At 62.6% G+C, this 57,671-nt stretch carries 41 protein-coding genes and 1 pseudogene (1 of these 42 running past the window's edge); 14 read left to right on the plus strand and 28 right to left on the minus strand.

All coding sequences use genetic code 11. The features are described 5' to 3' along the window. Nucleotides 1-12: 12 nt before the first annotated feature. The 3 genes and pseudogenes from VGO04_RS30130 to VGO04_RS30140 form a co-directional block, all read right to left on the minus strand. A pseudogene (locus VGO04_RS30130) lies at nucleotides 13-150 on the minus strand (3-hydroxyisobutyrate dehydrogenase); the annotation flags it as partial. Nucleotide 151: 1 nt separating this feature from the next. Further along, entirely contained in the window at nucleotides 152-1,615 is a 1,464-nt protein-coding gene (locus tag VGO04_RS30135; protein ID WP_327499658.1) for a UdgX family uracil-DNA binding protein, read from the minus strand. Next, nucleotides 1,612-2,844 (minus strand): putative DNA modification/repair radical SAM protein, encoded by a 1,233-nt coding sequence (locus VGO04_RS30140; protein WP_327499659.1) that lies wholly within the window; start codon nucleotides 2,842-2,844, stop codon nucleotides 1,612-1,614. The genes VGO04_RS30135 and VGO04_RS30140 overlap by 4 nt, the downstream gene beginning before the upstream one ends. A 212-nt stretch (nucleotides 2,845-3,056) precedes the next feature. Between VGO04_RS30140 and VGO04_RS30145 the strand changes: the two genes are divergently transcribed. Together VGO04_RS30145 and VGO04_RS30150 are read left to right on the plus strand one after the other, a co-directional pair. Beyond that, on the plus strand, nucleotides 3,057-4,166 hold the full coding sequence (locus VGO04_RS30145) for an NAD(P)/FAD-dependent oxidoreductase (RefSeq protein WP_327499660.1): 1,110 nt from the start codon (nucleotides 3,057-3,059) through the stop codon (nucleotides 4,164-4,166). A 799-nt stretch (nucleotides 4,167-4,965) separates the two neighbouring features. Next, entirely contained in the window at nucleotides 4,966-5,637 is a 672-nt protein-coding gene (locus VGO04_RS30150) for a response regulator transcription factor (protein WP_327499661.1), read from the plus strand. Between the two features lie 135 nt (nucleotides 5,638-5,772). Here VGO04_RS30150 and VGO04_RS30155 read toward each other — a convergent pair whose 3' ends face one another. From VGO04_RS30155 to VGO04_RS30165, 3 genes are all read right to left on the minus strand, one after another. Continuing rightward, the gene (locus VGO04_RS30155) at nucleotides 5,773-7,158 is read right to left on the minus strand and encodes an ATP-binding protein (RefSeq protein WP_327499662.1); all 1,386 of its coding nucleotides are present in this window, start codon (nucleotides 7,156-7,158) and stop codon (nucleotides 5,773-5,775) included. Nucleotides 7,159-7,308: 150 nt separating this feature from the next. Next, the gene (locus tag VGO04_RS30160; protein WP_327499663.1) at nucleotides 7,309-7,974 is read right to left on the minus strand and encodes a response regulator transcription factor; all 666 of its coding nucleotides are present in this window, start codon (nucleotides 7,972-7,974) and stop codon (nucleotides 7,309-7,311) included. Beyond that, on the minus strand, nucleotides 7,967-9,436 hold the full coding sequence (locus VGO04_RS30165; RefSeq protein WP_327499664.1) for a sensor histidine kinase: 1,470 nt from the start codon (nucleotides 9,434-9,436) through the stop codon (nucleotides 7,967-7,969). Before VGO04_RS30165 ends, VGO04_RS30160 begins: the two co-directional genes overlap by 8 nt. A gap of 420 nt (nucleotides 9,437-9,856) precedes the next feature. Here VGO04_RS30165 and VGO04_RS30170 point away from each other — a divergent pair, with 420 nt between their 5' ends. From VGO04_RS30170 to VGO04_RS30185, 4 genes are all read left to right on the plus strand, one after another. Continuing rightward, on the plus strand, nucleotides 9,857-17,650 hold the full coding sequence (locus VGO04_RS30170; RefSeq protein WP_327499665.1) for a peroxidase family protein: 7,794 nt from the start codon (nucleotides 9,857-9,859) through the stop codon (nucleotides 17,648-17,650). A 72-nt stretch (nucleotides 17,651-17,722) separates the two neighbouring features. Further along, nucleotides 17,723-19,468 (plus strand): type I secretion system permease/ATPase, encoded by a 1,746-nt coding sequence (locus tag VGO04_RS30175; protein ID WP_327499666.1) that lies wholly within the window; start codon nucleotides 17,723-17,725, stop codon nucleotides 19,466-19,468. A 38-nt stretch (nucleotides 19,469-19,506) separates the two neighbouring features. Further along, a complete protein-coding gene (locus VGO04_RS30180; protein ID WP_327499667.1) occupies nucleotides 19,507-22,197 on the plus strand; it encodes a calcium-binding protein in 2,691 nt (896 codons plus the stop codon). A gap of 50 nt (nucleotides 22,198-22,247) precedes the next feature. After that, the gene (locus VGO04_RS30185; RefSeq protein ID WP_327499668.1) at nucleotides 22,248-23,546 is read left to right on the plus strand and encodes an HlyD family type I secretion periplasmic adaptor subunit; all 1,299 of its coding nucleotides are present in this window, start codon (nucleotides 22,248-22,250) and stop codon (nucleotides 23,544-23,546) included. 129 nt (nucleotides 23,547-23,675) lie between these two features. Here the strand turns inward: VGO04_RS30185 and dtd are convergent, their stop codons facing one another. From dtd to VGO04_RS30200, 3 genes are all read right to left on the minus strand, one after another. Further along, a complete protein-coding gene (gene dtd, locus VGO04_RS30190) occupies nucleotides 23,676-24,119 on the minus strand; it encodes a D-aminoacyl-tRNA deacylase (RefSeq protein ID WP_327499669.1) in 444 nt (147 codons plus the stop codon). 96 nt (nucleotides 24,120-24,215) lie between these two features. Beyond that, nucleotides 24,216-25,718: a pyridoxal phosphate-dependent decarboxylase family protein gene (locus VGO04_RS30195; protein WP_327499670.1), complete on the minus strand. Its 1,503-nt coding sequence runs from the start codon at nucleotides 25,716-25,718 to the stop codon at nucleotides 24,216-24,218. A 12-nt stretch (nucleotides 25,719-25,730) separates the two neighbouring features. Further along, on the minus strand, nucleotides 25,731-26,819 hold the full coding sequence (locus VGO04_RS30200; RefSeq protein ID WP_327499671.1) for a PLP-dependent cysteine synthase family protein: 1,089 nt from the start codon (nucleotides 26,817-26,819) through the stop codon (nucleotides 25,731-25,733). 79 nt (nucleotides 26,820-26,898) lie between these two features. Between VGO04_RS30200 and VGO04_RS30205 the strand changes: the two genes are divergently transcribed. Both VGO04_RS30205 and VGO04_RS30210 read left to right on the plus strand, forming a co-directional pair. Continuing rightward, complete coding sequence (locus VGO04_RS30205) at nucleotides 26,899-28,917, plus strand: transcriptional regulator (RefSeq protein WP_327499672.1); 2,019 nt, start codon at nucleotides 26,899-26,901, stop codon at nucleotides 28,915-28,917. 255 nt (nucleotides 28,918-29,172) lie between these two features. Beyond that, on the plus strand, nucleotides 29,173-30,213 hold the full coding sequence (locus VGO04_RS30210) for a fatty acid desaturase (protein ID WP_327499673.1): 1,041 nt from the start codon (nucleotides 29,173-29,175) through the stop codon (nucleotides 30,211-30,213). Between the two features lie 219 nt (nucleotides 30,214-30,432). Here VGO04_RS30210 and VGO04_RS30215 read toward each other — a convergent pair whose 3' ends face one another. From VGO04_RS30215 to VGO04_RS30225, 3 genes are read right to left on the minus strand one after another with little or no spacing between them, the layout of a single operon-like run. Then, the gene (locus VGO04_RS30215) at nucleotides 30,433-31,239 is read right to left on the minus strand and encodes an aspartate dehydrogenase (protein WP_327499674.1); all 807 of its coding nucleotides are present in this window, start codon (nucleotides 31,237-31,239) and stop codon (nucleotides 30,433-30,435) included. 26 nt (nucleotides 31,240-31,265) lie between these two features. After that, nucleotides 31,266-31,808, minus strand: coding sequence for a 3-hydroxyanthranilate 3,4-dioxygenase (locus VGO04_RS30220; RefSeq protein WP_060530138.1), 543 nt, complete (start codon nucleotides 31,806-31,808; stop codon nucleotides 31,266-31,268). 20 nt (nucleotides 31,809-31,828) lie between these two features. Further along, a complete protein-coding gene (locus VGO04_RS30225; protein ID WP_327499675.1) occupies nucleotides 31,829-32,785 on the minus strand; it encodes a dihydrodipicolinate synthase family protein in 957 nt (318 codons plus the stop codon). A gap of 143 nt (nucleotides 32,786-32,928) precedes the next feature. On the opposite strand from VGO04_RS30225, the gene VGO04_RS30230 reads away from it, so the two are divergent. Continuing rightward, nucleotides 32,929-33,834 carry a LysR family transcriptional regulator gene (locus VGO04_RS30230; protein WP_327499676.1) on the plus strand — a complete coding sequence of 302 codons (906 nt, stop codon included), beginning with the start codon at nucleotides 32,929-32,931 and terminating at the stop codon, nucleotides 33,832-33,834. 78 nt (nucleotides 33,835-33,912) lie between these two features. Here the strand turns inward: VGO04_RS30230 and VGO04_RS30235 are convergent, their stop codons facing one another. The 5 genes from VGO04_RS30235 to VGO04_RS30255 form a co-directional block, all read right to left on the minus strand. After that, the gene (locus VGO04_RS30235) at nucleotides 33,913-35,343 is read right to left on the minus strand and encodes an NAD-dependent succinate-semialdehyde dehydrogenase (protein WP_327499677.1); all 1,431 of its coding nucleotides are present in this window, start codon (nucleotides 35,341-35,343) and stop codon (nucleotides 33,913-33,915) included. 200 nt (nucleotides 35,344-35,543) lie between these two features. Next, entirely contained in the window at nucleotides 35,544-36,785 is a 1,242-nt protein-coding gene (gene kynU, locus VGO04_RS30240) for a kynureninase (protein ID WP_327499678.1), read from the minus strand. 12 nt (nucleotides 36,786-36,797) lie between these two features. Next, nucleotides 36,798-37,721: an ABC transporter permease gene (locus tag VGO04_RS30245; protein WP_327499679.1), complete on the minus strand. Its 924-nt coding sequence runs from the start codon at nucleotides 37,719-37,721 to the stop codon at nucleotides 36,798-36,800. Between the two features lie 7 nt (nucleotides 37,722-37,728). After that, nucleotides 37,729-38,508 (minus strand): ABC transporter ATP-binding protein, encoded by a 780-nt coding sequence (locus VGO04_RS30250; protein WP_327499680.1) that lies wholly within the window; start codon nucleotides 38,506-38,508, stop codon nucleotides 37,729-37,731. Nucleotides 38,509-38,646: 138 nt separating this feature from the next. Beyond that, entirely contained in the window at nucleotides 38,647-39,633 is a 987-nt protein-coding gene (locus VGO04_RS30255) for an ABC transporter substrate-binding protein (protein WP_327499681.1), read from the minus strand. A gap of 216 nt (nucleotides 39,634-39,849) precedes the next feature. Between VGO04_RS30255 and VGO04_RS30260 the strand changes: the two genes are divergently transcribed. From VGO04_RS30260 to VGO04_RS30275, 4 genes are all read left to right on the plus strand, one after another. Further along, a complete protein-coding gene (locus VGO04_RS30260; protein WP_414650634.1) occupies nucleotides 39,850-40,578 on the plus strand; it encodes a GntR family transcriptional regulator in 729 nt (242 codons plus the stop codon). A gap of 237 nt (nucleotides 40,579-40,815) precedes the next feature. Next, nucleotides 40,816-42,552, plus strand: a complete 1,737-nt coding sequence (locus VGO04_RS30265; RefSeq protein WP_327499683.1) for a hypothetical protein — start codon at nucleotides 40,816-40,818, stop codon at nucleotides 42,550-42,552. A gap of 150 nt (nucleotides 42,553-42,702) precedes the next feature. Then, the gene (locus VGO04_RS30270) at nucleotides 42,703-43,776 is read left to right on the plus strand and encodes a porin (protein WP_327499684.1); all 1,074 of its coding nucleotides are present in this window, start codon (nucleotides 42,703-42,705) and stop codon (nucleotides 43,774-43,776) included. 302 nt (nucleotides 43,777-44,078) lie between these two features. After that, nucleotides 44,079-44,264: a hypothetical protein gene (locus VGO04_RS30275; RefSeq protein ID WP_327499685.1), complete on the plus strand. Its 186-nt coding sequence runs from the start codon at nucleotides 44,079-44,081 to the stop codon at nucleotides 44,262-44,264. Between the two features lie 71 nt (nucleotides 44,265-44,335). Here VGO04_RS30275 and VGO04_RS30280 read toward each other — a convergent pair whose 3' ends face one another. The 7 genes from VGO04_RS30280 to VGO04_RS30310 all read right to left on the minus strand — a co-directional run bounded on the left by VGO04_RS30280 (nucleotide 44,336) and on the right by VGO04_RS30310 (nucleotide 51,172). Then, a complete protein-coding gene (locus VGO04_RS30280; RefSeq protein ID WP_327499686.1) occupies nucleotides 44,336-44,863 on the minus strand; it encodes a chromate transporter in 528 nt (175 codons plus the stop codon). Next, complete coding sequence (locus VGO04_RS30285; RefSeq protein WP_327499687.1) at nucleotides 44,856-45,437, minus strand: chromate transporter; 582 nt, start codon at nucleotides 45,435-45,437, stop codon at nucleotides 44,856-44,858. Before VGO04_RS30285 ends, VGO04_RS30280 begins: the two co-directional genes overlap by 8 nt. Continuing rightward, nucleotides 45,427-47,055 (minus strand): ABC transporter ATP-binding protein, encoded by a 1,629-nt coding sequence (locus VGO04_RS30290; protein WP_327499688.1) that lies wholly within the window; start codon nucleotides 47,053-47,055, stop codon nucleotides 45,427-45,429. The genes VGO04_RS30285 and VGO04_RS30290 overlap by 11 nt, the downstream gene beginning before the upstream one ends. Then, nucleotides 47,052-47,975 (minus strand): ABC transporter permease, encoded by a 924-nt coding sequence (locus tag VGO04_RS30295; RefSeq protein ID WP_327499689.1) that lies wholly within the window; start codon nucleotides 47,973-47,975, stop codon nucleotides 47,052-47,054. Before VGO04_RS30295 ends, VGO04_RS30290 begins: the two co-directional genes overlap by 4 nt. 1 nt (nucleotide 47,976) lies before the next feature. Further along, a complete protein-coding gene (locus VGO04_RS30300) occupies nucleotides 47,977-48,894 on the minus strand; it encodes an ABC transporter permease (RefSeq protein WP_327499690.1) in 918 nt (305 codons plus the stop codon). 94 nt (nucleotides 48,895-48,988) lie between these two features. Further along, a complete protein-coding gene (locus tag VGO04_RS30305; protein ID WP_327499691.1) occupies nucleotides 48,989-50,503 on the minus strand; it encodes an ABC transporter substrate-binding protein in 1,515 nt (504 codons plus the stop codon). Between the two features lie 39 nt (nucleotides 50,504-50,542). Then, complete coding sequence (locus tag VGO04_RS30310; protein ID WP_327499692.1) at nucleotides 50,543-51,172, minus strand: RraA family protein; 630 nt, start codon at nucleotides 51,170-51,172, stop codon at nucleotides 50,543-50,545. A gap of 122 nt (nucleotides 51,173-51,294) precedes the next feature. Here VGO04_RS30310 and VGO04_RS30315 point away from each other — a divergent pair, with 122 nt between their 5' ends. After that, entirely contained in the window at nucleotides 51,295-52,197 is a 903-nt protein-coding gene (locus VGO04_RS30315; RefSeq protein ID WP_327499693.1) for a LysR family transcriptional regulator, read from the plus strand. Nucleotides 52,198-52,404: 207 nt separating this feature from the next. On the opposite strand, the gene VGO04_RS30320 is transcribed toward VGO04_RS30315, so the two are convergent. The 4 genes from VGO04_RS30320 to VGO04_RS30335 form a co-directional block, all read right to left on the minus strand. Continuing rightward, nucleotides 52,405-55,194 carry a bifunctional aconitate hydratase 2/2-methylisocitrate dehydratase gene (locus VGO04_RS30320; protein ID WP_327499694.1) on the minus strand — a complete coding sequence of 930 codons (2,790 nt, stop codon included), beginning with the start codon at nucleotides 55,192-55,194 and terminating at the stop codon, nucleotides 52,405-52,407. A 367-nt stretch (nucleotides 55,195-55,561) separates the two neighbouring features. Further along, on the minus strand, nucleotides 55,562-55,861 hold the full coding sequence (locus VGO04_RS30325) for an antibiotic biosynthesis monooxygenase family protein (protein ID WP_327499695.1): 300 nt from the start codon (nucleotides 55,859-55,861) through the stop codon (nucleotides 55,562-55,564). Further along, nucleotides 55,858-56,283: a cupin domain-containing protein gene (locus VGO04_RS30330; protein WP_327499696.1), complete on the minus strand. Its 426-nt coding sequence runs from the start codon at nucleotides 56,281-56,283 to the stop codon at nucleotides 55,858-55,860. Before VGO04_RS30330 ends, VGO04_RS30325 begins: the two co-directional genes overlap by 4 nt. A gap of 12 nt (nucleotides 56,284-56,295) precedes the next feature. Next, on the minus strand, nucleotides 56,296-57,671 hold the 3' portion of the coding sequence (locus VGO04_RS30335; protein WP_327499697.1) for an NAD-dependent succinate-semialdehyde dehydrogenase. It continues 4 nt past the right edge of the window; only the last 1,376 of its 1,380 coding nucleotides appear in the window; its start codon lies off the right edge, out of view — the gene reads right to left on this strand; its stop codon occupies nucleotides 56,296-56,298.

Here is a 57,671-nt window from a genome sequence, read left to right on the forward strand (position 1 = left end):
TCTATCGCAGCGTCACCCGGCCTTCGCCTCGTCGTTGCCACGCAACAGGTGGATCAGCGCCGAAAAGTCGTCGCCGCCATGCCCGAGTTTTTCGAACAGCGAATACAGTTGCGCCGCCTGCGCACCCATCGGCGTCGTTGCACCGGTGGCCTTACTCCACCCCTTCCCGATTGCCCTGACATGGCAACACGCCACTCATCCTCAGGGCCTTTTCCAGATCTCTAGCCAGGCTGTGTCGTGCCGCTTTGCTTTCGTCCGGATCTCGAATGCGCAAAATGTACGACGGGTGCCAGGAGATGAGGACCGGTCCGCCATGGAGGCCGAGCTCGATCCCTCCCCTGCGCTCCGCCATCGGCCTGCTATCATCCGTCAAGGCAAAGGCTGCGGATGCGCCGAGCGCGAGCGTGATGCGCGGCTTGACGAGGGCAAGCTCGAGCCCCAGCCACCAGCGGCAATGGGTGATCTCGCCACGATCGGGGTTGCGGTGCAGCCGCCGCTTGCCGCGCGGACTGAACTTGAAGTGCTTGACCGCATTGGTCAGCCACAACGCTTTTGCGTCGACATGGGCGTTGGCAATGAGTTCCCGCAGCAATTGTCCAGCGGGCCCCGTGAACGGACGTCCCTCAAGATCTTCGCGATCACCTGGCTGTTCGCCCACAATCATGAGGGCAGCGTCTTGAGCACCTTCGCCCCAGACTGTTTGGGTCGCAGCCTCGCAAAGTCCACAACGCCGGCATTGGAGGGCGGCCTCGCGTGCCTCCTCCAATGTGGACACCTGCTCCGCAGCCTGCGGCAGCGAGGCGCGGTAGCGATCGGAGATAGTGGCCGAGCCCACCCTTGGAGCAGAGAGGCCGGCGTCATGCATCCTTTGGACGCGTGCCTCCGCTTCGGCAAGCATCTGAGGGATAAGGCGGGTTTCGGGCAGATTGTGCCAGTATTTCTTCGGCATCTCGGATTGCATCGCGTTGAGTTTGATCCGGGCCGGATTGAATATGTTGGTGAAGTAGGTCGCCCAAAGTGTCTCGGCCGCGTCGTCGGGAAGTTCAGGCTTGCTGGCGCCGGGACCAAAGGTGAGCGCGCCATCGACGAAGCAAGCGGTCAGCCGTGGCGTCGCGATCGTCCAGTCCATGTCCGCAAAGCGATCCGCAAAGAAAGAACTCCCGGGCTCCAAGGTGTTGTGCGACGGTTCGAACCAGGCCGCGAAGCGGCGACGGGGTCCCGGCGAAGACAATTCCCGAAACCGCACGAATGCATGCATCTTGTGAATGTCGCGACGAACGGATTTCTGCATCAGCATCAGCTTGCGCCCCAGCGGATCGACGGGCGCAAGCGGCTCGCCGTCACACCTGTCGAGGCGCCATAAGGCACGATAAAGCAGCGCCAGCCGGTCCAGCGCCGAATGCCAGATCACCGATCGCGCGAACTCTATGAAGGCTGGCGGCACGCGCGCCGCGTGCGGGCCGGGAACCTCAGGAAGCGGCATGGTCTCGAACAGTCCCCTGGAACCGTTCCATTCAATCTCTTCCGGCGGAATCTCGTGGCTGATGGCGCGTCGAGCGGCGTCTCGCCAGGCGTCAAAGGTTCCGTTTTCGGGGATTGAGACGGCGTAGGTCACAGGAGTCGAAGCTGCTGGGCCGGCGGCGCGAAATGTGAGCGCAGGTCTCGGCTATCCGTCAAACTGCCAGGGCTCCAGCCCGGAAGGGCCACGAAGGGGCGCGCCTTGCGCGTCAAGGCACCGATGCGCGCCAGGTCCTCCACCCGCAGAGATCGGTTGCGCCGCGCGGTGACGATACGGTCGACAACGCGCACGCCGAAACCCGGCACCCTCAGGAGCATATCGCGAGGAGCGACATTAACATCGACCGGGAACAGTCCGCGGTTTTTCAGGGCCCAGGCCGTCTTCGGGTCAAGCTCCAGATCGAGAAAACCGCCTTGCGTTCCGGTCGCGATCTCCTCGGCCGTAAAGCCATAATATCGCAGCAGCCAGTCCGCTTGATAGAGCCGATGCTCGCGCAAAAGCGGTGGCTGGACCAGGGGAAGCGCCGACGACGTATCGGGAATCGGCGAGAACGCCGAGTAGTACACGCGGCGCAGCTTGTAGCCGCTGTAAAGGCGGGTTGCACAGGACAGAATGGCCGAGTCGTCGGCGCCATCGGCGCCGACGATCATCTGCGTGCTCTGGCCGGCCGGCGCAAAGCGCCGGGGCTTGCGACCGGTGTGGGTCCTGTCTTGCGCCGCCTCGCCCTCAAGCCTGACCTGTGCCATGGCCGCGCGAATGGTTTCCGGTCGCTTTTCCGGCGCCAGCTTGCGCACGCTCGCATCCTTGGGAAGTTCGACATTGATCGACAACCGGTCGGCCCAGAGACCTGCTTCGCGTATCAGCTCGGCCTGGGCGTCGGGAATGGTCTTGAGATGGATGTACCCCTTGAAACCGTGGACTTGCCGGAGCGTTCGAGCGATGCGGACCATATCGGCCATGGTTTGATCGGGCGAACGGATGATGCCGGAAGACAAAAACAATCCCTCGATGTAGTTGCGCCGATAGAATTCGAGGGTCAGCGATACGACTTCTTCGACGGTGAACCGCGCGCGCTCCGCATTCGAACTGACGCGGTTGATGCAATAGGCGCAATCGAAGATGCAGAAATTCGTCATCAGGATCTTCAGCAGGGAAATGCATCGTCCGTCTGGCGTGTAGGCGTGACAAATGCCGCTACCACCGGAAGAACCCAGCCCCCCTTTACGGGAATCGCGTTTTTCACCGCCGCTTGATGCACATGAAGCGTCATACTTGGCCGCATCCGACAGGATCGCCAGCTTCTCGCGAAGTGTCAGTTTCGTCATGGCCTGGATCATATTTGTTCACGTTATGTTCGTCAAGTTTCAAGTCGAGACCCGGATCGCCGCGCGTGCACGGATGCCGCTCGGCATGCATATCTCGCCGATAACAAGGAAATTCTGGCCGGGTAGCCTGCCGGGTTAACGGAGTATGGCGCTCTGCCCACTTGTCCTCCAGCCGTGGTCGAAATATCCTCCACCCTGGGAGCTGCGATCAAGTGGATACCAATGTCGTCATCGTCGGTGCAGGGCCGGCTGGCCTTGCGGTTGGCGCCTGCCTAAGGCGGGCGGGAATCGAGTTCGTCATGCTCGAAAAGGCGCAAGACGTGGCGCCGTCCTGGCGACACCACTACCGGCGGCTTCACCTGCATACGGTGAGGAAATTTTCCTCGTTACCGTACATGCCATTCCCGCAAGACTATCCCCGTTACGTGCCACGCGAAAAAATGGTCGCCTACCTCGACGCCTATGCCGAGCGTTTCGAACTCCGACCACGCTTCGGGGAGACGGTCAAATCCATCCGCCGCGACAACGGCTACTACCAGGTCGAGACCGAAGCGTTGTCCTTCCACGCACGCCATGTCGTGATCGCTAGCGGCAACAATGCCGATCCCGTCGTTCCGAACCTGCCTGAGATCGAGACCTTCAAAGGCCGGCGGCTGCACAGCGCGGATTACACCGAGGCCGCGCCCTTTACCGGCCAGTCGGTACTGGTTGTCGGCATGGGCAACACCGGCGCCGAGATCGCGCTCGACCTTGCCGAGCACGGCGCGCGCCCAACGCTGTCGGTACGAAAAGGCGTCCACATCGTACCGCGCGAACTGTTCGGCGTGCCGATCCAGATCATCGGCATTGCGACCCAAGCACTGCCGCAAGCGGCGAACGACCGGTTGTTCCCCATCATCCTCGACCTCGCGCTGGGCAAGCTCGAAGAATACGGCATCACCAGACCGAAACAGGGCATTCTCGCGCAAATCGGCGCCGGACGTATCCCGGTCATCGATGTCGGCACGGTGAGAGCGATCAAGTCCGGCGACATCAAGGTGGCACCAGACATCAGCTGTTTTACCGAAGGCGGCGCCATTTTCGTTTCAGGCGTGGCGACGGAATTCGATACGGTCATCCTCGCCACCGGCTACCGGCCCGGCTTCGAGACGTTCCTGCCGGCGGAATTGCGGCCGGGCAAGAGCGGCGTCACGCGAAAGGCGGCCGAGTTCGGCCTTTATCTCGTCGGTTTCCACAATCCGGTCTCAGGCCTCTTGAGGGAAATCGGCAGGGAAGCGTCCGCCGTTGCCGCCGACATCGCGCGGCGCAGCCGCGCAGCGTAACGACCAACCTCAACGGCTATTTTTCCGGCCGCGCCGAATGCGAGCGATGCACGGTGCGGAGTTGCGCGATCGGCTCTCGAGCGCCGGTCGAGACGGGTGGTCGCAGGAACCAAGATTGTTCGTGTCGGGCCGGATTGCCATCGCTCCCTGCGGCGCACTCGATCAAACCCACCGCACATGATAGGCGTGAAAACACGACAGCCTGTCGTGAACGTTCAACTGACAAGGTGAAATAAATGCGCGTTGCAATCGTGTTGGCAATCGTTCTTGGCCTCTCCGCATGCTCTCAGACTGGCGGTGGCGGCTATAGCGGGAACTACGAAGGCGGCGACGGTGACTTCTATCCCGGGATCGTGGCGCCAAGGTAAGTCCCGCCTTCCCCGCGAACCGCGAGCGCTTCTGCTCGAAACATTGTGCTATCGGATTCGTACACAACGCAAACAGCGGCTTCGGCGGGTTCCCGTCGAAGCAAAGGGGGGCGCCTGCATATCTTTGCTGAATCCGAAAACCCCTAAAATTAACCCAATTTTAAGCATGCACTTTAAAATGGAATCCTGCTGTATTAGTGTGTTCCGAAGATGAGGAACGCACGTCGCTCCGCAATGCCTCGAAATGCAAAGCGGGACGAAAACGACAACAAGAATGCCGCCATCCATCAATCCTTGACAGCGGCACCCGATTTCAGCCTTCTCCCGACACTACATAAACGCACTCCAATAGTACTGTAATATTTTCAGACAGACTTCAGATTTCCGGCAAATTCCAGAACAAATTTATATGTCACGGAGATTATGTTATTATGGGAATTTCAGTTGCTTTCGTCGACGACCACCCCATTTTGCTTGAAGGGTTGGTCAGCATTTACTCCGGGAAGAGCGACCTTGACATCGTCGCCAAGGGTGAGAATGCGATCGACGCGCTGAAAATAGTTGAAGAACACGCGCCGCATGTGCTCGTGCTCGACCTCAGCATGCCAGGTGACGCCGTTGCTGCCATCGATCTGATCGCACAAAAATATCAGGGGACGCGGATTATCGTCTTCACCGCGAACTCGAGCATAGAAACGGCGATCCAGGTGCTGAATTACGGGGTGGCCGGTTACGTTCTCAAAGGCAGCACGGCGAGCGATCTGCATCAGGCGATACGCACGGTCCACGGCGGGGAAACATTCATCACGCCGGGCTTCGCCACAAAAGTCATCATGGCTATGAAGACCGCGGAAATGCGTCGGCGCAAGCAGGCGCAACAGCGCCTGAGTTTACGCGAGGAACAAATCGTTCGTCATCTGATGCGCGGCAGCACCAACCGCGAGATCGCGCGATGTCTTGATATCAGCGAGAAGACCGTCAAACACTACATGACGTTGCTGATGCAGAAGCTCGATGTCAGGAATCGTTTGGAAGTGGTGCTGGCCGCCCAACGTCTGGAAGTGCTTCCAGACGCCACATTTGAGCGCGAGCGGATCAACTAGGCGTCCGGCCACCAATGCCGATGTGATCCAAACCTTCGACGATAAACTGCCGCTTTGCGTCGCACGAACGCACGGCCAGACGCCTCCTAAAGCGCCTGCCAGGTCCACGAGGGCGACGACGAAAGCAGGATCGTGTCAGCCGTCGGGAAAGCCGCCGCCGTGATCAAGCGGCAAGACCGCGATCACGACAGTCCCATTGTCGCGGCGAACAGTACGCATCCGCCCCCCGAAAGCACGAATGCGGCGCCTCTGAGCAACCGTTCCTATCCCTGAGTGACCGGAGCCAACGGACTGTGCCGTTGCATCGGCTCGCAGCCCAATGTCAGCAACCCGAACGAAAAGGCACTTGCGCCGCGTGGCAAAGCTTACGCGCTGACGGTTGCCGGGTGCGTGGCGCTCGCCGTTCATCAACGCCTCCTGGATGAAGCGGTAAACGCAGATATTCAGGTGCGCGTCTATCCTTGAGGAAGCGACCTGCCCGTAGACTGCGACGTCGCGGCCTGTGAAATCCACATGGCGTGATACCGCAAGCCGGATCGCCTCGGTAAGCGACATGTCGTCGAGCTCCGGCAGCACGAGATCCGACGAGATGTCGCGAAGATCGTCCAGCACCGCGGTCACAATCGAGACGAGCTTTCCAACATCGTGGCGGCTCGCCCGTTCACCGGCAGGGGAGGCCAAATCGCTGAGCCGGAGCTTGAGAAGGGTGAGAAGTTGCACCGGACCGTCGTGCAGATCACTGCCGATCTGGTTTAGGATCATCTCGTTGAGTTTTCCCGCCTCGAGCCGGGCGTTGTCGGCAGCCGAACGCAATCTGCGGTTCTGGTTGGAAAGCTCGACCGCTCGCGTGAGGCTACGCTTGATGTCGTCATGCTGTCGGTCAATGAGCCGACTGCCGCTTCGCACGATCAGAAAGAGCAAGGCGAGCATGGGAACGGTTACAAACAGCACCGTTCTTACGGTCGAAATCCAGGCGACCGACAATTCCTGCAGCAGCGCGTCAGGTCGCTCGTAGAATTCACCGACAAGGATGACTTGGCCGGCCGCGTCACGAACAAGCGGGGCATAGATCTCGATTGAGGTGCCGCGCTCTTCGCCGTTGGCATATTGGTGCTTCTGAGTTTCGGTGCGTCCGACGACGACCTCACCGGCAAGCGCCCGCTCCAACTCCTCGAAGACGACGTTCTCGGTCACGCTCAAGCCGGAGCTTGAGTACATGATGGTGCCGTCGGGCTCCCAGATCTTCAACTCGTGAACGTGCTGGCCGAGCGCGCTCGTTGCGACCAGATCCTTCAATTTGCGCTCTACGCCCGGCGACAACTCGCCACGTTCGATATCCTCCGGCGAAATGAGCGGCGCGACGAACGTCTCCAAGGACGCCGCTCCAAGCGAGCCGGCGGTGTTCAGGACCGCGTTTTCCAGGCGGTTGGTCGTCAGGATGGCGAGAGTGACCATAAGCGCCAGCACGACAAACGACGCGATGAGGATGAACTGGGTTTCCAGCCGCAGGCGCCGGAACAAAGAAAGCAGCCGTGCAACCCTTGTTGATCGAAGCAAGTTCGACAACGGAACTTCAGTCGTCACCTGATCGGCATTTCCGGGGTTGTCCATCATTTCGCCTGGGTGTCTGAATGATCGCTGGACGCGTAAGGGGACGGCTCAAGGCATGCCTCAAGCTCTCGGGCTTGCCGAAGGCTTCAAGTGGCGCTGCGCCAAGAGGGCCGCCTCTACCCGGTTTTTAGCACCGAGCTTCGTCAGCAAGCGGCCGACATGGAATTTCACCGTCTTGATCTGCACGCCCATTTCCTCTGCAATCATTCGGTTGGTGAAACCGCGCCCGAGCAGACGAAAGACAACCGCTTCCTTCGGCGACAGCTTGTCGACCAAGCGCTCCACCCGGTGGCCCTCGGTACGATTGCGAATAACGCCGAACAGACGCATGCCAAGTGCTGGCGAGAGATAGGCTTGCCCATCGGCGACGGTCGAGATCGCAGCAATCAAGTCCGGCGCGGGCGCACCCTTCAACACATAGCCCGCCGCGCCGGCATCGAGTGCCTCCAGCACGTCATCGTCCTCTTCGGATACGGTCAGCATCACGACCTTGGTTTCGGGCCACCGCGCGGAGATCTCGCGGGCCGCATCGATGCCGTTTCCGGGCATAGAGATGTCGAGCAAAGCCACGTCCGGCAACAGCTTCTCAACCAGTCGCAGGGCATCGTCCTTAGAGCCCCCTTCCCCGACGACGTCGAAGTGCTTCTGCAGTCCGAGCGCCTGCAAGACGCCCATCCGGAATAGCGCGTGGTCGTCGACGACAATCACCGACGTGTGCTCACCCATCGAGCATGCCTCCGAGATCCAGCGTCATTTTGAGTTCCGCTCCGTCCTGGCGCTGATTGAACTTCAACGTTCCACCAAGACTCTCAACCCTTTGCTTCAGGCCATGGATGCCGAGACCACCACCACCCGGCCTCTCGACGGATCTATTTTCTCCCATCGCTCCGCCTCGGTCGGAAAGGCTGAGCAGCAAGGTCGAGCCATCGATACGGCAACGGACTGCCTGCCCTTTCCCCCCCGCATGGCGCTGGGCGTTGTTGAGCCCTTCCTGGACGAAGCGGTAGACGCAGGTCTTGATGACCGGCGGCAAATTCATCTTGCTGCCGCTGGCCTCGACCTCGACCTGCGTACCCGTCCGGGCCTCGTGCAGTTTTACCGCCCGCGCAATGACCTGGTCGAGATCGAGGCTCTCGATATCAGGCACAAGCAGCGAACGCGCGATCAGTCGTATTTCCTTCAAGGCTTCATCCAAGGTCCCGCCGATCGCCTGCACGGCCTCTTCGCGTTCTGCCTTGGAACGCGCCTGTCGCAACGGCTCCAACTGAAGGACGGCAAACCCGATGAGCTGGGCCGGACCGTCATGCAGGTCAGCCCCAATGCCACGGGTCAGGCGCTCGTTGAAATCTGTCATGCGCAGCGAGGCGATCCGAGCACGGTCACGCAGCACGCGAATCTCCTCGGATACCCGCTCGGCTTCCTCGGCCCGCTGTTCCAGGCGCACACGTTGCTGCTCGATCGTGGCGCTGCCACGACGGACGATGCCGAACAGGCCAAGCATGATGAGGGTGGATGCACCCGCAACGACCGTCCAACCGATCAGCCGCACCTTAAAGATTTCCCAGTGCAGGACGTCCGTGTCTTCGTGTATTTCCGCAACGGCAACCACCTCGCCCGTGTCGCCCCGACGCACCGGGCTGTAGATTTCAAGGTAGCGCGCGTTCAGGCTCCTGAGCGTGTGTTCGCTTGCGGTGAGATCCGCGTACTCCGCCGCCACGTCTCCACGCAGAGCCCGGACCAATCCTTGGGGTGGATTGAAGCGGCGACCGATCAGCTCCTTCGAAGTGGAATAGGCCACGGTCGCGTCCGGCAACCACAACTCGAAATACGGAAAGCGGTCCTTGAATTGCGGTTCGGCGAAAAGCTGGTCGAGCCGTGTCCGGCGATCCGGTGAAAGCTGGCCGGTTTCAGCCAGTTCGTTGCCGATTGGCTCAAGAATGCTTTGCATGAAGAGGGCTGTCGCGGCCGCACGATCGACCGCGGCGTTCTTTGAGACTTCGCGAGAAATAAGATAGCCCGAGACGGCCGCGACAACCAGAATAAGGACACTGCTTGCGAGCAGGAACTGCATGGAGAGGGTTTGGCGGCCAAACCATTGGCGTATCGGCGGTGAACGGCGACGGACGACGGCCGCCGATCCTACCGGCATGGTGGATTTCTGAAGAATGCCCCGTGAATGCTCCGTCACGCTGCGCGGTTTCCTTTCGGATTGCGTGCGGCGGAAATGCGTCGCCCCGATCGATCCGCCCCAGAAGATGATGGCACTATTCTGCCAAATTGAAAGACCTTCTCCAGTTAATATCTAGGGGCCAAAGAAGAACTAGTCTTAGGTCCAGATTCTCTATTGGTCCAAATCCACAATCGTCACGGCCACTGGTCGGAAATCCATTCGGCCATTCGTCGGCAATCTCGCCCGACCTTGCGCCGTTTCTTTCTTCGGCACCGTCGCCCATCATACGACCATCAGCAGGCATGCGACCGGTGAACAAGCCGGGCATTCGAGACGAAACAACCGGCGCGTGAGCGAGGACAACCTCGCCGCCGGGCGGTGGAACTTTGTTTGAAACGGGCGGCCGCGGCTGACGCGCCGGCACCGACGGAGGGTAGAATGGTAAAGCTCAACAGAAACGACCTTGATTTCATCCTCAAGCAGATCAAGATCGCCGAGGCCCATACGGCGGCCATCAATGACGGCGCCGACCCGCGCGCTGCTCTCGAACAACTGGTCTCGAGCCCCCTTCTTCCCTACGGCCTGCGCACCGTCGACGGTTCCTTCAACAACTTCCAGCCGAACATGACGCAATTCGGCTCGTCAGATGAAACGATGGTGCGGTTGCTGACGCCGAACTACGCGCCAGCCGAGATCAACCCGCGCAACGGCCAGCAAACGAGCTATGCCGATCCGACGGGTTCCGTCTATGACAGCCAGCCGCGCCTGATCTCCAACATCGTCGCCGACCAGTCGCTCAATAACCCGGCGGCAATCGCCGCGGCCCTTGCCTCTGTCGACATCAAGGGCGCCGAAGCGCTCGGCATCGTTCGCACCGTCATGGATCTGCAGGCGGCGGCACGCGCTGCTCATGCTGCCGTTGCCAATGCGGCGGCCAACGCAGCCGCCGCGGTCGCGGCAGCCGACATCGTGGTCGCCAACGCCCAAGCTGCTCAAGCAACGGCACAGTCGAGCTACGACGCCGCCGCCGCGGCCCAGGCTGGAGCGGTCCAGGCGCTCGCCTCAGCCAATGCCGCCCTGTCCTCAGCGGTTGCAGCGCGCGACGCGCATGCGCCTGTTCTGGCCAATGCTCAGGCCGACGCCGCTGCAGCGCTTGCCGCAAGCCAGGCGGCAGCCGCTGCCGTTTCGCTCGCAACAGGTGAGCGCGACGTCGCCTTTGCCAATCTCGCTTTGGCGCAGCAGGCCGAGAGCGCCGCTCTTGCAAACTTCCAGGCCGATCCAACTCCGGCAAACGGCGCCGCCTATCTCGCAGCCGTCGACGCCCGCCAGGACGCGCAAATCGCTTACGACACATCGGTTGAAACCCTGGAAGACGCCTCTGCGGCACTGAGTGCCGCGCAGGCGGGGCACGCAACCGCCGTTGCCACCTTGCAGGACGCGGTTGCCGAGCAGCAGACGCTGACGAATGCGGTGGATGCGGCAGCGAGCACGGCATCGAGCGCGGCGGCCGCCCTTTCCAGTGCCGACGCGGCCCTTGGCGTCGCCGCCGCCGATCTGGCGAATGCTACGGACGCGCTCAATGACGCCATTGACGCGCGCGCAGCGATCCTGACCGGCAATGCAGCGACAGCCGCTGCGCAGGCGCTTGCCGAGGCGGCAGACGCGGCCGTCATCGACGAGCTCTCGTCTCACGGCGTGACGATGGACGGCGACAACGTCTTCATCAAGAACATCGCGGCCGACCTCGGCGACACCGCCTCGTTCAACGGTTTCATGACTATCTTCGGCCAGTTCTTCGACCATGGCCTCGATCTCACCTCCAAGGGAGGCAGCGGCAATGTCATCATCCCTCTGCAGCCGGACGATCCGCTCTACGTCCCTGGAAGCCCGACCAACTTCATGATCCTCACCCGTGCCACCAACAACCCCGGCCCTGACGGCCAACTGGGTACGGCCGACGACATTCGCGACCATCGCAACGAGACAACGCCCTGGATCGACCTCAACCAGGTCTACACCTCCAATCCCTCGCACCAGGCCTTCCTGCGTGAGTACGTGCTCGTCGATGGCAAACCGATGGCGACCGGCGAGATGTTGCAAGGTGCGACCGGCGGACCGCCGACCTGGGCCGACATCAAGAACCAGGCAAGAGAGCTGCTCGGCATCGAGCTCAGCGACATGAACGTCCACAGCGTGCCGCTTCTGGTGACCGACCTCTACGGCGAGTTCGTCCGCGGACCGAACGGCCTGCCGCTGATGATGACCGCCACCGGGCCGGTCGAGGGCAACCTGGCCACTCCAATCGACGCACTCACGTCCCTCAGCGCGGGCCGCGCCTTCCTCAACGACATCGCCCACAGCGCAGTGCCGAGCGGCCCGGTCGATCACGACCGGAACCCCGCGACGGCGCCCGTCCCCGTGCTGGCCGATGCCGACGACATCACCGGCAACCCGATTATTCCGAACGCATTCGGCGTCAACACCACCTATGACGACGAGCTTCTGGACGCCCACTTCGTCGTCGGCGACGGGCGCGGCAACGAGAACATCGCGTTGACGGCGACCCATTCGGTCTTCCACAGCGAACACAACCGGCAGGTCAACGCCATCAAGGCGACGGTGCTGGCCGAAGGCGATCTGGCGCTTCTCAACGAGTGGCTGCTGGTCGACGTGACCACCTTCCCGGCGAGCCCCGCAGGCCTCGTCTGGGACGGCGAGCGCCTGTTCCAGGCGGCGCGTTTCTCGACTGAAATGGTCTACCAGCATCTTGTCTTCGAAGAATTCGTCCGTGCCGTCGCACCGCAGATCGACGCTTTCGTCTTCTCGCATTCGGTCGAGCTCGACGGCGCGATATTCGAAGAATTCGCCCAGGTCGTCTATCGTTTCGGCCACTCGATGCTTGCCGAAAACGTCGAGATGCTGACGCTCAATGCCCAAGGGGTAGCGACCCCTCAGGAACTCGGCTTGATCGAAGCGTTCCTGAACCCGGTGGCTTTCAACAATGCGGGCGTCGATGCCCACGCCGCCTCCGGCGCCATCATTCGCGGCATGACCTATCAGGCCGGCAACGAGATCGACGAGTTCTTGACCAGCGCCCTGCGCAACAACCTCGTCGGGCTGCCACTGGACCTTGCTGCCGTCAACATCACCCGCGCCCGCGAGACCGGCATTCCCTCGCTCAACGAGGCGCGGCGCCAGATATACGAGCAAACGCAGGACAGCTATCTCAAGCCCTATGAAAGCTGGGCGGATTTCGCCCAGCACATCAAGAACCCGCTTTCGATCGTCAACTTCATCGCTGCCTACGGCACGCATGAAACGGTCATTGCCGCCACCACGGCCGAAGCCAAACGCGACGCGGCATGGGATCTCGTCTTCGGCTCGGCCGGCGAGACACCGGCCGAGCGCCAGGCGCGCCTCGACTACCTGAATTCGACCGGCACGTGGGCCGCGCGAGAAACCGGTCTCAACAAGGTGGACTTCTGGATCGGCGGCCTCGCCGAAACGCTGATGCCGTTCGGCGGCATGTTGGGTTCGACCTTCACCTTCGTCTTCGAACTGCAGATCCAGAACCTGCAGAACGGCGACCGCTTCTACTATCTGAGCCGCACGCAAGGTCAGAACCTGCTCAACGAACTCGAAGCCGACAGCTTTGCCGACCTGATCCGCCGCAACACCGACACCGAGGATACCGGCCTGCATATCAACGGCTCGGCCTTCCAGACCGCAGACTACATCATCACGATGGATCAGACCAAGCAGTGGAACCACGGGCTTGGCAATGCGGATCCGACCCGTGAGGGCGATGTCATCTCTGCCGTCACTGGCACCGACTCGCTTGTCATTCGCGGCACGAACTATCTGCGCTTCACCGGCGAGGAGCACGTTGTGCTCGGCGGCACCAATGCCGGCGAAACCCTGATCGGCGGTGCCGGCGACGACACCATCTGGGGCGAAGGCGGCGACGACCGCATCGAAGGCGGCTTTGGTGTCGACCATCTGCACGGCGGTGATGGCGACGATATCATCACCGACAGCGGCACCGATATCGGTGACGGCGACGTGATCAAGGGTGAAGGCGGCGACGACGTCATCAATGGCGGCATGGGCCTCGACTTGATCTTCGGCGGCGCCGGCAACGACGTGCTCGCCGGCGGCGAGGACGTGAAGACCATTTCCGGCGGTGAGGGCCACGACTTCATCCGCGCACCCACGGGGGGCGGCACGCTTCTCGGCAACGAGGGTGACGACTGGATGGAAGCCCAGGGGAACATGACGACCCTCACCGGCGACAATTCCGAACTGTTCTTCAATTCGCGCATCATCGGCCATGACGTGATGATCGCCGGCGAGAACGATACCGATTTCGACGGCGAATCCGGCGACGACATCATGGTTCAGGGGATCGGAATCAACCGGTCCAACGGCATGGCCGGCTTCGACTGGACGACGTTCAAGAACAACAATTACGACGCCGATGCGAACATGAACATCAGCATCTTCGTCAACCAGCAGAATAACATCCTGCGCGATCGCTACGACCTCGTCGAAGGCCTCTCGGGCTGGGACCGCAACGACACGCTCACCGGTCGCGACGTCGTCATCGGCGGGTATGACCCGAACGGCAACGCCGCCCAGGTCGATCCCGACGCTCCGATCGAGAGCTTCTCCAACGCTCTGCTCGAAAAGAACGTCGACCGGATCGCAGGCCTGCGCGATCTCGTCGCCCACCTCCAGCGTTTCGACCTTTACAACCCGCACAACCTCGATGCGAACGGCGCACCGATCAACCCGGCGGGGCCCAAGGAAATCGCCGTGATGGATACGTCCGACGGCTCGGACATTCTGCTCGGCGGCGGCGGGTCGGACACGATCCGCGGCATGGGCGGCAACGACATTATTGACGGCGACAAATGGTTGAACGTGCGCATCCTCGTCTCGCCGCGTGAAGGGCAGACATGGTCCGCCTTCAGCATCGACTCGATCGCGCAGATCCAGACCCGCCTGTTCTCGGGCGAGATCAAGCCGAGCCAATTGCAGGTCGTCCGCGAGATCATCGACGGCGGCAATGCGGGCGACGTGGACACGGCCGTCTACTACGACAACTTCGAGAATTACGAGATCACCTACAATGCCGATGGCAGCGTCACGGTCGCCCACACCAACCCGACCGTCGGCGTCATCGATCCGGTAACCGGACGCAATCTCGAAGCCGAGGGCACCGACCGTCTCTTCAACATGGAACGCATCCAGTTCGCCGATCGGATCCTCGACCTTCGCGGCCCGTCGATCGACCTGCACGCCTTCGAGCGAGCAAACTACGCCGACGCGTTCGGCGCGGCGAACTACGCCAACTCCAACGGATCGGCAAGCTGGGCCTCGGCGTGGGCGGAGACGGGCGACCGCACCACCAACGTGGCGACGACCGGTGAAATCCGCATCAACGGCGGGCAGCTCGAATTCCGCCAGGATACGGGCGCGGGCTCGACGCCGGCGGGCGCCACGATCACCCGGGAGGTCGACCTCTCCATGGTCGGCGCAGGCACCGCGACGCTGAGCTTCAGCTACGAAGAAAGCGGCCTCGACAACGGCGAAACGCTGCAGGTGCAGTTCTCGAGCGATGGCACCAATTTCACCACCATGATGACAATTACCGGCGCATCGAACGATGGGACGGCAAACCTGTCGCTTGCCGGTCCCTTCTCGGCCACGTCTGCGGTGCGCTTCGTCTTCAGCGGCGTGAACGGCAACACCGAAACCGTGCGGATCGACAATGTGAACGTGGAATACACTACACCTGTCGACGACGGGACGACGGCCTGGAACGCGACCTTCACGGAAAATCAGGCCGCTGTCGGGATCTCGAGCCTCTCGGGCATTACCACCAACGAAACGATCGTCTCGGCTCGCGTCGTCTTGAAAAACATGGCCGCCGGCGACACGCTTTCGGCAACGACGGCCAACGGTCGGCCCGCGGCCATCGCGGTATCTCAGGCGGTTGTCGCCGGTGAACTCGTGCTGCAGCTCACCGGTCCGGCAACGGCGGCAGATTATCAGCGCGCCCTCGATGCCGTGCGTTTCTCCAACTCGTCCGACAATCCGGCGACGACGCCCCGCACGATCGAGGTGACGGTGAACGACGGAATTCGCAACAGCCAGCCGGCGACCGCCACCATCAGCGTCGTTGCAGTCGACGATCCCATGATCGCCAACAACGACCGCATCGTGACGAACTGGACCAATGGCAATCCGTTCACGATCCCGAGCTGGGCGCTGCTCGCCAACGATATCGACCCCGACAGCGCCCTGGCGATTTCGGCGATAACACAGACAAGTAACCTCGCAGCCACCCTTGGCCCGGATGGCGTCACGGTCAACGACAACGGGATTATCAACGGCGGTTCCTTCACCTACCGCGGCACGGGCACCGACACGGCAACCGTCGACGTGGTGCGCGATACCCTGGGCACGATCGACGGCGGGACCGGCAACGACATTCTCGTCGGCGACAATGCCGCCAACACACTCAACGGCAATGCAGGCAATGACATCATCTTCGCCGGTGGTAGCAATGACACGATCAACCAGAGCAGCACCCAGGGCCGCGACATCATCGACGGTGGCGCCGGCAGCGACACCTATGTCCTTTCGGGCAGTGCGGGCGCCGAGTTGTTCCGCATCTATGCCGTTACCGCCGGCCAGAACGCCAACCTGGCAGCGAGCCTGAATACGACGTTCCTGGCGTCGACGGAAATCGTGATCACCCGCACGGTCGGTGGCGTCGAGAGCGTGATCGCGGAGCTCGACAATATCGAGGAGATTACCGTCAACACCTTGAACGTGACGAACAACAACAACAATGGCGGCCCTGACCAGGGTGTCAGCCAAGGCGACACGATCCAGGTCATCGGCAACTTCGACACGACCAGCCTGAACTACTCGACGATCACCATCGAAGGGTCTAACGGCGACGACGTTGTCGACATTTCGAGCCTGTCTTCGGCGCACCGCATCGTCTTCCGCAGCAATGGCGGCCAGGACACCATCGTCGGTGTCCTGCGTCCCCAGGACGTTGTCGAAATCCCGACGGGTGCGGATCCCACCAGCTATGCCCAAACCGATAATGGCGACGGCACCAAGACGCTCTCGAACGGCGATCACTCCGTCACTTTCAGCGGCGATGCGCCCACCCTTGTCGCCAGCGACGACGATGATGATGACCATGACGACGACGAAGATGACGATCATGGTGGGTCGGATGACGGCGACGATGACAGCTGCGGCTCGGATGACGGATCGGGCTCCGGCGACGGCGATGGCACGCCATTGCCTGCTGCAGCCCGCACGCTGATTGGCACGGCGGCCTCCGACGTGCTGCTCGGTGGGGCAGTTGGCGACATCCTTCTTGGCGGGGCGGCCGCTGATATTCTCTCCGGCGACGGCGGCGACGACGTCCTGCGCGGCGAGGATGGAGACGACGTGCTGAGTGGCGGCGACGGCAATGACGTTGCCTCCGGCGGCGCTGGCAATGACGAGGTCCATGGCGGAGCCGGGGCCGACATGTTGTTCGGCAATGAAGGCGCCGACCTGATCTACGGCGATGCCGGCAACGACATCATCGAAGGGGGTGCCGGGTCTGACAAGATCTGGGGTGGCGACGGCGATGACATCGTGCTCGCAACCAAGGGCGACGGCGACGACAGCTACTGGGGCGGCGACGGCAACGATACGCTCGACTACTCGGTCGCCACGGGCAACCTCAAGGTGGATCTCGGCAACGGCTTCATGGGCCGCGGCCAGGTGGTCGGAACCGAGGTCGGCAACGACACCATCTACGGCTTCGAGAACTTTATCGGCGGCTCAGGCCACGACGAGATCACTGCATCGACGGCCGTCAACATCATGGACGGCGGCCTCGGCGAAGACGTCTTCCGCTTCACCTCGGTGGCGGCGGCCGATGGCGATACGATCTTCGGCTTCTCGCCGGGCGACCGCATCGATTTCTCGGCGATCGACGCCAACTCCGGGCAGGCCGGAAAACAGGCCTTCACCCTGTCCAGCGGGACAACGCTTTCGGGAGCCGGCCAGATCGTGGTGACGCATGAGACACGCGACGGCGCCGATGTGACCGTCATCCGTGGCAGCGTCGACGCCAATCCGGATGCCGAGTTCTCGCTGACGCTGGACGGCACCCACAACCTCAAGCTCGCCGACTTCAACGGCGTCTCTTGAACGTGAAGCTGAGACCCCGGCCGGTGACCAGCCGGCCGGGGCACGATGCGCGGGGCAAAAGGGGCACTCATCATGAGCAAGAAGAAAGAGCCGCAACACAAGATCGGCGGCATGCGCGGGATCCTGATCTATCTTTTCGGTCTATCTGGCATCATCAACGTCCTGGCGCTGACCGGCGCCTTCTACATGATGCAGATTTATGATCGGGCGCTGACCAGCGGCAGCATTTCGACCCTGGTAGCACTGTCGGTTCTCGCAGTCGGACTCTATCTCTTTCAGGGCCTGTTCGACGTCATCCGTTCACAGATCCTCGTGCGGCTTGGCGCCCGGCTTGACGCCAAGCTTGCTCCCCTCGCCCACAAGGTGGTCATCGAGATGCCGCGTTTCGGTTACTCGACGGCGGAAGCCACCGAACGTGGCCGCGACGTCGATACGCTGCGCGGGTTTCTCGCCGGCCAGGGACCGGTGGCGCTCTTCGACCTGCCATGGATCCCGATCTACCTCGCCTTCGTCTGGCTGCTGCATCCGATGCTCGGCTACCTGACGCTCGGCGGCGCGCTGGTGCTTGCTCTGCTCACCGTCCTTGCGGAAGTGCTGACACGGCGCCATTCCAACCCGATGATCAAGGCTTCGGTGGCGCGCAGCTCGATCGTCGAAAGCAATGCCCGAAACAGCGATGTGCTGCACGCCATGGGCATGACCGGCCGTGCCGTCGAACGGTTCGAAAAGGCCAATCGCCGCCATCTCGACTGTCAAACCCAAACGTCCGATGTCGGCGGCACCTTGTCCGGCCTGTCGAAGGTGCTGCGCATGGTCCTGCAGTCGGCGATCCTCGGGCTCGGCGCCTATCTCGCCATCCGCGGACAGATGTCGGCCGGGTCGATCATCGCCTCTTCGATCGTGACGGCGCGGGCGCTGGCCCCGGTGGACCTGGCGATCGCGCAATGGAAGGGCGTGGTCACTGCCCGTCGCAGCTATCATCGCCTCAACGAGACGCTCGGCGTCCTCGACGAACGCAGCGGCAATCTCGACCTGCCCGCACCTCAAGCGAGCCTGACCGTCGACAAGGTATCGACCGTGGCTCCGTCGACCGGCGCAGTACTCTTGAGCGACGTGAGCCTCGAGTTGAAGGCCGGCCAGGCTCTCGGATTGATCGGCCCGTCAGGAGGCGGCAAGACGACGCTGGCACGCACGATCCTCGGCATCTGGCCGGTTCTGCGCGGGGCAGTCAGAATTGATGGGGCCGATCTCAACCAGTGGCCGGAAATGCTGTTCAACCGGCACGTCGGCTACCTGCCGCAGGACGTGGCGTTGATGGATGGCACCGTGTCCGACAACATATCCCGCTTCGCAGAAGCGCCGAATGCGCGGGAAATCATCCGCGCAGCAAAAGCCGCAGGGATCCACGAGATGATCGTGCATCTTCCGAACGGCTACCAGACCGAGCTTGGTCCCCATGGTACCGCCCTGTCCGCAGGCCAGCGACAGCGCATCGCCTTGGCACGCGCACTCTATGGAGACCCCTTTCTTGTGGTGCTCGACGAGCCCAACTCCAACCTCGACGCTGAAGGGGAGGAAGCGCTCAATCGGGCGATCCTCAACGTGCGCGAGCGCGGCGGCATCGTTGTCATCGTCGCTCATCGCCCGAGTGCACTGCAGACCGTCGACATGATCGGCCTGGTTCAGGCCGGCCGCCTGGTCGCCTTCGGCCCGAAGGAAGAAATTCTGCCTCAGCAAAAGACACGGCCACTCGTTGTCGAGAAGACGCGGCGCCCGGAGGCCGGCATGGCGCAACCCCAGCGCGTTTCCGCCGAATAGCAGTCTGCCTGGGACGGCCACAAGCCGAGGAGGATGACATGGACGAGAAACTCATCTTGAAGCGGCCCGACAGCCAAGAGGCGCTCGCGCCCAAGAACCGTTACGAGACCGCCGACAAACCTGAGCGCAAGCGCGGGCAGATGGCACTTTCGGCCCTTTTCCTCGGCGCGCTCGGCTCCGTGCTTGGAAGCACGGAAGGGGAAAGCGAGCCGGCGAACGACCGGCCGTCGCGCGAGCCTGCCGGCCCCGAGCTGCCGGCCGATGCGCCCGACATGTCCGGAGCGATCGATGCGATCGAGGATGCCGCCGCTTACATCCAGGGACTGCTGCAGGATCTGGCGTTTCCGGAAGACGTCATGCCGGCAAGGCTCGGCCGTCTGCGTGCATCGGTGCGGATTGCGTTTGATGACGGCATGCCCAGCACCGATTTCGTCGACGAGCGGCCATTCAAGACGAGTACGCGACCGGCCAACGACAACAGTCTGCTCGATTTCGATTTTCCCGGCCTCACGTCAATTGGCAGTTCATCGCCCGCCGCCATTGGCAACGGTGACGGTGATGACGACGGCGGGCCGGACCGCCCGGGCGATGGTGATGACGACGTTGGCCCAGGCGAGCCGGGCGACGACGATGTTGACGATGACGGCAGCACACGCAGCAACCGGCTTCCTGTTGTTACGGGCCGCAATGTTCTGGCCAACGGCTTGATGAACCTGTCGGCCTTCATCCTGCTGGACGACCTGCTTGCCAATACCGTCGATCCCGACGGCGACAGGCTGTCGATTGCCAACCTGACGGTCTCCAGTGGCTCGATCCGTTCCTATGGCGAGGACATGTGGCTCTATACCCCGGACCGTGGCGATCTCGGTGAAGTTACCTTCACCTATTCGGTCACGGACGGCACCGGCCGAACCGCGAATGGCGCACTCCTGACACTGCTGGACTGGCCGGCGAAGGAGATCAGGGGAACCGAGGGCAATGACGTCATGCTCGGGACGCCGCAGCCCGACATCATCGCGGCACTTGGCGGCGACGACATCGTTTATGGCCGCGAGTCCGACGACGTCATCCTCGGTGGCTTGGGCGACGATACGCTGATCGGCGGCGCTGGCGACGACACGCTCTACGGGGAGGCCGGCAACGACCGTCTTTATGGCGGGCGCGGCAACGACGTGCTGTTCGGCGGCACCGGGGACGACCATCTCTATGGCGAAGAGGGAAACGACATCCTCATCGGCGAGGCAGGAGACGACTTTCTCTTCGGCGGCGCCGGCGACGACCGGTTGTTCGGTGAGGAAGGCCGCGATGTTCTCGAAGGCGATGCCGGCAACGACCTGCTGGACGGTGGAGCCGGTAGCGACCGGCTCACCGGCGGCTCGGGGCAGGACACGGTGCTCGGCGGCGCTGGCGATGATACCATCGTCACTGGTCCGAGCGCCGAAGAGGCCCGGAGCACGGCGGCGCCGGCAAGCGACGGCAACGACCATTATTCCGGTGGCGAGGGCACCGACACGCTCGATGCCAGCACCACCACCAGCGCCATCACGGTCGACCTGGAGGCTGGAACGGCGTCCGGTGCCGAGATCGGATCCGACACGATCGACAGCATCGAGAACGTCATTGCCGGTTCGGGCAATGACCACCTCAACGGCAACGCAGCGGACAACACGCTGATCGGCAACGACGGCGACGATGTCATCACGGGCAATGGCGGAAACGACACCATCATCGGCGGCAACGGCAACGATGTGGTCGATGGTGGTTCGGGCAACGACACGATCCTGGTCGTCGCATTCGACCGAAAAAGCGATGCCGCCAATGATGGCAACGATGTCTATAGCGGAGGAGATGGCGTCGATACGCTAGACCTCTCCGCTCTGGTGCAGGCGGTCTTGGCCGATATGGAGGCGGGGATCGCCCAAGGCGAAGAGATCGGCGAAGATCGCATCGAAGGCTTCGAGATCATCGTCGGCGGACGCGGCAGCGACCGCATTTCAGGTAGCCGCGGCGACGACATGCTCTTTGGCGGCCTTGGCGATGACCGCCTGCGCGGTCGCGACGGCGACGATGTGCTCGTCGGAGGTGCCGGCGACGACGAACTGAAGGGCGAAGATGGTGCCGACACGTTCGTGGTCGTGCTCGTGCCCGGCGCCGACGACGGTGACGATACGATCGAGGGTGGCACTGGCCTTGATACCTACGATGCGTCAGCGGCCACACAGGCGATAGTGATCGATCTCGACCACGGCATCGCCGCTGGTGTTGAGATCGGCGCCGATACCTTGAATTCGATCGAGGTCGCGATCGGTGGCAAGGGTAACGACGTCATCGTCGCCAGCGATGCCGTCAATTTTCTGGCCGGCGGCGCGGGCGCCGACATCTTTGTCTTCCGCAGCCTGGCTGCCCTTGCCAATGGCGGCATGGGCCGCGACGAAATCCGAGATTTCCAGGTAGGCGACCGCATCGACCTGTCCAAGATCGCCGAGATTGTTGGTGGTCTCGCCTTCGCGCCCTTTGCCGACGACGGCGGCCCGACGCCTGTGAACCGGATTACCTTCTATCACGAGACCTTCAGTGATGCGGAGCGGACCGTCGTGCGCGCCATCATCGATCTCGAGCGCGACGAGGATCTCGAATTCCTGATCGCCGGTCGCCACGCGCTGACCGAACAGGACTTCATTCTGGCAGCACTCGACACAGCGGCGGACCAGACGAGAGACGCGGTCTAGCCAGCTAAAACGCAGAGATCACATCCATCACACAGTTTCCGGGGGAGGCCATGAGCAACCAGAACAGCAAGACCGCCAAGGACAGCGCACAATTCGGCATCACCTCACGCGTGGTAGTATCGGCTCTATTTGCCGCAACGCTGGTGTTCGGCATTGGCGGATGGGCGGCCCATGCCCGCCTTTCCGGCGCGGTCATCGCCCAGGGACAGGTCGCCATCTCCCAGCAGGTCAAGCTCATTCAGCATCGCGACGGCGGTATCGTCTCGGAGATCGCGGTGCGCAACGGCGACCAGGTCAAGAAGGGTGACGTGCTCATCCGCCTCGACGAGACCCAGACCCGGGTGGAGCTGACGATCGTGCGCGGCCAGCTTCAGCAATTCCACGCCATGCGTGCCCGGCTGATCGCCGAACGCGACGGCGAAACGGCGGTTTCCTTCGATGGCCTCGATGTCAGCGACATTCTGAAGACGAGCGAACTCAAATTGTTCGAGGCCAACCGCCGGATGATCACCAGCCAGGAAGAGCAGATGCGCCTGCAGATTGCCCAATTGGAGGAGCAGATCCGCGGATTGAAGGCCCAGACCGGCTCGAGCGACAGGGAAAGGGAGATCGTCGAGAAGGAGATCGTCAAGCTGGAGACGCTCCTGAAAAGCGACCTCGTGCCGATCTCCGAGCACCGCGACCTCTTGCGCCAGATGGCTCGCATCGACGGCTCCAAGGGCGAACTAGTCGCCCGCATTGCCGAGGCTGTCGGCCAGATCAGTGAGCTTCGCATCAAGCTGATGGCGATCGACCAGACCACCCGCAAGGAAACCCAGACCCAGATCGTCGGCATTGAGGCAAAGATCGCCGAACTCAGCGAGCGCGAGGTCGCCGCGCGCGACCGCCTGGCACGCATGGATGTGCGCGCTCCCGTCGATGGGCTCGTCTATGATCTGCAGATCCACACCATCGGCGGCATCATCACGCCCGGCGCGAGCGTGATGTCGATCGTGCCCGAAGACGACGACCTGACAGTCGAGATCCGCATTCCCCCGATCGATGTCGACCGCGTCGCCCCCGGTCAGCCGAGCCGCTTGCGCTTCACGACCTTCAACCAGCGCACAACGCCTGAACTGCAGGGTGAAGTCGATATTGTCGCTGCAGCGACCACTCTGGATCGCGCCACAGGGCAACCCTACTATCTCGCGACTGTCAAAATCGCTGAGCCACTGGACAAGCTGGGCAAGCAGAAGCTCATTCCCGGCATGCTGGTGGAAGTCTATGTCCAGACTGACGAACGCACCGCCATGTCCTATCTCACGAAACCCTTCACGGACCAGATGCTGAGAGCGTTCCGCGAGGAGTGACGACGCGGGCGCCGACCCGGCACAGGCGGACGCCCCGCCTGTCCCCGCCACTCAGTGAACGCGACTGAACCACGGCAGGTTTGCAATACCGATCTTGAGGTGGAGGAGTTGTCGGGACCCGAGGGCCGATCAGCCGGAAGTCGTGTCCAGCCAGATCGTTACAGGACCGTCGTTGACCAACTCCACCCGCATGTCCGCGCCGAAGATGCCATTCGCAACGACAACGCCCAAGGCCGCGACATTGGCCGAGAACGTCTCATATAGGCGTTTGCCTTCCTCCGGCGGAGCTGCCGTCGAAAACCCCGGTCGATTGCCTTTCGTCTCGGCCGCCAAGGTGAACTGGCTGACGATGAGAGCCGAGCCGCCGACGTCGACAAGCGAGCGGTTCATGCGATCCGCCTCGTCCCTGAAGATGCGCAAATTGACGATCTTGCGCGCCAGCCATTCGCCTTCCTTTTCCGTGTCGCCCCTCATTGCGCACACGAAGACCACCAAACCGTTGCCGATCTCCCCCGTGACCGCCCCGTCGACGGTGACGCGCGCAGACGACACGCGCTGCACAAGTGCTCTCATGGCAACGATTCTCCCAATTGGCTTGCCGCCCTTATCGGCCCCGCCGCGGGCGCAATCAAGCTCGAAGGAGATGCTCGTTCCGTGGGGTGATCGCGATCATGGCTGCGCAACCGCCGCGCCAAGCCGCAAGACCTCCGAGATCAGCAGTGTGAGATCCTCCAGGCGGGTGCGGTGGTTGCATATCGCCGCGCGCAGGCAGTGCTTGCCCCGGATCGTTGTGTCGGAGAGCGCGGCCACCCCCGTTTCCTGCAGGCGCAGCATGATCTCGATGTTGATCTCTTTCAGCCGCTGTTCGTCCAGGCCTTCAGGCGCATAGCGGAAGCAGACGATGTTGATTTCTGGTTCGGCGACAAGCTCCAGCGGCGGATGCGCGCGCACGAGATCCGCAAGGTAAGCGGCCTGAGCGATGTTCTGGTCGATAAGTCGGCCGAACTTCGCGACACCATGTTCCATCAGCGCCATCCAGACCTTGAGTGCCACGAAGCCGCGACTGGTCTGGAAGCCGAATTCATGAAGCCACTGGCCGGAGGCGATGCCGCGCGACATGCCCTGGAGGTATTCCGGCGAAACGGCGAAGGTCTCCCGATGCTTCACCCGGTCACGCACGATCGCGCAACCGACCTCGAAGGGGGCATGCAGCCATTTGTGCGGGTCGAGCGCGACGGAATCGGCACGCTCGATGCCCTTGACGCGCCAGGCATTCTCGGGTGCGATCGCCATCAGTGCACCGATACATCCATCGACATGGAACCAGAGATCTTCTTCGGCGGCGATGTCGGCCAAAGCAGCGAGATCGTCCACCGCACCGGAATTGACGGTACCGGCAGTGCCAATCACGCAGGCGGGCCTCAAGCCGTGGGCGCGATCCTCGGCGATGGCCGCACGCAGGCTCGCAATGTCGATCCGATAGCCGGAATCGGTCGGTATTCGTCTGAGTGCCTTGTTGCCGAGACCCAGCGTTTCGACCGCCTTGCGGTGGCAGGAATGAACCTGGTCGGAGGCATAGAAACGCAGGGGCTGCTTGAGGGCCGCAACCCCCTCCTCGCGCAGATCGATCCCCGCCATGGCGTTTCGGGCAACGGTCAGCCCAACGAGGTTTGCCACCGAGCCACCGCTGACCAGCGTACCGCCCGCGGTCTGCGGAAAGCCGATCATGTCGCGAAGCCAGCCGACCACCTGCTGGTCGGCAAGGGCTGCGGCATGTCGGCCTCCACCGAGATTGGACCCCTGGACCGCGGCGAGGAAGTCACCGAGCGCCCCGGTGAAGTTGCCTGAACCCATGTACCAGGACCAGAACCGTGGATGAATGTTACCCATCGGATAGGCGAGCACCGCATCCTTGACGATCGCGTACACGTCCTCGATCGGCGTCGGCCTTTCAGGAACCGGCGCATGGAACAGCGCTTCGACGTCCTCCGGCAGCGGTCGCCAGACCGGACGCTCGCGCACGTGGCCGACGTGGTCGACGGCATCGTCGACGATCCGATGCGCGAGCGCGGCGACGGACGACCAGTCCGCCGGGTCGAGCGTTTCTGGGGGTAATGGGTTTTCCGGTTGCCGGAGCGATCCCTCGCTCCGGTCCAGCGACTGCGCTTTCATTTCCCTCTCCCTCTACTCGGCTGCGAGCTGGAACCCGGGCGTGGACCGCGACAGTTCCAATTCTTCGGCATCCATGTCCGCTGGGATAGACTCAAACAGTGGCGTCGAGAGGTAGCGTTCGCCAGTATCGGGCAGCATGCAGAGGATCACCGAACCTCCCGGCGCGCGCTCTGCGATCTGGCGCGCGACGCCGAATGTGGCGCCGCCCGAAACACCCGTAAAGATGCCCTCCTTCTGTGCCAGCGCCTTTGCCCATTCCATCGCCTTCGGGCCAGCGATCGGGATGAGCTCGTCGTAGTAGCGGTTGTCGATCGCCTCTTGCAGGACGTCCGGTATGAAGTCCGGTGTCCAGCCCTGGATCGGATGAGGCTCGAATGCAGGATGGCTTGCGGCCGGCGCACCACCGGTGCCGCGCTGCTGCACATGGCCGCTACCGAGCAATTGGGCGTTTGCGGGCTCGGCAAGGACGATCTTCGTTTCCGGCCGCTCACGGCGCAGTACGCGCGATACGCCGACGAGCGTGCCCCCGGTGCCGTAGCCGGTGACGAAATAATCAAGGCGGGATCCTGAGAAATCGTTGACGATCTCCCGGCCGGTCGTGGCCTCGTGGATCGCGGCGTTGGCCGTGGTCTCGAACTGCCGGGCCAGGAACCATCCGTTCTTCTCGGCAAGCTCCGCTGCCTTGCGATACATGCCGAGGCCTTTCTCGGCGCGCGGCGTCAGCACGACCTTGGCACCCAGCATGCGCATCAGCCGCCGACGTTCGACCGAGAAACTATCGGCCATGGTAACGACGAGCGGATAGCCTTTTTGCGCACAGACCATCGCAAGCCCGATGCCGGTGTTGCCGCTGGTCGCCTCGACCACGGTCTGCCCGGGCTTCAGCTTGCCGCTGCGCTCGGCCTCCTCGATGATCGAGACAGCCAACCTGTCCTTCACCGACGATGCGGGGTTGAAGAACTCCGCCTTGACGTAGATGGTCGCGCTGCCGACCGCGAGGTTGTTGACGCGGATCGCCGGTGTGTCGCCGATCGTCTCAAGCACGCTGTCGAAAAGCCGCCCGCGGCCGCTCGTGGTTCTCTGTCCTGAAATCGTGGGCATGGGTCCTCTCACTCTTCCGGATGCTAGGTTACGCGTTGGATGCTAAAGTGCCTGCGTGGGAGCCCGCGTGGGAGTGCGCATGGAAACGGATCGTCCGGGCGTGGTTTTTTCGGCACGGGAGCTGGAACTGCGGCTCCTCGGGCCGCTGAGACTCCTGCGCCGGGGCGTGCCCGTGACCTTGCCGCCGTCGCGCAAGGTCCGCGCACTGCTCGCCTATCTGGCTGTAACGCCCGGTTCCGTACCGCGCGAGCGGCTCTGCGACTTGCTCTGGGAAATGCCGAGCGATCCGCGCGGCGAGTTGCGCTGGAGCCTGAGCAAGCTGCGCGCGCTTATGGACACGGATGGCCGCACACGGGTGGTTGCCGCGGCCGACCGGATCTCACTTGATCTCGACGACTGTGACGTCGACGTGCGGCACCTCACGGACGCAAGGCGGCACGGTGTCGGCAACCTCGATCTGGCGGCACTACGAACGCTCGCCGAGCGATGCGACGGCGATTTCCTTGAAGGCGTCGACATCGACAATTGCCCGGCCTTCAAACACTGGCTGACTTCGCTCCGGACCGAGTTTCGCCTGTACAGGCAGCAGGTCGCAGCGGAAATCGGCAGGAAGACGCCCGTCGGCAGCGAGGACGGCTTGCCGGTGGCGCGGCAATGGCTTGAACTCGCGCCACTCGACCCCGAGGCGAACAACCGTTTCCTGGCCGAACTGTTGCACCGGCGGATGAATGACGCCTGTGACCGGCATCTCGATGCCGCGGCGCGGCTGTTTGCCGACGAGGGTGAAGACTTTGCGCCGATCCGAGAGGCATGGGAGCACCTTCGGCGCTCGTCTCGCCAAACGACCGTTACGATCGTTTCCGAAGATGTCGTCGGCCGGCCTCTCGAGCCCGCCCTCGGGACGACCGCGCGCCGCGCCTCGATCGCCGTCATGCCGTTCCGAGACCTTGCGCCAGACCCGTCGGGACGGCACGACCTGGGCAGTGCGATCGCGCACGACGTCATCAGCAAGCTGGCGCGCCTGCGCAGCCTCTTCGTCATTGCCCGCGGCTCCGTCTTTGCAATTGCCGGCGAAGGGCTGGAACTGCAGGAAATCGGCCGCCGGCTCGGCGTCGACTATGTTGCAACCGGCTTTCTCGACCGACACGATCACGGGATCGGCGTCACCGTAGAGGTCGCCCAGGCGGCGACCGCCCATATCGTCTGGACCGAGCGCTTCGAGGCCCATTCTACCGAGCGCTTTGCCCTCCTCGACGAGATCGGCAACAGCATCGTCTCCACAATCGCGGCCGAAATCGAAAACGAAGAGCGCAACCGGGCGATCCTGAAACATCCGGGATCGCTCGACGCCTGGGAGGCCTATCACCGCGGCCTCTGGCATATGTTTCGCTTCACGGCCGAGGAAAACGCGCGCGCCGCCGAGTTCTTCCGTCTGTCGACCAGGCTTGACCCCACCTTCTCGCGCGCCCATGCCGGGCTCTCCTTCACCCATTGGCAAAGAGCGTTCCAGCGCTGGGGCGACCGCGACGCCGAGACCCGCGACGCGCTCAAGGCGGCCGGACAGAGCCTGTTGGTCGACGACCAGAACCCGGCTGCGCACTGGTCGATGGGACGCGCCCTTTGGCTGACCGGCGATCACGACCAGGCGGTGCGCGAACTGGAGCACTCCGTCCACTTGAGCCCCAACTTCGCCCTCGGCCACTATGCGCTCGCCTTCGTGCACTCGCAGTCCGGCGATCCCGCAGCGGCGATCGCCGCTTCCGATCATTCGCGGCTGTTGAGCCCGTACGATCCCCTGCTCTTCGGCATGCTCGGCACCCGGGCGATCGCCCTCATCCGGCTCGGCGCCTTCGAGGAAGCGGCCAACTGGGCGATCAAGGCGGCGGCCCGCCCGAACGCACACGTCCACATCCTGGCGATAGCCGCCCATTGCCTTGCGCTTGCCGGGCGCATCGGCGAGGCTCGCGACTACGCCGCCCGTATCCGCCTCCAGAACCCGGACTACCGGACGGACAACTTCCTGGACACGTTCCATTTCACGCCCGACGTTATCGCCCGCTATCGCCAAGCGGCAGCCCTGATCGGGCTGGCGACCTGAGTGAGCAGAGAGGGTCAACGCTGGCAAAAGGACGTTAAGTCCAGACGCCGGCTCAACTGAGGACCCAAATTCTGTCATGACCTGCCCCATCCCGCGGCATTACCTTTCCCCAAAAGCGCACCTGTGACGACGTTTCACAGGGCGAGTGCGGCGCTCAAGGCTTGCCAAGCCTGACACTTTCAACCATTGCAACTCCGACGCAAACACGGGCCTGGCAGATGATTTGCGAGGCGAGGGAAATACGGATCAGTTTTAATGAACACACATGTTTACCCACCGGCCTCTCCTGTTGAACAGGATGCCCGTGCATGGTTGAAGATCCTTGCCAAGTACCGTCAGCCCCGCATTGGGCGCAGTGCCTTTGAGCTTCTTGTCACGATCGTGCCCTTCGCCTGCTTCTGGGCCATCGCCTACTTGTCCTTCGCTTATGAGATTTGGTACGGGCTGATCGCAATCATCCCGGCCGCAGCTTTTCTCCTGCGGCTTTTCATGATCCAGCACGATTGCGGCCACGGTTCATTCTTTGCCCGTCGCACCCTCGATGATTGGTCAGGTCGTGTTATCGGCGTGCTGACGTTGACGCCTTACGACTACTGGCGCAGGGCGCACGCCGCTCATCACGCCTCCGCCGGCAATTTGGACGAGCGGGGGACCGGCGACATCACCACGCTGACGATCTCGGAGTACCGCGCGCTTTCACGCATGAAACGGCTGCGCTATCGCCTGTACCGGCACCCGCTTGTGATGTTCGGCATCGGCCCTGCCTGGCTCTTTCTGCTCAAGCAACGTTTGCCTTTCGGGATGATGAACGCCGGTTCGCTGCCCTGGGTCTCCACCATGATGACGAACGCTGCGATCCTGGTGTGCGCCGCCTTGGCGGCATGGATGATTGGACTGATGCCTTTCCTCCTGATCCACCTCCCCATCGTGCTCCTGGCGGGTGCCGCCGGCGTTTGGCTCTTCTACGTGCAACACCAGTTTGAAGAGACGCACTGGTCGGCGGGGGACGATTGGCAGTTCCCCAAGGCAGCCCTGCACGGCGCGTCCCATTATGACTTGCCACTGGTGCTTCGATGGCTGACCGGCAACATCGGCATTCACCACGTGCATCACCTGTCGAGCAAGATCCCGTATTACAGGCTGCCGGAAGTTCTGCGTGACCACCCACAGCTTGCGAGTATCGGCCGCATCACGCTCCTGGACAGCTTGCGCTGCGTTAAGCTTGTCCTTTGGGATGACAAACGTGAGAGACTGGTTTCATTCCGCGATGCCGCCAATGGGGCGGTTCACCCTTAGCGGGCCCTGCCTCGGCTTGGCTCATGCCGAGGCACCCGGACACGGCTTGCCGCGACAGCGATGCCGGATCGGGCCGCACTGAAGGATATTCCGGACGGAGGACTACGTGCTCGATCGGAAGAAGGCGCGGCGTCTATCACTCTGCAGGTGGTGGCAGGGGGGAAGCCCCTGCCCTAGGCTGGCCCAAACCTGTTGCGAAGCGCGCCCAGACGCCCTGGTTCAGAGGACGAGCGGGTTGGATCTGTTCTCGATCATGCGCACGAGGTTCAGCGCCGTCATTTCCGAGGATTTCGGATTGGTCGCAAGCGGACGGTTCTGAAGGCGGATTTCGAGCGTGCCGAAAGCACCGTGGGCGTGGATGCAGTGCATGTTCTCGGTCGCCTTCGGGTCGGCGACGAGACGCACGCGCGTGCGCTGCATGCCGATGCCGGCAAGCGAGGTGGTTGCTGCCACATTGGCGTTTTGCGGAAAGGCCGTCGCGGCCTCCGCAGCCGAACCCTCGAAAAAGGCTACCGCCTCCTCCAGCTCTCCAAGGCGACAGCGCTCTTGCGCTGGCGTCCCGAGCCAGGCCCTTGCGGGCTTGGTGATGACGTGCTCAACGCTGTCCAGGCCCAGCCGCGCCGCCGCCGAAAGCGCATCAATGCCGCCGAGCGCGCCCGGCGGAATGATGAGCTTGCAATCATTGCGCCGCGCCAGCCCGACGAGTTCATCGAGCACGGCCGCGTCCACCAAAGCCGAGGTGGAGGACACGGCGAAATCCATGCCCGCAGAGAGTGCTGCACGGGCGAACGGCAGCACGCTTTCGCGGCTCGCAGCCTCGACCACCAATGTCGCGCCGATTGCGGCCAGTGCCTCGGGGCCGGCCACATGAACCGCCCCTTCCGGCATGGTGCCTTCGACTTCCTTGGCATCGCGGACCGCGATCCCGACGATCCGGGCGTTCGCACCCCGCGCCTTCAGAAGTGCTGCGACCCGTTGGCCTATGGCGCCCCAGCCGACGAGGCAGATGGATTCGACTGTCGACATGATGGTCCTTTGTTGTTCGCTGCCAGTTAGAGTGTCACCCAGCCTTCGGGCGGGGTCTTTCCGGGATGCACGGTGCCGCATTTCGGGCACGTGCGCAGCTTTTCGTCAGCGTAGAAAGCCTGGTAGATCGGCGGTAGGTCGTCGACGATGGATTCGAGGTCCACCTCCGCGCGGTGCACCAGCTCCGTGCATTCGAAGCAATACCATTCGACAGCGTCGAGCAGGCCTTCCGGCCGCGTCGGCTCGATGACGAGACCGATCGAACCTTCCATCGGTCGCTGCGGCGAATGGCGCACATGCGGCGGCAGCAAGAAGATGTCGCCCTCGCGGATCGGCACGTCGTAGAATTCCTTGCCGTCATAGAGCTTCAGCACCATGTCGCCCTTGAGCTGGTAGAAGAACTCTTCCACCGGATCGTCGTGATAGTCGGTGCGCTTGTTGGGGCCGCCGACGATGGTCACCATCAGATCGGCGTCCTTCCAGATCTGCTGGTTGCCGACCGGCGGCTTCAGCAAATGCTTGTGCTCGTCGATCCACTTTTGCAGGTTGAAGGCTTTCAGCTTGGTCATGGTTTTCCTCCCGATCCTCTTTAACCCAACGTCAGGCCGCACTCTTCAAAGGCGGCTCGGGTCAGTCTCTTTTCCTCGTCCGTCAGCTCCAGCAGCGGACGGCGCACCGCGCCGCCGACCTGGCCGAGCAGTTCCTGCCAGTACTTCTGGTGCGCGTGGGGCTTTTCCGCGGGCTTGGTCTTGCGGAACGCGTCGCGCACGCGTTGCAGGCTTGCGCTGACCGCCCGCGCCTCGTCGGCCTTTCCGGCAAGCGCAAGCTTGGTGTACTCGGCCATCCGGCGGTCGGCTTTGGTCTGGAGCGTGTAGGGTGGCGACGAGCAGAGATAAAGCTGCCAGCCGAGCTCAAGCACGTTATCCAGCCATTCCTCTTCCGAAGCAGTCGAAACAAGGATGCGGTCGCCGGCAAGCGCCGTCAGCTTCTTGTAGAGGTCGCGCGGCACGGAATATTTGATCGCCACCACAGTCTCGATATCGGCGAGCCGGTTGCACAGCTCAGGGCTCATCAGGTAGCCGCTGTCGGGATGCGACCACAGCGCCATGCCGATGTCGACCTTGGAGGCGATGGTCTCGTAGTAGCGCAGCAGCGTCTCGTCCTGCTGCTTGAAAAAATGCAGGATCGGCGCATGCACGACGATGTAGTCGGCGCCGCAGGCCTGCGCATGGCGGGCGAGATCGATCACGACGTCCATGTTCTGATCCGAGCAGGACATGATGGTCTGCGCCCGGCCGTCGGCCGCATTCACCGAGAGATCGAACATGCGTTTGCGCTCGTCGACCGACATCGCAAAAAACTCGCCCTGCTTGCCGGCGATGAAGAGGCCGTCGATGCCGAGGTCGGAAATCCAATGCTCGACATTGCGGCGGTAGCCCTCCTCGTCGATCGCCCCGTCGGCGGTGAAAGGCGTGTTCGCCGCCGCCCAAATGCCGCGCATGGTGGCGCGGGAATGGGCCTTTGCATCTTTACGCTGATATTTCATGGCACTCCCTGTCGCATGTCCGTCGGGCGGCGCGTGAAGCAAGCCGCCCCGGTCTTCGTTGCCGCCATTTAGCGCAGGAAATTTTTATTCAAAAAGATGCATAGTCTGTATATATTCATGCCGAAATCAGTATGGATGCCCCGATGCTCAATCTCCGTCAGATCAAGTGTTTCCAGGCCGTGGTCGAACTCGGCAATTTCTCCCGCGCGGCCGAGCGGTTGCGCACCAGCCAGGCCGGCATCTCCCACGCGATCCGCGATCTCGAGGCGCTGCTCGGCGCGCGGCTCTTCGACCGTACGACCCGACGCGTCGAACTGACCGAAGCCGGCCGCGTCTTTGCGGCGGCAGCATTGCCCGGCCTTGCGGAAATCGAGCGCGCCGTCGATGCGGTTCACGATCTCGGGCAATTGAGAACGGGCCTGGTGCGCATCGCCGCGCCCCCCTTCCTCGGCGCAACCGTGTTGCCGCGCCTGCTGCAGGAGGTCGCGGCAAGCCATCCGAACCTCAAGCTCAGGATCGAGGACGTCGTGACGGATATGATTGCGCCTCGGGTGCGCAGCGGCCTCTGCGATCTCGGCGTCGGCACCTTTGCAAGCGACGAAGACGGGCTTGAGATCCAGCGCGTCTTGCGCGACCAGTTGATGGTTTTTGCGCCCGAGGGCCACGCGATCTGCGCCAAGGCCGAAGTGGCCTGGTCAGCACTTTCCGACCAGCCGATCATCACGCTGACGCGCGAGAGCAATATCCGCCTTTTGACCGAAGTCGGCTTCGAAAGCGCTGGCGTGCCGCTGCGTCCTTCTCTCGAAGTGCACCAGATCAACACCGCCCTTTCGCTCGTCGAGCGGGAGGCGGGGGTTGCCATCCTGCCGACCTATGCCTTTACCGGCCTCAACGGTCGGAAGATTTCGGCGCGGCCGCTGGTCGAACCGTCGATTGCCCGTGACGTCTCGGTCATCACCGCCCGCGAGCGCACACCCTCCCCCGCAACGCTTGCGGTCAGAACGCTGCTGCGCAAGGTGCTGCGCGACATGGTGCCGGTCGTCGGCTGACGCAACGCAAGAAGGCCGAAACCGCTACAGGAACGGTTTCGGCCCCATCATCGTATGGTTGCGTCGCCTATGACGGCGTCAGGCAACGCGAAGCGAGACGTTCTTCACGACCGTATAGTGATGCAGGCCTTCCGCGCCACCCTCGCGACCGAGGCCGCTCTCCTTGACACCGCCGAACGGCGTCTCGGCAACCGAGGCCTCCAGCGTGTTGATCGAGAGATTGCCGGCCTCGACGCCCTGCATCAGGCGATCGATATTGGCCGCCGAGTTCGTGAAGCCATAGGCGGCAAGACCGAAGGGAAGCGCATTCGCTTTGGTAAGCGCCTCGTCCACCGAGGCAACCGGATTGATCAGGGCGAGCGGGCCGAAAGGCTCTTCGGAGAGCGCCCGGGCATCGTTGGGCAGATCGGCAATCGCGGTCGGCGCGAAGAAGTAGCCCTTGCCTTCCAGACGCCCGCCGCCGCACAGGATGCGGGCGCCCTTGGAGCGGGCATCGTCCACCAGCTCCTGGAGTGCCGCTATGCGGCGGTCGTTGGCGACCGGCCCCATCTGCGTCGCCGCATCGAGGCCGTCGCCGACCTTGATCGACCGCGCCTTCTCCAGGAAGGCATCCGTGAAGCGCCTGTAGAGCGTCTCGTGCACGAAGAAGCGCGTCGGCGAGGTGCAGACCTGGCCGGAATTGCGGTATTTGCGTGTGGCGCAGGCAATGCCGGCCGCAACCGGATCGGCATCCTCGCAGACGATGACGGGCGCGTGGCCGCCAAGCTCCATCAGCGCCGGCTTCATCACCTGCGAAGCGAGCGTCGTCAGGTGCTTGCCGACGGCGGTCGAGCCAGTGAAGGCGACCATGCGGATGCGGTCCTGCGGGATGAGATAGCCTGATATTTCGGCGGGATGGCCGAAGACGAGGTTGAGGACGCCAGCTGGCAGTCCGGCATCATGGAAGGCGCGGGCGATGTGCACGACGCCCGTCGGCGTTTCCTCGGACGCCTTCATGATGATCGAGCAGCCGGCGGCAAGCGCCCCGCCGATCTTGCGCGCCGGCTGGCTCATCGGAAAATTCCAGGGCGAAAACGCCGCGACCGGGCCGATCGGCTCATGCAGCACGATATAGCGGATACCCGGCGCGCTCGGGATGACCCGGCCGTAAAGGCGCACGCACTCGCCGGCGTCCCATTCGAAGAACTCGCAACCGCGAATGACCTCGGACCGGGCCTCGGAGAGCGGCTTGCCGTTTTCAAGCGTGATCGAGCGGGCGATTTCCTCGGATCGCTCACGCAAGAGCTGGGAGGCCCTCAGGATGATCGCCGCACGGGCGGCCGGGGATGTCCGGCTCCAGACCTGAAACCCCTGCCAGGCGGCATCGGTCGCATCGGCGAGATCCGCCTCGCGGGCGACCGCGACCTTACCGATGACGTTCTCGTTGGCAGGGTTGATGACGGCGAGCGTCTCGGAGGTCGCCCTCCACTTGCCGCCAATATAGAGCTGAGCATGCGTATCCAGAGCCATGAGATTGCCTTTTTGCCATTCCTTCGAAGGCCGAGCCTTCCTGTCCAGCAATGGATGCAATCAGCGGTCTAATATGACAATCCACATAGGTTGAATGAATTGATATCGAGAAGTGATAAGTCTTCGAGCAGGCCGCAGACGCGAAAAGGCGCCTTCCCAAGCGGGAAAGCGCCTTCATCGTTTCGCAGATCGAGAGGGGATCAGGTCACGGCACTGCGCACCGCATAGCGCGCATTGCGCCAGGCGCCTGTCTCCATCACCACGTGCAGCACGTCGACGGCGTTCCAGACATCCCTGAAGCTCGTGTAGAGCGGGGTGAAGCCGAAGCGGATGGTGGCTGGCGCGCGGAAGTCGCCGATGACACTCCGCTCGATCAGGGCCTGCATGATCTCGTAGGCGCCTTCATGTTCGAAGGAGACCTGGCTGCCCCGAACGGAGCCGTCCCTCGGACCGACCAGCTTCAGGCCAAAGGCGCCGCAGCGCGCCTCGACGAGCTTGATGAAGAGATCGGTCAGCGCGATGCTCTTCCTGCGGATAGCCGCCATGTCCACCTCGTCCCAGAGATCGAGTGCTGCCGAAAGCGTGCGCAGCGACAGGATCGGCTGCGTGCCCGAGAGGAAACGCAGGATGCCCGCACCGCCGTCATAGTTGCGTTCGAAGGCGAACGGGCGGGAATGCCCCCACCAGCCGCTGAGTGGCTGGCTGGCCATCTCCTGATGGCGCTTGGCCACGTAGATGAAGGCCGGGGCGCCGGGGCCGCCATTGAGGTACTTGTAGGTGCAGCCGACGGCGAAATCGACATCGCAACGGTCGAGCTCGACCGGCAGCGCACCGGCTGAATGGCAGAGATCCCAGACGACGAGAGCCCCCGCCGCGTGAGCGCGCTTCGTCAACGCCGCCATGTCGCGCAACGCGCCGGTCTTGTAGTTGACGTGGTTGACGAGAACCACGGCGACGCTCTCATCGATCAGGTCCTCTATCCGGGGGCCATCGACGCCCTCGAGCCGCATGATCGTTCCCGGGCGCGTCGCGATCACGCCCTCGGCCATATAGAGGTCGGTCGGGAAGCTCTCGCTTTCCGCAACAATGACCTTGCGATCGGCATTGAGGCCAAGGGCTGCGTGCAGCGCCTTGTAGACGTTGGCCGAGGTGTGGTCGGTCACGGCGGTCTGGCCGGGTCCGGCGCCGATGAGACGGCCGACACGGTCGCCGAGCGTCAGTGGCAGGGCGAACCAGCCGGCCGTGTTCCAGCTGCGGATGAGGTCGCGACCCCATTCGAGCTTCGCCGCCTTCTCGATCTCGGCATAGGAGGCGTGAAGTGCGGCGCCGAGCGAATTGCCATCGAGATAGGTGACGCCCTCGGGCAGGTCGAAGCGGCTCTTGAAGCTCGCAAGCGGGTCGTCGCGGTCGAGCGCCTCGACGGCATGGATATCGATGTTCATCGGGCAGTCCTTCTATTCACGAACGGTTTCGCGGGCGGGCATCGGCCCGCGCGAGCGCTTGAGGGTTGGCAGGGCCAGCATGGCGAGCACGAAGAGGCCGGTCGCGAGCTTCAGGTCTGTCGGCGGCATGCCGGCGGCAAGGCAGAGCGAAACGAGCTGGTAGTAGACGATGGCACCGACAAAGGGGGCCGCAAGCTGGCGCCGGATCGTCTGCTTGCCGACGATGGCCTCGCCGATCATCAGGGCGGCTAGGCCGTTAATCAGGGTACCGATACCCATGTTGACGTCGGCAAATCCCTGCGACTGCACCATCAGCGCGCCGCTGGTCGCCGAGAATGCGCCGGCGAGACCGACGCCGCCAATAGTGGCGGCCCAGATGCTGATGCCTTGGGCCTCCGCCATGTCCGGGTTGGAGCCGACGGCGCGCATGGCCGTGCCGCGTTCGGTGCGGAAATAGAGGTTCAGCAGGCAATAGACGGCGATGCCAAGCAGGCCCGCAACGACGATCTTGCTGATCGGGAAACCCGGTTCGGCAAAGGGTACGCCGTCAAAAATGGTCGGCGTGCCGTAGACCGAGAGGTTGGACTTGCCCATCAGCCGCAGATTGATCGAATAGAGCATGGTCATCATCAGGATGCCGGCAAGCAGCGTATGGATGCGGAAGCGCAGGTGCACGTAGGCCGTGCAGCTTCCGGCCAGGAACCCGGCGGCCATTGCCACGAGGATCGCCAGCCAACCCGGTGCGCCGCCGGCCAGCGACAGGGCGCAGACACAGCCGCCGAGCGGGAACGCGCCTTCGCTGGTCAGGTCCGGAAAGTTCAACGTGCGGAACGGCAGCATGATGCCGAGAACGATGAAGGACAGGATGAGGCTCTGCGCCAGCGTAACCGGCACGAGCGTGATGAAGTTCGAAATGATCGTAGATACTGTTTCCATGTCCGTCTCAGCTTGCGAGCAGCATCCGGTCGGTCTTCATGCCGAAGTGACCGATGAGTTTCGGGATCGTGACCTCGGCCTTTTCCGCGCCGGTGATTTCGAGCCGGATTTGGCCGGCATCGAGCATCACCACGCTATGGCCGAAATCGACGGCGTGCTGCATGTTGTGCGTCACCATCAGCGTGGTGAGGTTGAAGGCTTCGACCGCCCGCACCGTCGCCTGCATGACGATGTCGGCCGTGCGGGGATCGAGGGCTGCGGTGTGCTCGTCGAGAAGCAGCAGATCCGGCTGGTCGCAGGTCGCCATGATCAGCGACAGCGATTGCCGCTGGCCGCCCGAAAGCAGTTCGACGCGCGTATCCAGCCGGTTTTCGAGCCCGAGGTTCAAGGGAGAAAGGCGTTCGCGATAGCTCGCAAGCCGCTTTGCGTTCAGGCCACGGCTGAGGCCGAGCTTCTTGCCGCGCAATTCTGCAAGCAGCATGTTTTCCGCGACCGTCATCGAGGCGGCGGTGCCCTTCATCGGGTCCTGAAAGACCCGGGCGACGCGGCTTGCGCGCTTGTGCACCGGCAGTGCCGTGACATCGTCACCGTTGATGAGGATCTTGCCGCTGTCGAGCATCAGCGCGCCGGAAATGGCGTTCAGCATGCTGCTCTTGCCGGCGCCGTTCGATCCGATGACGATGGCGAAGTTGCCGGTCGGAAGCGTTAGGGTGAGATCGTTGAGGGCAATCTTCTCGTCGGGCTGCCCCTTGTAGAAGACCTTACGTGCAGATCGGATTTCGAGCATCCGTTCCTCCTGCGAGCAATTCCTAAAAGCCGGTTCGGCGGCTTTGCGTTCGGAATTCATGTAAAAACAAATGGATGGGGCGCGCTGCGCATTTACGGACGGCGGCGTCAAAGCCACCGTCCGTCGCTGGCTTAAAGGTTACTCGACGATGCAGTTGCAGTCGGCGAACGAAGCCGGGATCTCGACGCCGAATGCGGCCATGGCCTTCTTCGAGATCAGCGCCTGGTGATCTTCATAGGCGGGGAAGACGGGAGCGATGGACTTCGGGTCCTTGCCCTTCAAAACCTCAGCCGCGATCTTGCCGGCATTCTCGCCGACCTGCTCGTAGTTGACGGCAAAGCTTGCCGGCACGAAACCCTCCTGGACGGCGGTATCGACGGCATTGACGACCGGGATGCCCGCCTGGCGCGCAGCCGATGCAACGGCTGCGATCGCCGGCTGGATCATGTTGGACGTCGGACCGTAGATGACGTCGACCTTGCCGGAGAGCGAGGTGATGCGCTGCTGGATGTCGTTGAGGTTGTCGACGCCGACTTCGACGACTTCGAAGCCCTGTTCCGGCGCGATCTTGCGCACGGTCTCAAGCAGCGCAACGTCATTGGCTTCGCCCGGATTATAGGGAAGACCGAGGCGCTTGGCGTTCGGCAGAAGCTTCTTGGTAAAGGCGAGCACCGCCGCCATGTCCTGGCTATCGGTCGCGCCCGTGATGCCGTCGTCGCCGTTTTCCTTGGACGGGACGAGCTTGGCGGCGACCGGATCGGTCACGGCGGTGAAGATCACCGGAATGCCGGAGCCCGCGAGCGCCTTCTTGGCGATCTGCGAGACCGGCGTGGTGACGGTGTAGACGAGCTTTGGCTGTTCGGCCTGCAGCTTGGCAATCATCTGCGGCACAAGCGAAGCGTCGAAATTGGTGTGGCTCTCGGTGTAGACGACGTCCTTGCCCTCGACGAAGCCGTTTTCCGCCAGCGCTTTCTTGAACCCGGCGATGGCGGCATTGAGTGGCGGGTGTTCGCCGAAATTGGCGATGCCGATTCGAATCGGATCGGCTGCGGCCGAGCCGATGCCGGCAAGCACAAGGCCGGCTGCCATCAGGCCTGTGATGAGTTTCGATTTTGTCTTGGCCATGTGTTCCTCCTCCAACTGTCGCAGTGACAGCACGAGGGATGAGGAAGCGCAGCCGAGTGGCAAAGTCAACGATATAGTATACAATTATAGCAATTGGCGATTATCATATATTATTCTCGCATATATGATGGCCGAATATCCGGGCGGTAGATTTGGGGGGTACCTTTGACCGACGAGCAGGAAAGCAGCACCAAAACGGAGATCGCCTACCGGATCATGCGGACGGAAATCCTTATGGCCCGTCTGCAGCCGGGCGCACCGTTGCGGGTCGACCTCCTCAGCAAGACCTACGATGTCGGACGCACACCGTTGCGCGAGGCCCTGTCGCGGCTGGAGGCCGAGCGGCTGGTGGTGGCGATCTCCAATCGCGGCTTCACCGTCGCCCCCGTGTCGCGCACGGGGCTCGAGGATCTGACCAAGGCACGCGCGGTCGTCGAAATCCCACTGCTATTGGAAGCGATGGAGCGCGGCGGCGCCGAATGGGAATCGGCCATCGTGACCGCGCACTACCGGCTGTCGCGCTGCAAGACGATTGTCGAAGATTCCTCCGACCTTGCCGTCGATGCCTGGATGGAGCGGCACGAGGCGTTTCACGCCGCCCTCTTGAGTGCAGCGCAATCGAGCTGGCTGATGCATTTCCGCTCGACGATTTCCGACCAGCTCCAGCGCCACTACCGGTTCCTGGCCTTCGCCCCCGCGCTTCGCGCAGCGGCTGGGGAGACTGCCGGTTATGAGGAGGCGATGGCCGCGCTGCACAAGGCGCAGTCGATCGGTCCGCATACGGAACTGATGGAGGCCGTTCTCGACCGCAACGCCGAACGCGCCCGTCTCCTGATGGACGAGCATTTCGGCTATCCGCTGGAGGTCTACGCCGTTGAGGAAGGGGAAGCACCTGCATCCCGCAAGCCATCAGCGCGCGGTCGCACTCATAAGAAATCCGCATGAATTAATGCTGATTAAGGCGATTGTTATAGGGAAAGCGACCCTGTTTCATATCGCTCAAGCAAACGGGAGCGACATGATTTGCTCGGGCGTGAGGAGGCCTGCGCAATCAATCCACTGACAGAACGAAGCAATTCGAAGCGCGACGCTGAGGGGTGTTCGCCGTCGTCCTGTCGTTTGCCTTGCGCCGCTGCCGCCTTGGACGCGGGGCGTTCACCGATGTTGCAGGAGGAGACCGACATGCCGAGAAGGCTGATCATCACATGCTCAATTTTGTGTCTGGCCGCGGGTACAGCCCTTGCCGCCGGTTGGGAAAAGGAAGTGCCGACGGAGATCAACATCCAGGATCCGCATCTCAAGCGCTGGTCGGAACTGACCTATGACAAGCAGCCGCCGGCGCTGACGCCGGGCGAGGACTACGGCATGGATCCGGCGACGGGCAAGTTCACCGCCCCGCGCGCCACCGCACTCGGCGCATCGCCGAACTTCCCCGGCCAGCTCACCCATTGGGACGACAAGACCTATAAGAGCAATGTCGAGGAAATCGCCTTCTATCCGCACATCACGTCGCCATGGCACGCCTGGCCCGACGTCGCGGATTTTGGCGGCAAGCGCTACATGTACCTGCATGACCGCGACTACATGCGCGTGCTCGACATCACGGACCCCGCAAAAGCCAAAGTCGTCTATTCCAAGGGCGGCGTCTGGGGACCGGAAGGGTCCAGCGAGGACTGGGACGCCAAGACCGTTCAGGACTATTTCGGCGGCATGACGATTGCCTGGAGCGAAAAACTCCAGAAGAACGTCGTCGTTGCCTCCTACGAGATCGGCCGCTTCGGCATCCTCGACAACAAGCGCACGCAGCCCGACATCGTCGAGACGCTGCGCCACTACAATTCGCTCAAGGGCTTCAAGGTCTACGAGATGAACGGGCCGTTGCCGAGCGACTGGACGCTGATCGCCACCCGCACGACCGACATCAACAACCCCGACGCGCCTGTCGGCAAGCAGCAGGGCTCAGGTTCGCTCGACGCACCCGCCTGGTTCGGCGGCAAGTACATGTATCTCTCGTCGGCGCCCGACGACAGCTACGCCTTGACCGAGTACCCGGACTATCTGCATTCGCCGGGCTACCAGGCATGGGATATGACCGACCCGGCCAATCCCGTCTTTGTCAGCCAGGTCACGGTTCCGGGCCAGGTCGTCGGCGACAAGGCGAGTGAGGATGCCTACCTGATGAACCCGCGGGCCGGCAACCGCACGTCCTGGATGGGCTCGCGCATGCCGCTGTTCCTCCCCAAGCCGGTGGAAAAGGGTGGCAAGATCGGATTCGGCGCGATGGGCGGCCTCGGCTTTTACACATTCGACCTCACCAATCCCGGCACGCCGGAAATGATGGGCCACTTAAGCATTCCGCCGAGCTTTGCAGGCACCGAATTCGACAATGCCGATACCAGCCAGTACGAGCGCACCGGCTATGTCTTTGCCAACGGCTACCCGATGAACTCCAACTGCTACGAGCCCTACAAGGACGTGCTGGTCATCGACGCCAAGGATCCGAAGGACCCGAAGGTGGTCGCCACCTTCCCGCGACCGACGCCGCCGGCCGAGGCCGAATTCACCGACTATTGCCAGCGGCGCGGCAGCTTTGGTCCGAAGCGCTCCGGCACGACACACCAGCCCGGGCACAGCCGCGACGGCATCCTGCCCTATGCCTTCTACAATGCCGGCCTGCAGATCTTCGACGTCAAGGACCCGAAGGATCCGAAGATCGCCGGCTACTACGTGCCGCGCTTCCCCAAGCCTGAGCAAATGCCCGAATACACCTATGAAAATGCCAGCTTCGCGGTGTTTACCGAATACGACCGCAACATCATCTGGCTGATCAGCATCGACGGCATCCGCGCCCTGAAGACGCCTCTTCTCGGTGAACCGAAGACCGGCCTTGCCGGCGAGGTCTGGCCGCCGCGCGGGTAACCCCCGACTGGGCCGGCATCGCGACCGATACCGGCCCTTTTTTCTCTCATTCCACACAGCCCCGCTCAGCACCCGCTTGTTTCGCATGCCGCGGACCGAGCCGGCGAAGCTTTGCCAAAATTCCAGAACCGACAAGGGAACGAACTCGATATGTACAAACCAACCAGTGCTGCGCCACCTCTCCTCTTGAAAGGTGCCGCAGCGGCGCTCTGCCTGATGGCCGTCGCCGAGCCGGCTGCGGCCGCAGAAGCAGAACCGGTCGAATATGTCCGCGTCTGCGATGCCTATGGCACCGGCTTCTTCTACGTGCCGGGAACCGAAACCTGCCTGAAGATCAGCGGCTATCTACGCCACGAGGTTGCGGCCGGCGACGATGTCTACTGGGGCGGCTCGCTCGATGGCTTGCCCGGCAAGGCGCGGGCGACGTTGCGCTTCGACGCCCGCAACGAGACCGAATTAGGAACGCTGCGCTCCTACCTGGAGACGCGTTTCGAGCACAAGGCATCGGGAGAGCGCATCTATATTTCGGAGGCCGTCATCGAGCTTGCCGGCTTCTCGGTCGGCATTGCCGACTCCCTTTTTGCCAACTGGACCTGGGGTGCCGGCAACGTCATCTACGACGACGTCATCTACTACTCCGGCGACCGCACGATGCAGGCGAGCTACACCCACGACTTCGGCAACGGCTTTTCCGCCATGGTCGGCGCCGAGGAAGGCAACGGCGCCTGGGAACTGGAGACGGCCGACGCATCCGGCGTGACAAGCCGTGAGTGGTTTGACCTTAGGGCCGACAGCATTCCCCACCTCCTCGGCGGCGTCAAATACGAACAGGATCGGGTCACGCTCTTCGGCATGGCGGCCTATGACACCCGTTACGACGCCTGGGCCCTGAAGGCACGCGTCAATCTCGAGGTCACAGATGCGTTCTCGCTGTTCGTCATGGGCGCCTACCAATCCGACCCGAGCCAGCCGAACTATTATGGCAGCTGGTATGGTGACTTTGCGATGTGGGGTGGCTTTTCGGCAGATGTCAGCGAGAAGGCAACGATAAACAGCCAGATTTCCTTCGAGCAGGACGGCACCTGGAACGCGGCGCTCAACGTCGCTTACGAGGTCGTACCCGGTTTCAAGATCACGCCGGAACTTGACTACACCGCTTTCCGCGGCTTCCGCGGACACGAAGACAGCTTCGGCGGCGTCGTACGCTTCCAGCGAAACTTCTAGCCGCGCAATAAGCGTCGGCGGCGACATCACCGCCGGCGCCTTTCCGGAAGGGGCACCTGATCGTGTCCGGCGGGAGCCCGACACTTTGCGGTCTAAACTACGCATTCTCGGAGGACTTGACGGCTGTTTCGAGCGCTTGTTTTGCCGGGCGCGCCATTGATCCCAATGCCCCCATGGACGGACTTCGTAACCGTTCCACCGCATCGCGGATGGATATGGCTCGAATGGGCTATGTCCTGGTTTATTCACGATTGCATTAGATTTTCGTAGAATAATCCGGTGGGGTGCGCAGGGAGGCAAGTATGGAACGCATAGAAGCCGACAAGCTCGAAACCGACGCCGCCACGAAAGTCTGGTCTGTTCAAGATTTCTGCAAACGGCACCGCCTTTGCGAGGAAGAGGAACGCCGCCTCACGAGGCTGTTTGGCCCGTTCGCGACATCTCGCGAGCTCCTGAACAACGCGCAACGTTCACCGAAGTGGCGGTAATAGAGGACGAATGGACCTCCCGCTGATTTCGCATGGGCGGTCGGCAGGACGCTCAAACCGGCTCGTTGCCATTAACCGACCAGCCATCCGGTCGCTCCGCCGAGCGCGATGATCATCAGCACTGGAATGCGCGGCAACCCCATCACCAAAACTGCCGATGCGAAGGCGACCGTGGCGGTGAGCCCCACCGCACCGGAGAGCTGCAGGATCGACAGGACGCCGGCGATGATCAGGCCGGTCCCGACCGGCGCCAGGCCCTCGCGCATCGCACGATGCCAGGCCTTCTCGCGGTGGGCGTTCGTCAGTCTGAACACAGCATAACAAAGCAGCGAGGACGGAACGAAGAGCGCAAGCGACGCGACCACCGCCCCTCCCCAGCCGGCAATCTTCCAGCCGACCAGGGTGGCGAGCATGGTTCCAGGGCCGGGAGCGGCGCGCGAAATCGCAAACAGTTCGACGAATTCCCGCGAAGTGAGCCATGCCCGTGCCCGCACCACCTCGCCTTCCATGCCGGAGATGATGCTCGCGCCGCCGCCGATGGAGATCAGTGAGAACGGAACGAAGACGGCGAGCAATCCGAGATAGGCATCGTCACGCATCGGATTTGACACGCCTCCAGCTGAGCGCAACGCTGATCGGCGCGATTATGGCTGCGACCAGCAGCAACGGCAGCTTCAGGACCGCGACGCCGATCGCCGTGGCTGCGACGATGGCAAGACCGGATGCATGTCGGGCCGCCCGTCGCGTGCCCCTCCAGCAGATGACGAGAAGCAGGCCGCTGGCACTTGCCGCGACACCGGTCAGCACGCCCTCGAGCTCGGCCAGGTCGTGCACCCGGTCGACCAAGGCGCTCATGCCGATCACGGCGAAGAAAGGGCCGACGAGGAAGCCGAAAGCAGCCGCGATCGCGCCAAGGGGACCACGCAACTGCTCCCCCATGCAGACCACCAGGTTGACGACGTTGGCCCCGGGCAGCATCTGAGAGATCGCCAGGCTGCTGGCGAAGTCGTCTTCGCTGATCCAGCAATGCCGCTCCACGAATTCCTGATGCAGCCAGGCGGACAGGCCGCCGCCGAAGCTCAGCACGCCAATCTTCAGGCACACGGCAAAGAGTGCCGGCAGGCTGGCGCGCCTGGCCGCTCGGCCGTGTTGCCCTTCGTCGTCAGGCCGCATTCGGAAGCTGTGCCATGCTCGCGGAGAGGAGCCGTTTCGTATAGTCGTGCTGCGGATCACCATAGACCGCGTCGGTTCTCCCCTGCTCAACGATGCGGCCGCGATACATCACCACGACCTCGGTCGCGAAATCGCGCACGAGCGCCAGATCGTGGGCGATGAAAATGTAGGAGAGCCCGAGCTCGCTGCGCAGCTCTTTCAACAGGTCGATCACCTGCGCCTGAACAGAGACATCGAGGGCGGAGACCGCCTCGTCGCAGACAATGATTTCGGGTTTAAGAGCAAGCGCGCGGGCGATCGCGATGCGCTGGCGCTGGCCGCCGGAAAACTGATGCGGATGCCGATCGATGTGATCGGCGTTCAGGCCGACACGTTCGAGAAGACCGACCACGCCGTCGCGCCATTCGCTCCTGGGCAACACGTCGGAATGGATCGCCCAGGGCTCGGAGACGATCTCGGCGATCGTCATGCGCGGGTTGAGCGAGGCCGTCGGATCCTGGAACACGAACTGCATGCGACGGCGGACCTGGAAGGTCTCAGTCGGGCTCATGCCATGCAGGTCGCGCCCATCGAAGCGGATCGTACCGAGGGTCGGCCTGTCGAGGCCGAGCAGCATCCTCGCCAGTGTCGATTTACCGGAGCCGGATTCGCCGACGATCCCCAGCGTTTCGCCGCTGCGCAGCTTGAAGCTTGCGTCATCGACGGCTCTGATCGCTTTCGGCCCGGCTTGCGCCGCCTTGCCTGGCTCGACGCCGTAGATCCGGGAAACGCCGTCGACGTCGAGCAGCACCCTGCCCTTCGCTTCAGCCGTATTCGCTTCGAATCCGTGCCGGCCGGGCATGGCGTCCAGAAGCTTGCGCGTATAGGGATGCTGCGGCGCGTTCATGATCTGATCGGCGGTGCCCGCCTCGACGATCCGCCCGCCCTGCATGACAACGACCCGGTCTGCGACCTTCTCGACGACTCCGAGATCATGGGTGATCAGCACCATGCCCATGCCGCTTTCGGCCTGCAGTTTCTTCAACAGCGCCAGCACCTGCGCCTGAACGGTGACGTCGAGCGCGCTCGTCGGTTCGTCTGCGATCAACAGTTCCGGTGCGAGCGCGATGGCCGACGCGATCATGATGCGCTGTCGCTGCCCGCCGGAGAACTGGTGCGGATACTGCCGCGCCCGGCGCTCCGGATCGTCGATGCCGACCTTGGCAAGGAGGTCGATGACGCGGGCATGGGCTGTCGCCTTGTCGACGCCGTGCACCCGCAGGGTCTCGGCGATCTGCCAGCCAATCGGATACACGGGGTTGAGTGCCGCGAGCGGGTCCTGGAAGATCATCGAGATCTTCTTGCCGTTGATCGCCCTGCGATCCTCGCGCGAGGTCTTCAGGAGGTCGCGGCCGCGATAGAGGATCTCGCCACGCGAGATCACTGCCGGCGGCGTATCGATGAGGTCGAGCACGGCGGACGCACTGACGCTCTTTCCCGAGCCACTCTCGCCCAGAATGGCCAGCGTCTCGCCTGGATTGACCGACCAGCTGACATCATTGACCGCATGCACGGTCCCCGCGCGGCTCGGGAACTCGATGCTCAGATTGCGGATTTCGAGAAGGGCCTGCTCAGTCATCGTGCACCTGCTGAAGTCTGGAAGCGCCAGCGTTCGACCGGGTCGGTCACCAGCCGGAGCCAATTCGAAAGGAGGTTCAATGCCATCGTCACCGTCATGATTGCGACGCCCGGCCAGAAGGAGAGCCACCAGGCGGACCCAAGGTAGTTGCGGCCGTCTGCCACCATCAGCCCCCAGGTCACTTCGGGTGGCTGGATGCCGATACCGAGGAAGCTCAGGCCGGATTCGACCAGCATGACGAAGGCCATTTCGAGCGCGGCGAGATTGATGACCGTCGGCATCACCATGGGGGCGATGTGCCGGAAGAGGATGCGGTTGGTGTTGGCGCCCATGGCGAGCGCCGCCGTGACGAACATCCGCTCCTTGATTTCGAGTACCTCGGCCCTGACGGTTCTGAGGAAGATCGGAATGCGCGACACCGCCAGAACCAGAATGACGTTCTGCACGCCCGGATCGAAGACGAACAGCACGATGACGGCGAGCAGCATCGAAGGGAAGCTCATGATCGCGTCCGCCAGGCGCAGAAGGGTCGCGCTGATCCACCCGCCCTTGTAGCCGGCGACGAGCCCGAGCGCGCCGCCGATCGTCATCGACAGAAGGACGGCGCTGCTGGCAATCAGGATGGTGTTCTGGCTGGCAACGATGATGCGGGCAAGCAGGCTGCGCCCAAGCGCATCCGCGCCGAGAACGAACATCCAGCCTTTGCTCAGCGAGAAAGGCGGCGCGTTGTGCGCCATCAGATTGACCGCGCGGGCCTGGTCGGCCATCAGCCACGGCCCGAAGATCGTGCAGAAGATGACGACCAGCAGCAGGACGGCCGATACGAAGGCAACCTTGTCCTGCCAGAGGAGCGCGGCGATCTGCCTCGCAGCGGCCGATCGGGCCGCAGGTTTCGCCTTGGCCACCCGTGGGGCGGCCATCTCAGTTATACCGGATGCGCGGGTCGACGAGGGCATAGGTGATGTCCACAAGGATGTTGATGATGAAGACGGCAAGCGCGGTGACGAGCACGGCGGCCTGGATGACGGCGAAGTCGCGGAGCATGACGGAATCGATCATCAGCTTGCCGATGCCGGGAAAGCCGAACACAGTCTCGACGATGACCGCGCCGTTGACGATGCCGGCCGCCTGGTCGCTGGCAACCGTGATCACGGGCAGAAGCCCGTTGCGCAGCGCATGAACGAAGACGATCGATCGCGATCCGACGCCCTTTGCCCGCGCAGTCTTGATGTAGGTCGACGACAGGGCCGTCATCATTGACGTTCGCACGACCTGGACGAGCACTCCGGTCGGGCGCAGCGTCAGGACAGCCACCGGCAGGATCCAGTGCAAAACGGTTCCCGTTCCCGATGTCGGCAGCAGGCGCAGTGTTACTGCAAATATCAACACGCCGACGATCGCGACCCAGAAATTGGGAGTGCTGGCGCCCAGAAGCGACACGAAGCTGGCAAGCCGGTCAAAAAGCCCGCCCGGCTTGAAGGCAGCCAGCGAGCCGATGACGACAGCCAGTGTTATGACCAGCGGCATGGTGACGGCCGCAAGCATAAGGGTCGTCGGAAAGGCCTGAAGAACGACGTCGAGCGCCGGCCGCGAGAACTGCAGCGATTGCCCCATGTCGAGATGCATCAGGCCGGCCATGAACCGGCCGAACTGGAGATACAGCGGATCGTTGAAGCCGAGGCGCTCGTTGAACTCGTGCCGGATCTCGGCGGACGCGTCCTGCGGCAGATAGAGGTCGGCGGGCGAGCCGGTCATGCGCGCCAGGAAGAACACGAGAATGATCAGGACGATGAGCGAGAACAGGCTCTGCAACGATCGCTTGAAGATGAATGAACCCATATCAGCTCCTCCGCCGGATGTGGATTGACGAACTGCCCGAAACCGGACGGAAACCTGCGGCGCCGGAGCATATCGGCCGGCGCCGCGCACGTCGCTATTTCAGGGTCAGCTTTGCGAGCTGCAGTTCGACTGCGTTGGCAATGGTCGGCTGGAAGTCGAGCCTGCTGCCGACCCGCATGTAGTTGACCATGTGGAACAGCGGCACGTCGGCGACCTTGTCCTCATAGATCCTGCGGAACACTTCCTGATAGGTCTGGGCCCGCTTGTCGCCCTGCTCGGTTCCGGCAAGCACGATCAGATCGTCGAGTTCGGGGTCGTGCAGTTCACTCTGGCGACCGTTCGAATGATACTTGAAGAAGGCCGTGAACGCTGCGTCTCCGCTGTTGTTGTCGTGCATCGTCAGGAAGATGTTGGGCTGGCGATCCGCAGCGAACGGCTTGTTGGCCATCTGCAGCCATTGCGACATTTCGAGGTTGTCGAGCTTGACGTTGAACCCGACCTGCCGGAGCATTTCGGCCGCGGCTTCGACGAATTCGTTGCTGTTAGCAAACATCGCCGGGCGCCCGATCATGCGGATCTCGCGCGTCACGTCGACGCCGTCGGCTTTGGCGTCGGCCAGCAGCTTCTCGGCCTCCGCCGGATCATATGCCCAGGGTTTCAGGTTCGGATTGAAGCCGAGCACGTTCGGGCCGACCTGCTGCATGGCAAGCTTTGCCTTGTCGCTGACGATGCTGCCGAGGAAGGCCTGCCGGTCGATGGCGAGGTTGATCGCCTTGCGGACGCGTAGGTCGTTGAGCGGCGGAATGTCGACCGAAAGACGGAACATGGCGCTGTCCGAGTTTGGGTAAACCTTGTCCGTCTCCGGATTGGTCGCATCCTGAGGCGCGATGGAGAATGCGAGATCCGCTTCGCCCGTCTCGACCATGGCGGCCGCCACCGAGGACTCGGTGCGCCAGACATAGGTTGCCTTTTCAATGACCGGCTTCTTGCCCCAATAGGCGTCGTCGCGCACGAGCACGACGTTTTCGCCCTGCGTCCAGTGGTCGAAGCGGTAGGGGCCGGTGCCTACAGGCTTTGCGGTGTATTCGCCCATCGGTGTGTTGGGCGAGGAAATCGCGAGCTGCGCCAGAAGCGTCGGCAGGATCGGAACAGGCGCCTTGGTGGTGAATTTGACCGTGTGGGCGTCCACTTCGCTCGCCGTCACGTCCGTGCCGTCGAAATATTTGGTGCGGGTGATGCAGGTCAGCTTCGGGTCGACGGTGCGCTCCACCGAATGGATCACGGACTTGGCGTCGAACGGAGCACCATCGTGAAACTTGATGCCCTGGCGAAGCTTGAAGACCCACTCGGTGGGCGAGGTCTGCTCCCAGCTCTCGGCCAGTCGCGGCAGGGTCGTGTTCTTGTCGTAGTCGAGTTCAACCAGCGTTTCGACGACATTCTGCTTGATGATGCGGCCGATGACGGACCGCGGCGTTTCGCACGGGTCGAGCCTATCGGGTCCAGCGGGAAGCACGATCGTGACCGACGTCTTCTCCCCAGCCAGTGCCATCCCGACCGGCAGCGCCATCGTTGTCGCCAGCGCGACCGCAAACGATTTCCAAAGTTTCAAAGGCGTATCCTCCTCTTGCCTTATGTCATGCCGCGCGTTTCAGCCCTTGACCAGCTGAAGCCGCGCCTCCCTGAATTTTGCAATCTTGTCGCGCTCCCGTTCCTCCTGAGTGCGGATGCCGGGTATGAGGCCGGCGGCGATTTCCGGTGCGACGGCGACGATCCCGTCGTCGTCGCCAACAATCAGGTCGCCGGGATTGACCACCAGGCCGCCGATCGAAACGGCAACGTTGATCGCGCCCGGGCCATTCTTGTAAGGACCCTTATGGGTGACGCCTCGAGCAAAACAGGGCAGATCCGACGCCCGGATGGCGGCGACGTCGCGGATCGCACCGTCGATGACAAAGCCGGCAACGCCAAGCGATTCCGCATGGGTCATGATGATCTCGCCGATCAGCGCCTGGCTGATATCGCCGCCACCGTCGACCACGATAACGTCGCCCCGGCGGGCAACCTTCAAGGCCGCATGGATGGCGAGGTTGTCGCCGTGACGGGTCTTGACCGTCAGCGCAGTGCCGATGAGCTGGCCGCTGCGGTGATAGGGCAAAATCCCCGTCGCCCCCGGAAGACGCTCCATGTTGTCGCTGATGATGGACGTGGGCACGCCACGGAACTGCGCCAGGAGTTCGGCGCCGACGGGCACGGGTAACGGAAATTCTTCGACTGACATGTTTCCTCCGATGAAGGCCATCCCACGGCCCTTCCTTCATGAAGAAAATCTAAACTTGCCAGATGGCGCAAAAAAGCGATAAATTTTGTCCTATATAAATCGCTTTTCTTCATGGAACGTCGATGTTCACCCTGAAGCAGATGGAAGCCCTCTACTGGGTCGCGACGCTCGGCAGTTTCGAGGCCGCGGCGTCCTACCTCAACGTCACCCAATCGACGATCTCGAAACGGATCGGAGAATTGGAAAGCCGCTTCTCCGTCCCGCTCTTCGACCGGTCGGCCCGACAATCGGTGCTGACGTCGAAAGGCAGCGATATCCGGGAAATCGCAGAGCAGATGCTTCGGCTGAACGACCGGCTGGTTCTGACCGCACGGGCGTCTGTCGCGCCCCCCATGCGCTTCCGGCTCGGCGTCACCGACCTTGTCGCGCTGTCATGGCTGCCGGAGTTGCTGGCGACCATCATTGAGCGCTACCCGGATATCAGCCTGGAGCCGGAGATCGACCTTACTGCGGGGCTCATGGAGCGCCTGACCGACCGCAAGATCGATTTTGTCATCTGCCCGCGGATTACCCAGCATCCGCAGTTCATCAACATGCGGCTCGGCGAGATCGAACTCGTCTGGATGGCGAGCCCGAAGATTTATGGCGACGATCGGGTGCTCAGCAACGACGAACTGCTGCGGTTTCCGCTGCTGATCCAGTCGACTGGGTCGATCCTGCGGCCGATCCTCCACGACGTCATCGACAATCCAAAACTGCCATTCGCCAAAACCATTTCCTGCAACAACATGGCAGCGCTCGCCGAGCTTGCGGCTTTCGGCCTCGGGATCACCATCCTGCCGAAGGCTTTCTTCAGCAAATATGTCAGTGATGGACGCCTGAGGATCATGAAAACGGCAATCGAGCTGCCAAAGCTCGAATATTTCATCACCTACCGCAACGACTATAACGGCGCATTCTTCGAAGAAATCGCCGAGCTGTGCCGCGCACTTTGTGATTTCACAGGCCGGGCTGCCTCAAGTTGAGGTCGCGATGCGCCGCCGTTTCGATTGCGCTGCTTGAGCAGACATGGCCGATGCCGCTGCTGTCCCTGCACTGATCAAAAAGGCAGTGCGGACATCCTTGTCGCGGGTTCATCGCCGCGGCGCCTTGCCCGGAACGAACTCACAACGAAGTAAGACGCGGGAGGCAAGGTCGTCTTCGCGACCTTGCCTCCCGCGGTGGTGAGAACCCTAGTAGTGGACAGACAAGGAATCGATTGGCGAAGTCTTCGGCGGAGCGAACTTCGTCAGGTCAATTCCGTCAACCGCGCTGCGATACTCGTCCATGCTCGGCGTGCGGCCAAGGATCGCCGACAGCACCACGACCGGGGTCGAGGCCAGCAGCGATTCACCCTTCTTCTCCGCCGTGTCTTCCACGACGCGGCCCTGGAACAGGCGGGTCGAGGTCGCCAGAACCGTATCGCCCTTCTCCGCCTTTTCCTGGTTGCCCATGCACAGGTTGCAGCCCGGGCGCTCGAGATAGAGGATGTTTTCGTATTCGGTCCGGTTGGTGGTCTTCGGCTTCAGATCATCGAACTCGAAGCCCGAATACTTCTGCAGGATTTCCCAATCGCCTTCGGCCTTCAGCTCATCGATGATGTTGTATGTCGGAGCAGCGACGACCAACGGTGCCTTGAACTCGACCTTGCCCTCTGATTTCTCAATGTTCTTGAGCATCTGCGCGACGATCTTCATGTCGCCCTTGTGCACCATGCACGAGCCGACGAAGCCCAGATCCACCTTCTTGGTGCCACCGTAGTAGGAGACCGGGCGGATCGTGTCGTGGGTGTAGCGCTTGGAGACGTCCGCGTTGTTGACGTCGGGGTCGGCGATCATCGGCTCGTCGATGACATCCAGATCCACGACGACTTCGGCGAAGTACTTCGCGTTGTCGTCGGGGGCGAGCGCCGGCTTCTCGCCCGAGCGGATCTCGGCAATGCGCGCATCCGCCTTGGCGATCAGACCCTTCAGCGTGCCTGCGGCATTTTCCATGCCCTTGTCGATCATGATCTGGATGCGCGACTTGGCGATTTCCAAGGACTCGATCAAGGTCTCGTCCTGCGAAATGCAGATCGAGGCCTTGGCCTTCATCTCGGCCGTCCAGTCGGTGAAGGTAAAGGCCTGGTCGGCGAGCAGCGTGCCGATGTGGACTTCGATGATGCGGCCCTGGAAGACGTTGTCGCCGCACTGCTTGAGCATCTGCGCCTGGGTCGCATGCACGACGTCGCGGAAGTCCATATAGGGCTGCATCGTGCCCTTGAAGGTCACCTTGACCGACTGCGGGATCGGCATGGTCGCCTCACCGGTGGCCAGCGCCAGCGCAACCGTGCCGGAGTCCGCGCCGAATGCCACGCCCTTGGACATGCGGGTATGGCTGTCGCCGCCGATGATGATCGCCCAGTCATCCACGGTGATGTCGTTCAGCACCTTGTGGATCACGTCCGTCATCGAATGATAGACGCCCTTCGGGTCGCGGGCGGTGATCAGGCCGAAATTGTTCATGAAGGACATGAGCTTCGGAATGTTCGCCTGCGCCTTCTTGTCCCAGACGGATGCCGTGTGGCAGCCCGACTGATAAGCGCCGTCAACGAGCGGCGAAATGACGGTGGCCGCCATCGCCTCGAGTTCCTGGGCGGTCATGAGGCCGGTCGTGTCCTGCGAACCGACGATGTTCACCTTGACGCGGACGTCGGAGCCTGCGTGCAGGACCTTGCCCGGCGTCACGCCGACGGCGTTGCGGTTGAAGATCTTTTCGACCGCGGTCAGGCCCTGGCCCTCGACGGAGATTTCCTTGTTCGGGGCAAAGACCGGGGTCGCCTCGATGCCGAGGGTCTGCGCCGCAAACGTCTGGAGCTTCTTGCCGAAGACGATGGCGTAAGAGCTGCCGGCCTTCATGAACTCCATCTTCTGCGGCGTGAAGGCGGCGGCGACATCGACCAGTTCCTGGCCGGCCTCGTCACGCAGCTTCTTGTTCTTCACGTCGAGCGTGAGAACGGTCCCGGTCTCGACGGAGAACTTCTGCTCCAGGATCGGGTTGCCGTCGTTGTTGAGGATCGGCTTGCCGTCTTCGCCTGTCTTCTTGACCCAGTTCTTGAGGTTGACGCCGATGCCGCCGGTCACGTCTACGGTCGTCGCAAAGATCGGCGAGATGCCGTTGGTGCCGGCGACGACAGGAGCGTAGTTGACGAAGGGCACGTAGGGGCTGGCCTGCTTGCCCGTCCAGAGCGCCACATTGTTGACGCCCGACATGCGCGACGAGCCAACGCCCATCGTGCCCTTTTCGGCGATCATCATCACCCGCTTTTCCGGGTGCTGCTGCTGCAGCGCGACGATCTCCTGCTGCGCTTCAGGCGTGATCATACATTGGCCGTGCAGCTGGCGATCCGAGCGCGAGTGCGCCTGGTTGCCAGGCGACAAGAGGTCGGTCGAGATGTCGCCTTCGGCGGCGATGAAGGTCACGACCTTGATCTCGTCCTCGACATCCGGGAGTTTGGTGAAGAACTCTGCCTTGGCATAGCTTTCGAGAACGTCCTTCGCGACGGCGTTGCCGGCCTTGTAGGCGTCGCGCAGGCGGAACATGTCGGCGTCGTAAAGGAAGACCTGCGTCTTCAGGACTTCGCCTGCCTGCTTGGCGATCGCCGCATCGTCGCCGAGGGCGACGTCCAGCAGCACCTCGACGGAGGGGCCGCCCTTCATGTGCGACAGCAGTTCGAGCGCAAATTCAGGGGAGATCTCCGGGACGACCGTCGTGCCGAGGATGATCTTCTTCAGGAGTGCGGCCTTGACGCCGGCCGCACTCGTCGTGCCGGGCAGCGTGTTGTAGATGAAGAACTTCAGGGCGTCGGCCCGGTGCTCGTTGCCGGCATCTTCGATGAGCGCGATGATTTCCGCGACCAGTTTGCCGTCATCAATCGGTTTGGGCGCGAGCTTTTGATTTTCTCTGCTTTTGATTTCGGCCAGGTAATCCAGATAAAGGTTCATCGCAATCCCAACGTCTAGAGGTGTATGGCGCCAGAACGCAGCGCCGTTCGTCAAACAGCTTCTTGCTGGTCCAGGTTTATATGCGCCTCGACTATGTCAACTAACGCCTGCTGACAAGATACTGCAATTGCGTAAAAAAGTAGTATTTTGAATTCAAGTTTCATTGATCAAGGGGTGGCCGCCCATGCTGCGGCATCTGCGAAGTTTCCGCCGAGAGCGATAAAAGCCTTCGCTGGCGTCCAGTGTCGCACCGATACCGAACGCGCCCGGCGCCCATGCGCCCGATGAGCAGCAAGCCGGAGTGCTGGCGATGGCTTCAAGGGCGGCATCACATAGAAGAGGCCCGCCCCCGCCTTGTCATGCATCGTCAGCCATACGACGCAACCGCCTCTGAATGGCTAACCTTTGGGGCGCCATCGAAGCAGCGGCTGACAAGCCGTCGCCACTCCTGGAAGTCCTCCGACTTTCGGAATCCGACCATGTGATCGTCAACCGTCTCCCATTTGACCACCAACCGATAGGTCAAGGGCATGTCGACCACGCGATGCAGAGACAGGCCGTGACAGCCCCTGGCCCTCAGGAACAGCGGCGCGGCCTGCCGAACGCCGTCTTCGAAGGCACGTTCGCTGCCCGGCTTGATGCTGATTTCCGCGACCTCCAGGATCAATTGTCGCCTCCCTCGCCTGAACGCGGCCCGTGCTCGGCATCGATCGTCCGTTCCTCGCCGGTCGCAATCATGGTTCGCGTTGCGTCGATCGACGCGTAGGTCCAGAAGATACGCATCGGGGCGGTTGCCGATGCGTTGATGAAGCGGTGCGGCACATTTGCCGGAATCCAGGTCGTGTCATTCGCTTCGAGATGGTGCTGGACACCGTCGATCTCGGCGATCGCGTGGCCGTCCAGCACCATGACGCTTTCCTCGCAATTGTGCTTGTGCAGCCCGATCGAAGCGCCCGGATCAAAGGCGGTGATGCCGTTGATCATGCTGGTCGATCCGCACTTGCGCGTGACCAGAGGCGTGGTGCGCGCGCCGCCGCCACGTTCGTTCCTCGGAAGCTCGCGCGGGCGAAGTATTGCTGGTTGGGTCATCAAATCCATTCCTCACTTTGGCGCCACGGCGGGACCGATCCAGACGGTCTTGATGTTGACGAACTCGCGAATGCCATAGACCCCGAGTTCGCGACCATAGCCGGAGCGTTTGATGCCGCCGAAGGGATAGCGCGGATCGGATGCGACCATGCCGTTGATGAACACGGCACCCGCATCGAGATCGCGGGCGAGTTTACGTGCCTGCGCGACATCGCGGCTCCAGATCGCCGAACCGAGGCCAAATTCGGTCTGGTTCGCAAGGCGGATCGCGTCCTCGGCATCCTTGGCCCGAACGATCGCGGCAGCCGGCCCGAAGGTTTCCTCTCGGAACGCCGTCATCTCCTCCGTCACGTTGTCGAGCACGGTCGGGGGGTAGTAGAAACCGTGGCCATCGATCGGCTTGCCGCCCATCTTGAGTGTCGCACCGGCCGCAAGCGTCCTTTCCACCTGTGCATGCAGGCCGCTCAGCAGATTGGCGCGCGCCATCGGCCCGATATTGGTATCGCGCTCAAGGGGATCACCGATCTTCAGCTTGGCGACCTCGGCGCAGAAGAGTTCGACGAAGCGCTCGGCAACGGCCGTCTCGACGATGAACCGCTTGGCGTTGACGCAGGACTGGCCGACATTGATGTAGCGCGCCTTGACGGCCACTTTGGCAGCCTCCTCGAGATCGGCGTCGGCAAGCACGATGAAGGGATCGGAGCCGCCGAGCTCGAGCACCTGCTTCTTCAGCGCCTTGCCGGCCTGCGCGGCGACAATCGCGCCGACCTCGGTGGAACCTGTCAGCGTCACTGCGGCGATGCGGTCGTCAGCAATGATGCCGGCGACCTTCTGAGGCTCGATCAGCAGCGTGCGGAACAGCCCCTCCGGGCACCCCGCCTCCCTCATGACCTCTTCGATCGCCAGTGCGCATTGCGGCACGTTGTTGGCATGTTTGAGGATCGCGCCATTGCCGGCGGCAAAGGCGGGTGCCGCGAAGCGGAAGAACTGCCAGAACGGATAGTTCCACGGCATGATGGCGAGAACGACACCGAGCGGATCGAAGGCGACGACGCTCTCGGACGCGCTTGAGGCGACCGGTTCGTCCGCGAGATACACAGGCGCATGTTCGGCGTAGAAATCGCAATTGTAAGCGCATTTCTCGATCTCGGCTTCGGCCTCGACGATCGGCTTGCCCATCTCGAGTGTGATCATTTCGGCGTACCGGGACTTGCCGGCGCGCAACGCCTTCGCCATGCCGGAAAGCAGTCCCACTCGCTCTTCGACCGGCACCTTGCGCCATGCCTTCTGGGCAATGACCGCCGCGAAAAGCGCCGCATCGACATCGGCATCGGCATGCGCCTCGAAGCGCGCGAGTTCCTTGCCGGTTGCCGGATTGATTGTTGTGA

This window comes from Ensifer sp., from assembly GCF_035999185.1.
Taxonomy (GTDB): Bacteria; Pseudomonadota; Alphaproteobacteria; order Rhizobiales; family Rhizobiaceae; genus Ensifer.

Bases quoted from the DNA above. Each gene is read 5' to 3' on its own strand.
- VGO04_RS30150 (WP_327499661.1), top strand. From the start codon at position 4,966: ATGGGAATTTCAGTTGCTTTCGTCGACGACCACCCCATTTTGCTTGAA.
- VGO04_RS30235 (WP_327499677.1), bottom strand. From the start codon at position 35,343: ATGGCTCTGGATACGCATGCTCAGCTCTATATTGGCGGCAAGTGGAGG.
- VGO04_RS30295 (WP_327499689.1), bottom strand. From the start codon at position 47,975: ATGGCCGCCCCACGGGTGGCCAAGGCGAAACCTGCGGCCCGATCGGCC.
- VGO04_RS30220 (WP_060530138.1), bottom strand. From the start codon at position 31,808: ATGACCAAGCTGAAAGCCTTCAACCTGCAAAAGTGGATCGACGAGCAC.
- VGO04_RS30170 (WP_327499665.1), top strand. From the start codon at position 9,857: ATGGTAAAGCTCAACAGAAACGACCTTGATTTCATCCTCAAGCAGATC.
- VGO04_RS30320 (WP_327499694.1), bottom strand. From the start codon at position 55,194: ATGAACCTTTATCTGGATTACCTGGCCGAAATCAAAAGCAGAGAAAAT.
- dtd (WP_327499669.1), bottom strand. From the start codon at position 24,119: ATGAGAGCACTTGTGCAGCGCGTGTCGTCTGCGCGCGTCACCGTCGAC.
- VGO04_RS30160 (WP_327499663.1), bottom strand. From the start codon at position 7,974: ATGGGTGAGCACACGTCGGTGATTGTCGTCGACGACCACGCGCTATTC.
- VGO04_RS30280 (WP_327499686.1), bottom strand. From the start codon at position 44,863: ATGCGTGACGATGCCTATCTCGGATTGCTCGCCGTCTTCGTTCCGTTC.
- VGO04_RS30200 (WP_327499671.1), bottom strand. From the start codon at position 26,819: ATGCCCACGATTTCAGGACAGAGAACCACGAGCGGCCGCGGGCGGCTT.
- VGO04_RS30205 (WP_327499672.1), top strand. From the start codon at position 26,899: ATGGAAACGGATCGTCCGGGCGTGGTTTTTTCGGCACGGGAGCTGGAA.
- VGO04_RS30195 (WP_327499670.1), bottom strand. From the start codon at position 25,718: ATGAAAGCGCAGTCGCTGGACCGGAGCGAGGGATCGCTCCGGCAACCG.
- VGO04_RS30300 (WP_327499690.1), bottom strand. From the start codon at position 48,894: ATGGGTTCATTCATCTTCAAGCGATCGTTGCAGAGCCTGTTCTCGCTC.
- VGO04_RS30230 (WP_327499676.1), top strand. From the start codon at position 32,929: ATGCTCAATCTCCGTCAGATCAAGTGTTTCCAGGCCGTGGTCGAACTC.
- VGO04_RS30285 (WP_327499687.1), bottom strand. From the start codon at position 45,437: ATGCGGCCTGACGACGAAGGGCAACACGGCCGAGCGGCCAGGCGCGCC.
- VGO04_RS30330 (WP_327499696.1), bottom strand. From the start codon at position 56,283: ATGACCCAACCAGCAATACTTCGCCCGCGCGAGCTTCCGAGGAACGAA.
- VGO04_RS30180 (WP_327499667.1), top strand. From the start codon at position 19,507: ATGGACGAGAAACTCATCTTGAAGCGGCCCGACAGCCAAGAGGCGCTC.
- VGO04_RS30215 (WP_327499674.1), bottom strand. From the start codon at position 31,239: ATGTCGACAGTCGAATCCATCTGCCTCGTCGGCTGGGGCGCCATAGGC.
- VGO04_RS30315 (WP_327499693.1), top strand. From the start codon at position 51,295: ATGTTCACCCTGAAGCAGATGGAAGCCCTCTACTGGGTCGCGACGCTC.
- VGO04_RS30310 (WP_327499692.1), bottom strand. From the start codon at position 51,172: ATGTCAGTCGAAGAATTTCCGTTACCCGTGCCCGTCGGCGCCGAACTC.
- VGO04_RS30265 (WP_327499683.1), top strand. From the start codon at position 40,816: ATGCCGAGAAGGCTGATCATCACATGCTCAATTTTGTGTCTGGCCGCG.
- VGO04_RS30290 (WP_327499688.1), bottom strand. From the start codon at position 47,055: ATGACTGAGCAGGCCCTTCTCGAAATCCGCAATCTGAGCATCGAGTTC.
- VGO04_RS30260 (WP_414650634.1), top strand. From the start codon at position 39,850: ATGCGGACGGAAATCCTTATGGCCCGTCTGCAGCCGGGCGCACCGTTG.
- VGO04_RS30275 (WP_327499685.1), top strand. From the start codon at position 44,079: ATGGAACGCATAGAAGCCGACAAGCTCGAAACCGACGCCGCCACGAAA.
- VGO04_RS30185 (WP_327499668.1), top strand. From the start codon at position 22,248: ATGAGCAACCAGAACAGCAAGACCGCCAAGGACAGCGCACAATTCGGC.
- VGO04_RS30250 (WP_327499680.1), bottom strand. From the start codon at position 38,508: ATGCTCGAAATCCGATCTGCACGTAAGGTCTTCTACAAGGGGCAGCCC.
- VGO04_RS30140 (WP_327499659.1), bottom strand. From the start codon at position 2,844: ATGACGAAACTGACACTTCGCGAGAAGCTGGCGATCCTGTCGGATGCG.
- VGO04_RS30245 (WP_327499679.1), bottom strand. From the start codon at position 37,721: ATGGAAACAGTATCTACGATCATTTCGAACTTCATCACGCTCGTGCCG.
- kynU (WP_327499678.1), bottom strand. From the start codon at position 36,785: ATGAACATCGATATCCATGCCGTCGAGGCGCTCGACCGCGACGACCCG.
- VGO04_RS30175 (WP_327499666.1), top strand. From the start codon at position 17,723: ATGAGCAAGAAGAAAGAGCCGCAACACAAGATCGGCGGCATGCGCGGG.
- VGO04_RS30255 (WP_327499681.1), bottom strand. From the start codon at position 39,633: ATGGCCAAGACAAAATCGAAACTCATCACAGGCCTGATGGCAGCCGGC.
- VGO04_RS30270 (WP_327499684.1), top strand. From the start codon at position 42,703: ATGTACAAACCAACCAGTGCTGCGCCACCTCTCCTCTTGAAAGGTGCC.
- VGO04_RS30225 (WP_327499675.1), bottom strand. From the start codon at position 32,785: ATGAAATATCAGCGTAAAGATGCAAAGGCCCATTCCCGCGCCACCATG.
- VGO04_RS30210 (WP_327499673.1), top strand. From the start codon at position 29,173: ATGAACACACATGTTTACCCACCGGCCTCTCCTGTTGAACAGGATGCC.